This window comes from Paenibacillus sp. 01T47, from assembly GCF_056398245.1.
This window is the reverse complement of record NZ_JBFTPA010000031.1, coordinates 1-43,294: the sequence shown is the minus strand read 5'-3', so window position 1 is coordinate 43,294 and position 43,294 is coordinate 1. Positions and strand designations below refer to the sequence as shown.

The 43,294-nt window shown below is 46.3% G+C and carries 40 protein-coding genes, 7 tRNA genes and 1 other RNA gene; 44 read left to right on the top strand and 4 right to left on the bottom strand.

Translation table 11 applies throughout. From position 1 onward, the window contains the following. Positions 1–217: 217 nt before the first annotated feature. The 6 genes from AC1DOV_RS32195 to AC1DOV_RS32170 all read left to right on the top strand — a co-directional run bounded on the left by AC1DOV_RS32195 (position 218) and on the right by AC1DOV_RS32170 (position 811). A tRNA-Met gene (locus AC1DOV_RS32195) sits at positions 218–294 on the top strand. Positions 295–317: 23 nt separating this feature from the next. Continuing rightward, a tRNA-Val gene (locus AC1DOV_RS32190) sits at positions 318–393 on the top strand. A gap of 35 nt (positions 394–428) precedes the next feature. Next, positions 429–505, top strand: a tRNA-Asp gene (locus AC1DOV_RS32185). Positions 506–521: 16 nt separating this feature from the next. Then, positions 522–597, top strand: a tRNA-Phe gene (locus AC1DOV_RS32180). Between the two features lie 38 nt (positions 598–635). Further along, a tRNA-Tyr gene (locus AC1DOV_RS32175) sits at positions 636–720 on the top strand. A gap of 15 nt (positions 721–735) precedes the next feature. After that, positions 736–811, top strand: a tRNA-Lys gene (locus AC1DOV_RS32170). A 147-nt stretch (positions 812–958) separates the two neighbouring features. Here the strand turns inward: AC1DOV_RS32170 and ssuE are convergent. Next, positions 959–1,513, bottom strand: coding sequence for an NADPH-dependent FMN reductase (ssuE, locus tag AC1DOV_RS32165; RefSeq protein ID WP_441886357.1), 555 nt, complete (start codon positions 1,511–1,513; stop codon positions 959–961). A gap of 189 nt (positions 1,514–1,702) precedes the next feature. On the opposite strand from ssuE, the gene AC1DOV_RS32160 reads away from it, so the two are divergent. The 25 genes from AC1DOV_RS32160 to AC1DOV_RS32040 all read left to right on the top strand — a co-directional run bounded on the left by AC1DOV_RS32160 (position 1,703) and on the right by AC1DOV_RS32040 (position 26,694). After that, positions 1,703–2,650 carry a glycosyltransferase family 4 protein gene (locus AC1DOV_RS32160; protein ID WP_076270766.1) on the top strand — a complete coding sequence of 316 codons (948 nt, stop codon included), beginning with the start codon at positions 1,703–1,705 and terminating at the stop codon, positions 2,648–2,650. 174 nt (positions 2,651–2,824) lie between these two features. Further along, the gene (locus tag AC1DOV_RS32155) at positions 2,825–3,967 is read left to right on the top strand and encodes a PucR family transcriptional regulator (RefSeq protein ID WP_076270774.1); all 1,143 of its coding nucleotides are present in this window, start codon (positions 2,825–2,827) and stop codon (positions 3,965–3,967) included. Between the two features lie 89 nt (positions 3,968–4,056). Next, positions 4,057–5,178: an ABC transporter ATP-binding protein gene (locus AC1DOV_RS32150; protein WP_076270765.1), complete on the top strand. Its 1,122-nt coding sequence runs from the start codon at positions 4,057–4,059 to the stop codon at positions 5,176–5,178. Between the two features lie 201 nt (positions 5,179–5,379). Then, complete coding sequence (locus tag AC1DOV_RS32145) at positions 5,380–5,973, top strand: sigma-70 family RNA polymerase sigma factor (protein ID WP_477551956.1); 594 nt, start codon at positions 5,380–5,382, stop codon at positions 5,971–5,973. After that, positions 5,918–7,282, top strand: a complete 1,365-nt coding sequence (locus AC1DOV_RS32140) for a DUF4179 domain-containing protein (protein ID WP_477551955.1) — start codon at positions 5,918–5,920, stop codon at positions 7,280–7,282. The genes AC1DOV_RS32145 and AC1DOV_RS32140 overlap by 56 nt, the downstream gene beginning before the upstream one ends. 121 nt (positions 7,283–7,403) lie before the next feature. After that, complete coding sequence (hprK, locus tag AC1DOV_RS32135) at positions 7,404–8,342, top strand: HPr(Ser) kinase/phosphatase (RefSeq protein ID WP_076270762.1); 939 nt, start codon at positions 7,404–7,406, stop codon at positions 8,340–8,342. Between the two features lie 21 nt (positions 8,343–8,363). After that, positions 8,364–9,365: a prolipoprotein diacylglyceryl transferase gene (gene lgt, locus AC1DOV_RS32130; RefSeq protein WP_441886373.1), complete on the top strand. Its 1,002-nt coding sequence runs from the start codon at positions 8,364–8,366 to the stop codon at positions 9,363–9,365. Positions 9,366–9,388: 23 nt separating this feature from the next. Continuing rightward, positions 9,389–10,054 carry a pyrophosphatase PpaX gene (ppaX, locus tag AC1DOV_RS32125; RefSeq protein ID WP_076270761.1) on the top strand — a complete coding sequence of 222 codons (666 nt, stop codon included), beginning with the start codon at positions 9,389–9,391 and terminating at the stop codon, positions 10,052–10,054. Beyond that, positions 10,047–10,580: an acyltransferase gene (locus AC1DOV_RS32120; protein WP_477551954.1), complete on the top strand. Its 534-nt coding sequence runs from the start codon at positions 10,047–10,049 to the stop codon at positions 10,578–10,580. Before ppaX ends, AC1DOV_RS32120 begins: the two co-directional genes overlap by 8 nt. 195 nt (positions 10,581–10,775) lie before the next feature. Then, positions 10,776–12,008 carry an ATP phosphoribosyltransferase regulatory subunit gene (locus AC1DOV_RS32115; RefSeq protein WP_477551953.1) on the top strand — a complete coding sequence of 411 codons (1,233 nt, stop codon included), beginning with the start codon at positions 10,776–10,778 and terminating at the stop codon, positions 12,006–12,008. Then, positions 12,005–12,649, top strand: a complete 645-nt coding sequence (gene hisG / locus AC1DOV_RS32110; RefSeq protein ID WP_076270758.1) for an ATP phosphoribosyltransferase — start codon at positions 12,005–12,007, stop codon at positions 12,647–12,649. The genes AC1DOV_RS32115 and hisG overlap by 4 nt, the downstream gene beginning before the upstream one ends. A 211-nt stretch (positions 12,650–12,860) precedes the next feature. Next, the gene (hisD, locus tag AC1DOV_RS32105; RefSeq protein ID WP_076270757.1) at positions 12,861–14,147 is read left to right on the top strand and encodes a histidinol dehydrogenase; all 1,287 of its coding nucleotides are present in this window, start codon (positions 12,861–12,863) and stop codon (positions 14,145–14,147) included. A gap of 171 nt (positions 14,148–14,318) precedes the next feature. After that, complete coding sequence (gene hisB / locus AC1DOV_RS32100) at positions 14,319–14,918, top strand: imidazoleglycerol-phosphate dehydratase HisB (RefSeq protein WP_372239028.1); 600 nt, start codon at positions 14,319–14,321, stop codon at positions 14,916–14,918. 1 nt (position 14,919) lies between these two features. Further along, positions 14,920–15,537: an imidazole glycerol phosphate synthase subunit HisH gene (gene hisH, locus AC1DOV_RS32095; protein WP_477551952.1), complete on the top strand. Its 618-nt coding sequence runs from the start codon at positions 14,920–14,922 to the stop codon at positions 15,535–15,537. Positions 15,538–15,728: 191 nt separating this feature from the next. Beyond that, positions 15,729–16,487, top strand: a complete 759-nt coding sequence (hisF, locus tag AC1DOV_RS32090; RefSeq protein WP_477551951.1) for an imidazole glycerol phosphate synthase subunit HisF — start codon at positions 15,729–15,731, stop codon at positions 16,485–16,487. Beyond that, a complete protein-coding gene (gene hisIE / locus AC1DOV_RS32085) occupies positions 16,484–17,176 on the top strand; it encodes a bifunctional phosphoribosyl-AMP cyclohydrolase/phosphoribosyl-ATP diphosphatase HisIE (protein WP_441886390.1) in 693 nt (230 codons plus the stop codon). The genes hisF and hisIE overlap by 4 nt, the downstream gene beginning before the upstream one ends. 43 nt (positions 17,177–17,219) lie before the next feature. Continuing rightward, a complete protein-coding gene (hisJ, locus tag AC1DOV_RS32080; RefSeq protein ID WP_477551950.1) occupies positions 17,220–18,026 on the top strand; it encodes a histidinol-phosphatase HisJ in 807 nt (268 codons plus the stop codon). 115 nt (positions 18,027–18,141) lie between these two features. After that, a complete protein-coding gene (locus AC1DOV_RS32075) occupies positions 18,142–19,092 on the top strand; it encodes a ribose-phosphate diphosphokinase (RefSeq protein ID WP_076270752.1) in 951 nt (316 codons plus the stop codon). A gap of 165 nt (positions 19,093–19,257) precedes the next feature. Further along, positions 19,258–21,009 carry a tetratricopeptide repeat protein gene (locus AC1DOV_RS32070; protein WP_477551949.1) on the top strand — a complete coding sequence of 584 codons (1,752 nt, stop codon included), beginning with the start codon at positions 19,258–19,260 and terminating at the stop codon, positions 21,007–21,009. A gap of 20 nt (positions 21,010–21,029) precedes the next feature. Then, positions 21,030–21,977 carry a thioredoxin-disulfide reductase gene (gene trxB, locus AC1DOV_RS32065; protein WP_076270750.1) on the top strand — a complete coding sequence of 316 codons (948 nt, stop codon included), beginning with the start codon at positions 21,030–21,032 and terminating at the stop codon, positions 21,975–21,977. A gap of 208 nt (positions 21,978–22,185) precedes the next feature. After that, positions 22,186–23,136, top strand: coding sequence for an ROK family glucokinase (locus AC1DOV_RS32060; RefSeq protein WP_339206020.1), 951 nt, complete (start codon positions 22,186–22,188; stop codon positions 23,134–23,136). Between the two features lie 260 nt (positions 23,137–23,396). Then, a complete protein-coding gene (gene rapZ / locus AC1DOV_RS32055) occupies positions 23,397–24,284 on the top strand; it encodes an RNase adapter RapZ (protein ID WP_076270748.1) in 888 nt (295 codons plus the stop codon). A gap of 33 nt (positions 24,285–24,317) precedes the next feature. Beyond that, a complete protein-coding gene (locus AC1DOV_RS32050; RefSeq protein ID WP_339206022.1) occupies positions 24,318–25,283 on the top strand; it encodes a gluconeogenesis factor YvcK family protein in 966 nt (321 codons plus the stop codon). A 6-nt stretch (positions 25,284–25,289) separates the two neighbouring features. Further along, positions 25,290–26,219: a DNA-binding protein WhiA gene (whiA, locus tag AC1DOV_RS32045; protein WP_076270746.1), complete on the top strand. Its 930-nt coding sequence runs from the start codon at positions 25,290–25,292 to the stop codon at positions 26,217–26,219. Positions 26,220–26,424: 205 nt separating this feature from the next. Continuing rightward, on the top strand, positions 26,425–26,694 hold the full coding sequence (locus AC1DOV_RS32040; protein WP_028609180.1) for an HPr family phosphocarrier protein: 270 nt from the start codon (positions 26,425–26,427) through the stop codon (positions 26,692–26,694). A 172-nt stretch (positions 26,695–26,866) separates the two neighbouring features. Here AC1DOV_RS32040 and clpP read toward each other — a convergent pair whose 3' ends face one another. Together clpP and AC1DOV_RS32030 are read right to left on the bottom strand one after the other, a co-directional pair. Next, the gene (gene clpP, locus AC1DOV_RS32035) at positions 26,867–27,451 is read right to left on the bottom strand and encodes an ATP-dependent Clp endopeptidase proteolytic subunit ClpP (protein WP_169091151.1); all 585 of its coding nucleotides are present in this window, start codon (positions 27,449–27,451) and stop codon (positions 26,867–26,869) included. Positions 27,452–27,767: 316 nt separating this feature from the next. Next, positions 27,768–27,842: transfer RNA gene (locus AC1DOV_RS32030), tRNA-Arg, on the bottom strand. A gap of 274 nt (positions 27,843–28,116) precedes the next feature. Between AC1DOV_RS32030 and AC1DOV_RS32025 the strand changes: the two genes are divergently transcribed. From AC1DOV_RS32025 to AC1DOV_RS31980, 10 genes are all read left to right on the top strand, one after another. Then, positions 28,117–29,181, top strand: a complete 1,065-nt coding sequence (locus tag AC1DOV_RS32025; protein ID WP_339206024.1) for a sugar-binding transcriptional regulator — start codon at positions 28,117–28,119, stop codon at positions 29,179–29,181. 88 nt (positions 29,182–29,269) lie between these two features. After that, the gene (gene gap / locus AC1DOV_RS32020; protein ID WP_054025940.1) at positions 29,270–30,274 is read left to right on the top strand and encodes a type I glyceraldehyde-3-phosphate dehydrogenase; all 1,005 of its coding nucleotides are present in this window, start codon (positions 29,270–29,272) and stop codon (positions 30,272–30,274) included. Between the two features lie 175 nt (positions 30,275–30,449). Continuing rightward, complete coding sequence (locus AC1DOV_RS32015; protein WP_430063728.1) at positions 30,450–31,634, top strand: phosphoglycerate kinase; 1,185 nt, start codon at positions 30,450–30,452, stop codon at positions 31,632–31,634. A gap of 39 nt (positions 31,635–31,673) precedes the next feature. Beyond that, on the top strand, positions 31,674–32,432 hold the full coding sequence (tpiA, locus tag AC1DOV_RS32010; protein ID WP_076270742.1) for a triose-phosphate isomerase: 759 nt from the start codon (positions 31,674–31,676) through the stop codon (positions 32,430–32,432). Between the two features lies 1 nt (position 32,433). Continuing rightward, positions 32,434–33,975, top strand: coding sequence for a 2,3-bisphosphoglycerate-independent phosphoglycerate mutase (gpmI, locus tag AC1DOV_RS32005; protein ID WP_076270741.1), 1,542 nt, complete (start codon positions 32,434–32,436; stop codon positions 33,973–33,975). Between the two features lie 25 nt (positions 33,976–34,000). After that, positions 34,001–35,293, top strand: a complete 1,293-nt coding sequence (eno, locus tag AC1DOV_RS32000; protein ID WP_076270740.1) for a phosphopyruvate hydratase — start codon at positions 34,001–34,003, stop codon at positions 35,291–35,293. Between the two features lie 118 nt (positions 35,294–35,411). Further along, entirely contained in the window at positions 35,412–36,179 is a 768-nt protein-coding gene (locus AC1DOV_RS31995) for a sugar phosphate isomerase/epimerase family protein (protein WP_430063731.1), read from the top strand. Between the two features lie 98 nt (positions 36,180–36,277). Then, positions 36,278–36,514 carry a preprotein translocase subunit SecG gene (gene secG, locus AC1DOV_RS31990; RefSeq protein WP_054025946.1) on the top strand — a complete coding sequence of 79 codons (237 nt, stop codon included), beginning with the start codon at positions 36,278–36,280 and terminating at the stop codon, positions 36,512–36,514. Positions 36,515–36,684: 170 nt separating this feature from the next. Further along, the gene (gene rnr / locus AC1DOV_RS31985; protein ID WP_477551948.1) at positions 36,685–39,699 is read left to right on the top strand and encodes a ribonuclease R; all 3,015 of its coding nucleotides are present in this window, start codon (positions 36,685–36,687) and stop codon (positions 39,697–39,699) included. 256 nt (positions 39,700–39,955) lie between these two features. Continuing rightward, a complete protein-coding gene (locus AC1DOV_RS31980) occupies positions 39,956–40,156 on the top strand; it encodes a cold-shock protein (RefSeq protein ID WP_028609190.1) in 201 nt (66 codons plus the stop codon). 88 nt (positions 40,157–40,244) lie between these two features. Here the strand turns inward: AC1DOV_RS31980 and AC1DOV_RS31975 are convergent, their stop codons facing one another. Continuing rightward, the gene (locus AC1DOV_RS31975) at positions 40,245–40,973 is read right to left on the bottom strand and encodes a copper homeostasis protein CutC (protein ID WP_477551947.1); all 729 of its coding nucleotides are present in this window, start codon (positions 40,971–40,973) and stop codon (positions 40,245–40,247) included. Between the two features lie 137 nt (positions 40,974–41,110). Between AC1DOV_RS31975 and smpB the strand changes: the two genes are divergently transcribed. The 3 genes from smpB to lepB all read left to right on the top strand — a co-directional run bounded on the left by smpB (position 41,111) and on the right by lepB (position 42,832). After that, the gene (smpB, locus tag AC1DOV_RS31970) at positions 41,111–41,590 is read left to right on the top strand and encodes an SsrA-binding protein SmpB (RefSeq protein WP_477551946.1); all 480 of its coding nucleotides are present in this window, start codon (positions 41,111–41,113) and stop codon (positions 41,588–41,590) included. A 257-nt stretch (positions 41,591–41,847) separates the two neighbouring features. Continuing rightward, positions 41,848–42,213, top strand: a transfer-messenger RNA (tmRNA) gene (gene ssrA, locus AC1DOV_RS31965). A 196-nt stretch (positions 42,214–42,409) separates the two neighbouring features. Continuing rightward, the gene (lepB, locus tag AC1DOV_RS31960; protein ID WP_477512260.1) at positions 42,410–42,832 is read left to right on the top strand and encodes a signal peptidase I; all 423 of its coding nucleotides are present in this window, start codon (positions 42,410–42,412) and stop codon (positions 42,830–42,832) included. The last annotated feature ends 462 nt before the right edge of the window (positions 42,833–43,294 follow it).

Here is a 43,294-nt window from a genome sequence, read left to right as displayed (position 1 = left end):
GGTTCGGGGTGGAAGCACAGCAATGTGTGTAGCTGACGAATACTAATCGGTCGAGGGCTTATCCTAAACACGTTTACTGTGACCCATACATCCAGTAGACAGCAGCATTAAGGCTTCAGCAAGCCTAATCTTTCGTATCCAGTTTTCAGGGCGTAATGTTCTGACTTTGCAAGCGTCCCCGAACGCTGCAATCGACAACTATTCGGGGGACAAGCGTGGCGGTGTAGCTCAGCTGGCTAGAGCGTACGGTTCATACCCGTGAGGTCGGGGGTTCGATCCCCTTCGCCGCTACCATTACCTTTTTTATCGTAACATCTGGAGGATTAGCTCAGCTGGGAGAGCATCTGCCTTACAAGCAGAGGGTCGGCGGTTCGATCCCGTCATCCTCCACCATATGTACTTATTCGGTTTTATGACCGGATCCACTTGGAGCTGTGGTGTAGTGGCCCAACATGCCTGCCTGTCACGCAGGAGACCGCGGGTTCGAATCCCGTCAGCTCCGCCATTTTTCTTTAAAGTAAGGCTCGGTAGCTCAGTCGGTAGAGCAGAGGACTGAAAATCCTCGTGTCGGCGGTTCGATTCCGTCCCGAGCCACCACTTTATTTTTCGTTACGACGAGAAATAAGTAATAGTATGGAGGATTAGTGAAGTGGCTAAACACGGCAGACTGTAAATCTGCTCTCTCTGAGTTCGGTGGTTCGAATCCATCATCCTCCACCATTTCTTTTACAGCAAGAGCCATTAGCTCAGTTGGTAGAGCACCTGACTTTTAATCAGGGTGTCGTAGGTTCGAATCCTACATGGCTCACCATTTTTTTCTAAACAAACCTATACAACCGCAGATCTTAGGATCTACGGTTTTTTTGTTTGATTATAATCGAAATAAAAAAGAGTTTGCCCATCATTAAAGTGGGCAAACTCTTTTTTTGCATAGTTAAAACCAGATAATGAATGAATCTTAGTTTTTACTCCGTAGATTCAATTCATAAACAAGCTCGTTTACCGTTTCGTTTAGACGAAGTTTAAGTTCATCATTTAATTCAAATACTGGAGCTTCATTTGGCTCTTGTGAACGCTCGATTTGGGAATCAACGGCGTACACTCCGCTTACATATAATTTCGCGCCCATGGATGCGAGTACCGGCTTGAGGGAATAGTCAATAGAGAGTAGATGAGCGATGGTGCCGCCGATAAACAGAGGAGCAATGATTTTACCATCAAGTCCTTTCTGCGGCAGTAGATCTAGAAACGTTTTTAGAACGCCTGTATAAGATGCCTTGTAAACTGGGCTTGCAATAATAACAGCATCCGCATTCTCGACAAGCTGATTGGCTTCTATAATAGCAGGGCTGCCAAAACGAGCGTGAATTAGATCTTCGGCTGGCAAAGAAACCACGGTTATGGTATCAACCGAAAGACTTTTTGTTATCAATTGTTGCTCTACGTACTGTGTTATGCCATTTAAACGGGATGAAGCATTTGGACTGCCTGAAATAATTACAATCTTGGACATGGGTGCACTCCTCTTTTTCAAATAAATAGTAGGATAAAAAATTACATTAATCCGATAAGTAAACTTTGAATAGATAGTACCATGGCAGATGTTATTTGGTCAAACAGGTTTGATTTGTTTCTTGTATTTTATCGATATAAGGGAACAATGTATACATATAGGAATGAAATAGAAAAAGGGGTAGTTGCAATGGTATACGGATTAGCGGTTTTAATTAGCTTCGCGATCGTATTTGCAAGCGTACCACCGCTTCGTGTATTTGCGCTGCGACTTGGTTTTGTCGATCGTCCTAATCAGAGAAAAATACATAACAAGCCGATCCCTCTCATGGGTGGCGCGGCTATTTTTGTTGGCTGCATCGTTACGATGTTTATTTTTATCGGGTTCACTCCGCTCACTTGGACCATAGTTACGGGTGGAACAGTACTCGTAATTATTGGACTTCTTGATGATGCGTCAAAGGCAAAAGGGAAAGACTTTCCTATATGGCCGCGTGTCATTCTCTATATGGGTGCTGCGTCAATCCCAAGCTTATTTCACATCAAAATTGCGGGTATCACCAATCCGTTTACACATTTGTTTATTTCATTTCCCGATTGGGTGTCGTGGCTGACAACGATGCTATGGGTTTTCGCGTTAATCAATATGATTAACTTTATTGATGGCGTAGATGGGCTGGCTTCAGGGGTATGTACGCTGTCAGCACTAACGCTATTGACGGTGGCGCTCGTCAAAGGTCAGCCAAGCACCGCTATTCTTGCCATTATTGTAGCCGGAGCATGCTTTGGTTTTTTGGTTCATAATTTTTATCCAGCCAGAATTTTTATGGGTGACGCAGGAGCAACCTTCCTAGGCTTTACGCTTGCTGTAATTGCTGTTGATGGAGCGTTTAAGAAAGCAACATTCATTACCTTGCTAGTTCCATTACTGGCGCTTGGATTGCCTATATTTGACACGGCTTATGTCATGCTGCGCAGGCTTATAAGCGGTAAAGGCTTGCATCATGCGGACAAGCTGCATACGCATCATCTTTTGATGAAATGGGGACTGAGTCAGGTTCAAACGGTTTCGTTTCTATATTTAATTGCTGCGTTATTCGCGCTCTTGTCAATCATTCTTTTACTGGTAATAGGCTGAATTAAGCAAGCTCTTGTGGTACAATGACGGGAAAAAGCGTTATTCCACATTAAGGTGCGAATAAACTTTTTTTACTTATTAATCCGCTTATATGGAGCTGCTAATCGCAATAGGTGTCCTCCCATAGGAGGAAGCACGCAGCCGCAAATGCTTGTGGAGATTGGAGATAGAGAAATGAGCACGACAGACTGGTTGAAGCCGCTGAAGCACATTTTGAACTGTCCGGTACATGCTGTTTCGAAATCTATAGCGGAGTGGAACGATTTAATTAGCAATGCTGATGTGGTGTGGTTAGGCGATCATATAGGATCTTCTCCTATAGAGGGCCAACGCGTAGAAAAAGACGAAAAAACGTGGATTGTCATTTCATCTGCGGAATATGAAGTGGATTTATTAGAAATCGATTGTCCATCGCTTCAGGCAACAGAGAAGGAATTGATAAGCTGGACTTTGCAGCTTAACCGCGGACATTTAATGGAGAAAAAAAATGCGGCGCTCTCTGAATCAGAGAGGCAAGCGCTTAAGCTTGGAGATTGGATTCAGAAGCAGTTGGAATCGGATGAGCCCGCATATTCCTTACCTGATCATTTAACCGTTGGCAGTCGCTTATTTAATGAAATGATACCTTTCTTACTCGTTACAGAGCAGTCAGGCACGAAGCATGCAACCTATTCTGAATTAGAAAAACTTCTGCGTTCATTTATGTCCGACGATGTCTTGCTTATTCCGCTCAAGAGCCAGGAATGGCTGATATGGGGTTCGATGTCCTTGCTGAGAGATGAGGATTCCGATGCTTTCGATGAGCAGGAGGAAGAGACGATTGAGGATAGTCTAGCTTCGATTGGGCTTGGATTGCATGAGATGCTTGCCAGTGAGTGGATTGGTGAATGCCACATCGCAGTTGCTCATCCATCATCACCAGCAAAAGGTATGATTGAGACGACAATGCTGCTGCGGGAGACGATTAATCTTGGCCGAAAATTCCACGTAGGAACGAATATTTATTTGCCGTGGATGCTTCAGTTGGAACGTTTGTTGAATGCAATTCCTGAAGTCCATCGTGCGAGATATTTGGAGCAGTCGTTAAAAAGAGCGGATCTATTCGTTGAATCAGAAATGCTGAGTACATTGGAAACATTTTTTACGCTTGATTGTAATGTTAGTGAGACAGCGAAGAAATTATACATTCATAGAAATACATTATTATATCGTTTAGACAAGCTTAAACAAGAGACTGGTTTAGATGTTCGTCAGTTTAGGGATGCCGTACTAGTCAAAATTATATTACTATTGTACAAAGTTACGAAAAGAAATTAGTTTTTTTGTAAAGTATGTGCATAGTCACAAGCTCCCCAGTGGGATAAGATATAGGCATAACGAAATTTCTTTCTAGGGGGAAAATTATCATGGCAGGCGTACGTTTAGAAGGCATTTACAAAAAATACCCGGGTACTGACAAAGCATCGGTTACTGACGTTAACTTAGATATTAAAGACAAAGAGTTTCTCGTATTGGTCGGACCATCTGGTTGCGGTAAATCGACAACTCTTCGTATGATTGCAGGCCTTGAAGAAATTTCCGAAGGCAAATTGTTCATCGGCGACCGCCTTGTGAACGATGTAGCTCCTAAAGACCGCGACATCGCGATGGTATTCCAATCCTACGCGTTGTACCCGCACATGAACGTTTACCAAAACATGGCTTTCGGCCTTAAACTTCGTAAATTCAAAAAAGCAGACATCGACAAACGTGTTCGTGAAGCTGCTAAAATTCTAGATATCGAGCATTTGCTTGACCGTAAACCAAAAGCACTTTCCGGTGGTCAACGTCAACGTGTCGCTCTAGGACGCGCAATCGTTCGTGAGCCACAAGTATTCTTGATGGATGAGCCGCTTTCCAACTTGGACGCGAAACTTCGTGGACAAATGCGCGCTGAAATCAGCAAGCTTACAAAACGTCTTGAAACAACAACTATCTATGTAACGCATGACCAAATCGAGGCAATGACAATGGGTGACCGTATCGTTGTTATGAAAGACGGTTTCATTCAACAAACAGCTTCACCAGAAGAACTGTATAACCACCCGGTTAACATCTTCGTAGCTGGCTTTATCGGCGCTCCATCGATGAACTTTATCAGCGGTTCGCTTACAGAGCAAGGCGGCGCGCTTCGCTTCAAAGCAAGCGGCGTTGATGTAGTTGTTCCAGAAGGCAAAGCAGCATCGCTTCGCTCGAAAGGTTACATCGGCAAAGAAGTGATTCTTGGCATTCGTCCAGAGGATCTTCACGAAGAGCCAGTATTCTTGGAAGCATCCCCACAAACAATCGTGAACGCAAATGTTGAGGTTGCTGAGAACCTTGGTCACGAGATGTACTTGTACCTGAACGGTATCGGCACTGACACAGTTATCGCTCGTGTTGACGGCCGCTCTGGTCTACGTGATGGCACAACTGTTAAGCTTGCGCTTGACATGAACAAAGTACACTTGTTCGACAAAACGACAGAACTTAACATTTTTGAAGCTTAATAAATAGTATGGAAGAAGAACGGTCGGATTATCCGATCGTTCTTTTTTTATTTAAACTAGAGGTCGTTTTTGTCGAAATGGCTGTTGCGATTAAATAAATAGGAGTCAAACAAAACTGTTTCCATGCTTCGGCTGTCTAATACAAAACAGGAATAATAATGTAGAAGAAATGAGAGGCAGCCTGGGCAGGAGGGAAGAGGCATGAATAAGGATGAGTGGGCTGAAGCGGCTATACGGGGCGATGAAACGGCGCTGCTGCAGCGTATTGATCTAGATAAGCATCAAATGTATGGGATTGCTTATTCATATATGCGAAATGAGTCGGATGCATTGGAGGCTATACAAGAAACGGTTTGCCGGATATGGACGAAAAAGCATACATTAAGGGAGCCGAAATTTTTTACAACGTGGGCCATTCGTATTTTGATCCGTGTGTGTATGGATGCTAAGAAGAAGCAAACAAGGGAGCGTCCTACCGATTCGATAGCCGAGCAATATGATTTGAGGGAAAAGACAGTTGAGTACGATGAGACAGCAGCACGCCTTGATATGGCTGCGCAGATTCAACTGCTTCCGGTTAACTATCGTATGGTGATAACACTCAAATATTATCGAGATATGACGATTACTGAAATTGCTGAGCTATTGGAGAAGCCTGATGGGACCATTCGAACGTGGCTGAACAAAGCATTAAAAGGACTAAGAGCAGATATGGCATATATGAAGGAGGAGATACGAAATGAGCGAGGCCAAGGAGACGCCGTTCAGGCAAGCCAATCAGGCGCTGCGAAGTGACATTGACCATGTGAATCAGGAGCTTGTTGTGATGCCGGAGCTGGCGCTGGATGCAGCAATACGAAGTGGAATTGAGCAGGGGCGGAAGCGATCCATACGTAGAAACAGAAAAAGATGGAGTGTGAGCATGATTGCTGCAGGGCTAAGTGTAATCCTGCTTCTAACCGCGTTCGTTCGCGTATCTCCTGTCTTTGCGTCGATTGTGAAGGAAATTCCGGGATTCAGCGGGTTTGTTGAGTTGATTCAAGGAGATAAGTCCTTGATTACTGCGATGGAAAATGATTTCATACAGCCCGTAAAGCTCTCGGACGAGAAAAACGGCTACACCTTTACGGTTGATGGTATTATAGCCGATGATCAGCGTATGGCTATTCTGTATACAGTAGAGGGACCAGGAATTAACGGCAATACAGGATTTCTGGAGTATAAATTAAAAACGAGTGATGGTAAGGATTTGGTCGCTTCCATTGGTTCATCGCATTATCCGAATGATGATACCGAGGGTTCAAGCGTTCCTGTGCATCAATATTTAGATATACTAATGGGCGAAGGTTCTAAAATGCCGGAGAGCTTGCAATTCAGCCTATTGCTTGGCGGTCAGTGGCTAAAGGTTGATTTTCCAATTGAGCATAAAAGATTCGAGGGGATGCGTGAAGAAATCTCGATCGAGCAAAAGGTTGAGGTCGGAGGACAACGTTTTATGGTGAAAAATGCTGTCATAACACCGCTTCAAATAGCAGTGACAATCAAAGCAGATGTAAATAATGACAAACACGCAAATGGTTTTATAAATATAGCGCTTGTCGATGAGAAAGGCAGGCGATATGAGTCGAATTCTGCGTTTGGCGATTCTAATTCATCAATTACCCTTCACTTTAAGAGCAGTTATTTCGTTAAGCCCAAAAAGTTAACTTTAATTGCGGACGGTTTGTATTTGTCGGAAAACAATTTAAGCATCACGGTGGATACGGATAAAATAGAAACTTTATCATCACCGAATAATAGGCTTCTATTAGCCAGCAAAGAGCTGCTAAATGGTGAGTATGAAGTGAAGTTTGATTTGCTAAGTCAGGATGAGATCGATAAGAAGCCGGGGTATACATTATTTCCGCACGGCGGCACCTTTAAGGACGGTGCTGGTGTATCTTACCCTATTTCAGATAATCGGGGGGTGCAGTGGAATTCAAATGAAGATAAAGTGACCTATGTTTATCAAATTCCAGCAGCAGATTACAAGCAGCCGTTAACATTCAGTATTGAGCAGTACCCTGGTTATGTATTAAAACCGATAAGTATACCGATAAAATAAGTCGAAGGCGCTGAGCAGCGGAGGAAACGTTGCGTTCAGCGCCTTTTTCCTTTACGATGAAGACATTGGAAAATATCATACATATACACAATAGCAGTTGTCATATGAGGGAGGCCCTACGATGCCGAAAAAAGTGAAAGTATCTGAGCTCGTTAAACAATTTCAGCTTGAGATTATTGCGGGCGAGGATGGAATGAAGCGCGCCATTACAGTAGATGATTTGTATCGGCCTGGACTCGAAATGGCTGGATATTTCCACTACCATCCAAGTGAGCGCGTACAGCTGCTTGGAAGAACGGAAATCTCGTTCCTAAATATGCTGGACGGTGAAGAGCGCAAGGATCGTATGGTTCGTTTATGCAACGAGGATACACCTTGCATTATTTTGACAAGAGGGCTGGAAGCGCCTCAAGAGCTTGTAGATCAATGTAATGAGAAACAAATTCCGCTGCTTAGAAGCAATGTGGCTACAACCATTTTGTCCAGCAGAATTACGGACTTTTTGGAGAGAAAGCTAGCTCCGACAGCAACGATTCATGGCGTTCTTGTTGACGTATATGGCGTTGGAATGCTTATTACTGGAGGAAGCGGCATCGGTAAAAGCGAGACGGCGCTAGAGCTTGTCAAACGCGGACACCGGCTTGTCGCTGATGATGCAGTAGAAATTATGCAAACCTCCGATGCGCAGCTGCACGGCAGTGCGCCAGAGCTTATTCGTCACCTGCTCGAGATTAGAGGGCTGGGTATTATTAATGTAATGACACTTTTTGGCGCAGGGGCAGTTCGGACGCAGAAGCGTATCGGCCTTGTCATTAAGCTGGAAAACTGGCAGCAGGACAAGCAGTATGATCGCCTTGGATTGGATGAAGAAACGACCCGTATTATCGAGACGGACATTCCGCTCGTAACTGTGCCAGTAAGACCCGGTCGTAACTTAGCGGTCATCATCGAGGTGGCAGCAATGAATTTCCGCTTGAAACGAATGGGTTACAATGCGGCGCTGCAGTTTACGAATAAGCTTACGGAAACGATCGCTGACGATATGGACGAATACGATTGAACCTAAAGGGGATATAACTAAATGAAGACATTGATATTAAACCCAATTGCCTTCACATTAGGCTCTATTGAAGTGCATTGGTATGGCATTATTTTGGGAACAGCGGCATTAGTGGGGCTGCTTCTCGCGGTGCAAGAAGGTAAACGATTCGGAATTAAGCCGGATTTTTTCATGGATTTGTTGCTGCTGGGCGTCCCTTCCGCCATTATTGGAGCGCGAATTTATTATGTAGCGTTCAAATGGGAAGATTATAAAGGCAACTTTGTAGATGTGTTTAAAATATGGAATGGCGGTATCGCGATATATGGTGCGATAATCGGAGCTTTTATTTGCGGGTTCTTCTATTTCCGCTATAAAGGCTATAACTTCTGGCGCTTGGTAGACATTTGTGTACCTGGACTGCTTGCAGGTCAAATGATTGGTCGTTGGGGAAATTTCATGAACCAAGAGGCGTATGGCGGCGTGGTTAGCGAGTCTTTCCTTCGCAATACACTTCATTTACCATCGTTTATCGTGGATCAAATGCTTATTCAAGGTGAATACCGTCACCCGGCTTTCTTGTATGAATCCGTATGGAGCTTGGTCGGTATTGCTATATTGTTCATCCTTCGCCGCCAAAAGTTTTTGCGCGCAGGCGAGCTGATGGCCAGCTACTTTATCTGGTATTCAATCGGCCGTTTCTTTATAGAAGCGCTTCGTACGGACAGTCTTGCATTTAGAGGACCATCGTGGCTGGCATCGTTTATTAATGGCCTCTGGACTCCAATGGAGGTATTGTTCAAACAAGGTTACTTGGATCCTGCGTACGGCAACATAAGGATTTCACAAGTACTGGCGCTGCTTTTAATCGTTGGTGCGGTTGTACTTATTATCGTGCGACGTAAGACGGGACTTGCATCCGCTCATTACCTTGATCCAATTACGACTAGCAAGCCAGAGCGTAACGTGGGATCGGATTCTGAGAAAAAGGGCAAAGACCAACCTGTTGGCACTAAAAAAGATGATGAGGCTGGCAAGCGTTAAATGTAATTTAGGGAGGTTTATCGATGACGGGCAATATCAAAACGATGCTGTTCGATTTGGACGGCACGATTATCGACACCAATGAGCTTATCATCCGCTCGTTCATAGAGTCTTTACAAGGCGTAGCACCAGAAGGATTCGGAAGAGAGCACATTATTCCAAGCATGGGGCAGCCGCTTACGGATCAAATGAAGCTATTCTCGGGATTGGATGAAGTAACACATCTTGTGGCAGCGTATCGCGAAGTTAATCTGCGTTTGCATGATGAATATGTAAAACCATTTGATTACGTCATAGAAGTTATTGAGCGGATGCATAAACAAGGTATCCAAATTGGCGTCGTTACGACAAAAATGCGTCTGACAACGGAACGCGGCTTGAAATACGTTGGGCTGTTCGACTTCGTGGATACCATTGTAACGATTGATGATGTTGTTCATGCTAAGCCGCATCCAGAACCAGTGAGCAAAGCAATCGGTCTGCTCGGCGCAGATCCGGCAACGACCATTATGGTTGGAGACAGCACAGTGGATATCGAGTCGGCGATTGCAGCAGGTGCGATAGCAGTTGGTGTCGCTTGGTCGCTAAAAGGCGAGCAAATCCTTAAGGATGCCGGAGCCCATCATGTCATTCACGACATGCGCGATCTCTATTCCTTTGTCGGAATGGAGCGGGAAACATTTGCGTAAAGTTGAACGATATCCGGTGGAAGGGCCAAACGCGCTGTGGCAAGTATATTCAACGGTCAGCCGATTTAAATCGGTTCGTAATTTCATTTGCATCCAGCTAGCGCGCTATTGTCCGATTCTTCCGTTAAAAAATTGGATTTACCGCCGTTTGCTCGGCATGAAGGTCGGAGAACATACCGCTTTTGCACTTATGGTCATGGTCGATGTCTTTTTTCCCGAGCGTATAACGGTAGGCAATAATACAATTATCGGATATAATACAACCATTCTAACTCATGAATATTTGATCAAGGAGTATCGCCTCGGCGACGTCGTGATAGGCTCTCAGGTTATGATAGGAGCAAATACGACGATATTGCCAGGTGTAACAATCGGCGATCATGCCATTGTAGCTGCTGGATCAGTTGTCCATAAGGATGTGCCTGCTTATGCATTTGTAGGAGGCAATCCGATGCGGGAAATTAGACGAAGCGAAATGGTCGTGCCAAGCGAATTTGATGAGAATGTGCGCAACATTTTAAACTAATGGGCTATGGAAAGCTTCGTCCGTGCGAGTTCGTCTCGCAGCCGGTCGAGGCTTTCTTTTTTGACGTAAAACGGATCGATTTCAACTTGACGAAAATAAGCTTTTCATGCTAATATTACGACTAAACTCTTTAATTTGTTAGCATGGTAACATGGTATCGCTTTAAACCAATAAAGTAAACGAAGGTGATATTGGATGTCTAAACCAAAAGTATTTGAGAAGCCGATAGGCGTTAAAGATTATTTGCCAAGTGCAGTGGCTAAGCTGCGTCATATTGAACGTCAGGTTCTTACCTGCATGCAGGGCTGGGGCTACGAACAAATTATAACTCCAACAATGGAATATTACGATACAGTAGGTGTAGCCAGCTCTACATCCGATCAGAAGTTATTCAAGCTGCTTAACAATCGTGGAACAACGCTGGTGCTGCGCTCTGATATGACGTCGCCAATCGCTCGTGTGGTGTCATCCTTATTGAAGCAAGCGGATTTTCCGCAGCGTCTGTCGTATCACTCTAATGTGTTTCGGGCGATAGAGGAAGAGGCGGGCCGCGAGGCAGAATTTTTCCAAACGGGCGTAGAGCTAGTTGGTGATTCTTCAGCAGAAGCGGATGCAGAGGTTGTTGCTCTTGCAATCGCGTCGCTTAAAGCTGCCGGTGTTGAGCGCTTCAAGATCGCTATTGGGCATGTTGGGTTCCTAAACGGCTTGCTGGAGCAATCCTTGCCAGGCCGTGCAGAAGCGCAGGAGCAGTTGAAGAGCTGCTTGTTAGGCCGTGATTTTGTAGGTTACCGCGAGCAGCTTCGTGGATTATCCGTGGATGAATCCGTTCAGCAAGAGCTGGAGGGTGTTTTGCGTCTACGCGGCGGGCAAGAGATTTGTGATCAAGCGCTGCAGCTGAATGTGGATGATAAAGCGCGGGCGTCCATTCAACATTTGTGCGAAATATGGGATGTGCTGAAGGCGTACGGGGTTTGTGAGCATGTGCTTATCGATCTGACGATGATTGGTGACTTCTCCTATTACACAGGGATGACTTTCGAGGGTTATGCAGCTGATCTAGGCTTCCCGGTTGTAAGTGGAGGCCGTTATGACAACCTGCTGGCCCAGTTCGGCAGACCGGCTCCTGCAACGGGATTTGCACTCAAGACGACGCGTATTCTGGAGCTGCTTGGCGATGGCGCTGAGAGTGAAACGGAACGCACACTGGTTATCTATGATACTGCTGGACGCAATGAGGCGCTTGTTAAAGCACAGGAACTGCGCGGGCAGGGTGCGAGCGTTGTAACAGAGCGGGTAGATGCGAATAACGCAATTCTTGATGAGCTTAAAAATAAGGCACAGCAGCAATCGTTTACTTATAAAGGCGTAGCCTACACAGCATTGCTGACATTTGACGGAAGCGGAATTAAAGGAGGCAGCGCCACATGAGCGGAGCGACAAAAGATATATTGAAAGTGGCGATGCCGAAGGGCCGCATTTATAAGGTAGCTTCCAAGCTGTTCCGTGAAGCGGGGCTTCCGATTCCTAGCGACTTTGATGATACGCGCAAGCTGATCATTGAGCTTCCAGAGGTAGGGATGGAGTTCATTATGGCAAAGCCTGTTGACGTACCGACTTATGTGGAATACGGCGTAGCGGACATCGGAATCGTGGGCAAAGACGTGCTCATGGAGGAAAATAAAGATGTTTATGAGCTGCTTGATCTTGGCATTGCCAAATGCCGGATGTCTGTTATTGGCATGCCGGATTGGAAGCCGACTATGAATCCGCGTGTAGCGACCAAATACCCGAATGTGGCTTCGGCGTATTTCCGTGAGCTCGGGCAGCAGGTGGAGGTCATTAAGCTAAATGGCTCCATCGAGCTTGCGCCAATGATCGGGTTAGCTGACCGCATCGTCGATATGGTGGAAACCGGCCAAACTCTTCGTGAGAATGGGCTTGTGGAGATGGAATCTATCTTCGGTATTACGAGCCGCTTAATCGCGAATCGAGTAAGCTACCGGATGAAGAATGAAGCGATTCAAGGACTGTGTGATCGCTTGCAGGAAGCGTTGGCTAAGCGGGGGTAGAAGAGAGATCAGAATTAGGTAAGTAAGAAGAGAGAATGAGCGGATAAAGCGAGTCCAGAAAGAGCGGGAAATGCATGGCGATTGTCACCGAAGCGGAACAAACGCAGTGCAGGGCTTGCAGCATTTCATGTTTAGACGAGGCATGACAAGTGAAGTGCATACTGGACTGAACGGATAGATAGCCTTGTGAGTATTGGAAGGAGTGGATGATATGCGTATTATGCGAGCGGAGCAATTTGGTTTGAAGCGTGAGGTGGAGTATGGGACACCTGAGCAAAATGAGTCTGCTTTGAAGATCGTCGCAGACGTAAAGTCTGAGGGGGATGCAGCACTGCTGAGGTATACGGAGCAGCATGACCGCGTTAAGCTCGACGCTGCGTCGCTGCGTGTGACGCAGGAGGAAATACAGGCGGCGTATGAGCATGTTGACGCCGACTTTCTCACGGCTATTCGCGAAGCAGCCGTGAACATTCGGGTATTCCACGAGAAGCAAATGCGTACCTCGTGGATGGATTTGCAGCAGGACGGAACGCTGCTCGGGCAAATTATGCGACCGCTCAAGCGGGTCGGCGTATATGTGCCCGGAGGCAAGGCGGCTTATCCGTCGTCCGTGCTGATGAATGTTATACCGGCACAGGTAGCTGGGGTGCCGGAAATTGTTATGGTGACGCCGCCGGCAACTGGCGGCACGGAAGGCATCGACCCGTATATTCTCGTTGCCGCCGCGGAATCGGGCGTCAAGGAGATGTACCGGGTCGGCGGCGCACAGGCCATAGCCGCGCTTGCGTACGGCACGGCCACGATTGCTCCGGTCGATAAAATATGCGGACCGGGCAATATTTATGTGGCGCTTGCGAAGCGCGCCGTATTCGGTGCCGTCGATATCGACAGTATCGCCGGGCCAAGTGAAATCGTCGTGCTTGCTGACGATTCAGCTGATCCCGCGTATGTAGCCGCGGATCTGCTGTCGCAGGCGGAGCACGATGAGATGTCATCGGCGATCCTTGTAACGCCATCGCAGCAGCTTGCGGAAGCTGTAGCAGCGGAGGTGGAGCGTCAGCTGTCCACCCTGCCGCGTCAAGACATTGCACGCAGCTCCATCGACAACTATGGCGCTGTACTGCTGGTCGACTCGCTCGAAGCGGGTATCGACGTTATTAATCAGATCGCGCCTGAACACTTAGAGGTGCTGACGGTTGATCCGATGCGTTTGCTCGGCTACATTCAGAACGCAGGTGCTATTTTCCTTGGGCCTTACAGCTCGGAGCCGGTCGGGGATTATTTTGCTGGACCTAACCACATCATTCCAACAAACGGCACAGCACGGTTCTCATCGCCAGTTAATGTTGATGATTTCTTGAAGAAATCGAGCTTGATTTACTACAGTAAAGAAGCGTTGATGGCTAATGGCGATAAAATCATGACGCTGGCTCGTCATGAAGGACTTGAAGGGCACGCTCGTGCAATCGAGGTTCGTCTTGAGAAGGAACGCGGGTAAACATTTTAACGTAAATGGATAAATTTGTTAGGCAAACAATTAAGTATAGGAGAGTTATTACCTAGGTAATAACTCTTATGCTCTTTAGCGGCATGTGCTGGAATTCCCTAATGCGGCAGGGCATTTGAGATAATGAAAACAAACATAATCATATAGGAAGAAGGAATGAAAGTGTCGGAAAATCGTGTACGTGAAGCATCGGTGGCACGCAAGACGAATGAAACGGATATTAAGCTTACTTTTGCAGTAGATGGAACAGGTGAAGCAAAGATTGATACAGATGTCCCTTTCTTTAACCATATGCTGGATCTATTTATTAAGCACGGCCAGTTTAATCTGGAATTAGAAGCACGCGGCGACATCGACATCGATGATCACCATACGGTAGAGGATATCGGAATTTGCATCGGTCAAACGCTTCGTGAAGCGCTTGGCGACAAACGCGGCATTAAGCGTTATGCTAGTGTATTTGTACCAATGGATGAGGCGCTGGCTCAGGTTATTATTGATGTGAGCAACCGCCCACACTTTGAATACCGTGCCGAATACCCATCTACACAAGTAGGCAGCTTCTCGACAGAGCTTGTTCATGAGTTTTTGTGGAAGCTTGCACTTGAATCACGCATCACGCTTCATGTAATCGTACATTACGGCAAAAACACGCACCACATGATTGAAGCGGTGTTCAAAGCGCTTGGACGAGCGCTTGATGAAGCAACAAGCATTGATCCTCGCGTACAAGGAGTGCCTTCAACGAAAGGAGTGCTCTAGTATGATCGCGATTATTGATTATGGGATGGGTAACCTCCACAGCGTAAGCAAAGCGGTTGAGCGTCTTGGATACGAGGCGGTTATAACAGACGATCCCGAGACGATTGCAGCTTCAGACGGAGCGATTCTTCCTGGCGTTGGTGCGTTTGGCGATGCCATGCAAAACCTGCGGGAAACGAAGATGGATGAAGTGACTAAAGCGTATGCAGCTTCTGGTAAGCCGCTGCTCGGCATTTGCCTTGGCATGCAGCTTCTCTTCACTGAAAGTGACGAATATGGAACGAATGAGGGATTGAATCTTCTTCCCGGCAAAGTTAGCCGTTTCACAGGGGATTACAAGATACCGCATATGGGCTGGAACAAGCTGTCTTTCCTTCAAGAGCAGTCGCCTCTATTTAATGGGTTGACCGAAGGGCATGTTTATTTCGTACACTCGTTCCATGCGAAGCCGGAGGTAAGCTCCGACCTGCTCGCAACAACAGACTATTATCAGCAGGTAACAGCAATTGTTGGTCGCGGAAACGTATATGGCATGCAATTTCACCCCGAAAAAAGCGGAGAGCTTGGCATGCAGCTACTGGGCAACTTTCTTGCACTAACTAAAATTAACGAAGCATAACAAGCTTCAATAGATATTCAAGCAAGTTACTTACTTAAACAATTAAATCGTTTAAGACTCGCTGCTTGGTAAGGATGCTTCTTCCTTAATCCAAGCAATTTTATCAAAGTAACTCTAAGTATTCCGAAGTATTACTAAGCACTACCAAAGAGACAATTAAGCTCGACTACGGGCATAAAGGAGAGTGCAATATGCTGGCGAAACGTATCATTCCTTGTCTTGACGTGAAGGATGGCCGCGTTGTGAAGGGTGTTAATTTTGTGAACCTGCGCGATGCGGGCGACCCAGTCGAGCTGGCGGCCACTTATGACCAAGAGGGCGCAGATGAGCTTGTATTTCTAGATATATCGGCTTCCGTTGAAGGGCGTGCGACGATGATTGAAGTGGTCAAGCGGACCGCTGGGGAAATTACGATTCCGTTTACGGTAGGCGGCGGCATTTCTCATGTCGATGACATGAAGCGGCTGCTGCGCGCCGGCGCGGACAAAATCGGCGTAAATACAGCTGCGGTTTTAAATAAGGCACTCATTCAAGAGGGGTCACGCAAGTTTGGATCACAGTGCATCGTGGTGGCGATTGATGCGAAGTTTAATGCTGAGTGGGGCGAATGGGAAGTTTACACGCACGGCGGACGCAAAACGACTGGCATTAAGGCGCTCGAATGGGCACGTGAAGTGGAGAAGCTAGGCGCAGGTGAAATTTTGCTGACTAGCATGGATGCCGATGGCACCAAAGACGGCTTCGACATCAAGCTCACGCAGGCGGTGTCAGATTCGCTAGGCATTCCTGTCATTGCTTCGGGCGGAGCGGGTAGAGTCGAGCATTTTAACGATGTATTCCAAATGGCACATGCGGATGCGGCTCTAGCTGCGACGATTTTTCACTATAAAGAAATGACGATTCGTGAAGTGAAGGACGACTTGCGCTTGAAGGGAGTAGAGGTACGATGACGGAAAACAATCATAATGAACTTATCTCAAAAATTAAATGGGACAATGCGGGGCTAGTACCAGCTATTGTTCAAGATGTGCAAAGCAAAGAAGTGCTTATGATGGCTTATATGAATAAGGAATCACTTCAGCTATCCGTTGAATCCGGCGTGACTTGGTATTGGAGCCGATCGCGTAATGAGCTTTGGAACAAAGGAGCGACAAGCGGTAATACGCAGCGCATCGTCTCTTTGGCTTATGATTGCGACGGTGATACATTGCTCGTTAAGGTGGAGCAAAAAGGTCCAGCTTGCCACACAGGGCGCTATAGCTGCTTCTTTAATTCGGTTGAAGTAGCTGGGAACACAGATGCTTCTTCAGAGGCTGGACAATCCGCTGCAGACCGCTTTGCTACGCTTGGACAACTAGAGAGCGTGATTGCCGAGCGTTACGCAGAGCGCCCTGAAGGCTCTTACACCTCATACCTGTTCGATAAAGGTGTAGATAAGATTTTGAAAAAAGTAGGCGAAGAAGCATCCGAGGTGATCATAGCAGCGAAGAATAAAGATAACGACGAGCTTCGCAGCGAGGTTGGCGATCTTATTTTTCACCTGATGGTATTGCTTCGTGAACGCGGATTGCCGCTAGATGATGTAATCAGCGAAATTAACAATCGTCACGGCAAGCCAACAACAAATAAAATGAGATAATGGAAGCTGAATGATAAATGACAGCAGAAAGGCCGGTACGCACATGTTTATCGATTACCATACGCATCATGCTCGCTGTGGTCATGCCGTTGGAGAGCTAGAGGAATATGTAAAGAAGGGCATAGAGATCGGACTCGTGCAGCTCGGCCTTTCCGATCATATGCCACTGCTCCATGTTGACCCTGCGACTTATTATCCGGAAATGGCTATGCCGATGGATGAGCTTCCGCGTTATGTGGAGGAATGCCTTGCGCTTAAGGAAAAGTATAAGGGACAAATCGACATACGTGTTGGGCTTGAAGGCGATTATATCGAAGGCTGCGAGGAGCAGATCGCTGCGATCGTGAACGCGTACCCTTGGGACTATGTGATTGGCTCTGTTCATTTTCTTGAGGAGTGGGACATCACCGATTTCCGGCAAACGGGAGGCTGGGAAGGCCGCAATCGTATGGCTGTATACGAACAGTACTACGCAGCCGTGGGCAAAGCAGCCGCAAGCGGGTTCTATGACTACATTGGACATATTGATGTCATCAAGCGTTTTGGCTTTCAGCCGGAGGAAAATGTTACCCATTTGGAGAACGCTGCACTAGAGGCAGTCAAGAAGCATGGACTTGCGATTGAGCTCAACGCATCGGGCCTTCGCACACCTGCAGCAGAGATGTTTCCGAGCCGTAGAATGCTGGAATATGCACTGGAACTAGGCATTCCGCTGACGGTTGGTTCGGATGCTCACCAGCCTGAAAGACTAGGCCAATATTTGGATCAAGCGTACGATTTGCTCAAAGAAGTTGGCTTTAAGCAGCTTGCGACATTTAATTGTCGAAAATTAGTGATGATTGATTTTTGAAATATCGTAAATTCCATGTATAATATAGATGATCAAATAAGCTTTGTCGAATGATCCGGCAAAGACGAGTACTTGTTCCGTCAAATTAATTGGTTTTAACGCTCAGGAGGGTATCATGTTAAGCGACAAGGTGCGTATTTTTTCGGGTTCGTCTAATCCGGTATTGGCTCAGAAAATTAGTGCAGAGCTTGGTCTGACGCTAGGTGCGATCAAGATGTCCCGTTTTAAAAGCGGAGAGATTTACGTGCATTACGAGGAAACGATTCGGAATTGCGATGTATTTCTCGTACAATCATTCTCACATCCAATCAACGAGCATTTTGTCGAATTGCTTGTTATGATTGATGCGGCGAAGCGTGCTTCCGCAAGAACGGTCAACATCATCATGCCTTATTACGGTTATGCGCGTCAGGAGCGCAAAGCAGCACCTCGGGAGCCGATTTCAGCGAAAATGCTGGCGGATGTGCTCACGACAGTAGGAGCGAACCGAGTGATTACAATCGACCTACATGCTCCAGCTATTCAAGGCTTCTTCAACATTCCAGTCGATCATATGACTGCGCTAGATTTAATCAGCGATTATTTGAAGTCGAAAAACATCAAGAACCCGGTTGTTGTATCGCCGGATGCAGGACGTGCTTCAACTGCTGAGAAGCTAGCGAACTACTTGGATACATCGTTTGCGATTATGATCAAGAAACGCCCTGCGCATAATGAATCAGTTATCACACATGTTATCGGTGATGTCGAAGGTCAAACTCCGATTATTATCGAGGATCTCATCGATACGGGATCTACGATTGTTAACGTTGTGGAAAGCTTGAAGGAGCGCGGCGCTGAGGATGTATTTGTATGCGCAACGCATCCGTTATTCTCCGGCTCTGCCATTGAGCGTTTGGATCATCCCAATATTAGAGAAGTCATCGTAACAGACTCAATCAGCTTGCCGGAATCGACTCCTGAACGCTTCAAGGTGCTTTCCGTTGCGCCGTTGCTTGCAGAAGCAACACGCATTATTTTGGAGGGCGGCTCCATTAGCACATTGTTCAAAAGCAATGGTGTCTAAACGTTCAAATGGAATGCAGAACTAACGAAATGAATAGTAATGCCGCGGGAAATCGCGGGTGGTGTATTTGCCATCCGCGATTTTCCCACATATTCTTTCATGTTCTCAGGTGTATTGCTATGGTATAATCGTATAAAATCGGAAGTAACGGGAGGTGCCTTGCGGGTGAAAGAAAAGAAACGAGTTGCCGTAGATCAACAGACGAAAGTCATACCGGTTCAATGGGACGCTACGTTTTTTTTCGAACGTGCGGTTCGATCGCTTGATCGGCTCCATTATGACAAGGCACTTAAATATTTTCGTCGCGCCGTCGAATACGAGCCGGAGAATCCGGTAAACCATTGTAATATGGCCGGCATTCTTTCTGAAATGGGCAACTATGAGGAATCCAATAAAATCCTCGGTTGGATTGTAGATGAGCTTGATCCGACGATGACGGAGTGCCATTTCTATATGGCGAACAATTTTGCTAATTTAGAACAATATGAAGCAGCCGAGGGCTCGCTTATTCGATATTTGGAAGAGGACTCCGAAGGACAGTTTCTGGATGAAGCGGAAGATATGATGGATCTACTGCATTTTGAACTGGAGCGTCCTACTCGTCTAACCAACATTAAGTCTCGTGAAGGCATGGTCGAGCATGATTTGGCGCGCACGCTGCTGGAGGAAGGTAAATTCACTGAGGCTGTGCGCATTTTGGAGAAAATTATCGAAGGACAGCCAGATTTTTTAGCTGCTCGAAATAATTTGGCATTGGCCTACTACTATATGGGCATGTTCGATAAAGCGATGGATACGATCCATGAAGTGCTTGATCTTGAAGCGGGCAACCTGCATGCGCTGTGCAACCTTGCTATTTTTTATCAGCACAAGAACGATGAAAAAAGCTTGAAGCCGCTTGTTGAGCTGCTTGCGAAGACGGTACCGTTCCATCAAGAGCATGTGTTTAAACTGGCAACAACAATGGGCATCTTAGGAGAGCATGGTGCTGCTTATAAGCATTTCACCAGACTTCTCAAAGACTCAGAGCTCACTCAGGATCCAAGCCTGTATCATTACGCGGCTGTTGCAGCTTGCAATATCGGACGTTTGCAGGAAGCAGAGCGCCTATGGAAGCAGACAATCAAGCTCGATCCAAAATCAAGCATTCCTCTTTATTATATGGAGCAGCTTGAGCTGGTACGAAGCGGGCAGCAGACGGCTGCCATCAGCTATCACTATCATTTGCCGTTCGAAGAGCAGTTTAAGCTATGGGAGAAATCCTCCGATGGCATTCCCGATCATCTGAAGCGCGATCCTTTAGTACGCTCGTCGTTCTTCTGGGCGCTGCGTCATGGTGACCAGGACACGAAGCTGCAGGTTATTCAGGCTCTAGGGATGATCGCCGACAGCGAAGTGAAGGATGTTCTTCAGACGTTTTTGCTCGAGAAGGAAGAGGATGATTATCTCAAACGGATTGCCATCTTTGTACTCCGGACAATGGGCGTACAAGAGCCTTTACATGTGGTGCTGGAAGGCAAAGAAACGGTCATTGAGCCGAACCGGGTCCCTTCAAGTCTGCCTGTATGGGAAGATAAGTGGCAGTCTGTTGCAGATATCGCTCTTGATCGCATGAGCAAGCAGTATGATTTGGTTCAGCAGCATGATTTGATGACCTTATGGGTGGAATTTTTGACGCGAGTATATCCAGATGCTCCGAAGCTTACGAAGCCGGAGAGCTGGGCAGCCGCATTAGAATATTTGACTGCAAAAATGCATCGTCGTGCTATTTCCTATCACGAAGTTTCAACCAGATACGGTACATCTATTGCGACAGTCAGCAAGAACGTCAAGATTATTGATGAAGTTTGCGGCATCAAAGAAAAGATGAAGTCGATGAGTTCCGTCTTCTTTACGCAAGAATTACAGGACGAATAAACTTTTACGAGGTGAAGCTTATGTACAAATCAATTATTATCGGTACTGGTCCTGCGGGGCTTACAGCAGCTATTTATTTGGCTCGCGCTAACATGAGCCCACTCATTATTGAAGGTCCAGAACCGGGCGGTCAATTGACGACAACAACAGAGGTAGAGAATTTCCCTGGTTTCCCGGAAGGGATTATGGGTCCTGAGCTGATGGAAAACATGCGTAAGCAAGCGGAGCGCTTTGGCGCTAAGTTTATTACGGGTTGGGTTAATAGCGTGGATATGTCAGAGCGTCCATTCAAGCTTCAAGTGGAAGGCCACGGCGAGCTTGTTGGGGAGAGCATTATTATTTCTACTGGTGCATCGGCTAGATACCTCGGCATTCCAGGCGAGAAAGAAAACGTTGGCCGGGGCGTAAGCACTTGCGCAACTTGCGATGGCTTCTTCTTCCGCGGTAAAAAAATTATCGTAGTGGGCGGCGGCGACTCTGCGATGGAGGAAGCAAACTTCCTTACTCGTTTTGCTTCAAACGTAGAGCTTGTTAACCGTCGTGATGAGCTTCGCGCATCCAAAATCATGCAGGATCGCGCTCGTGAGAACGAGAAAATCAGCTGGAGCTTAAACCGCACACCGGTTGAGGTTGTAGCAACTGGCATGGGTGTTACTGGACTTAAAGTTCGTGACAACGAGACAGGTGAAGAGGATGTTATTGAGACAGACGGAATCTTTATCGCTATCGGCCATACGCCAAACACGAAATTCCTAGCAGGTCAAATCGATACAGACGATCATGGTTACATTGTTGTAAAACCAGGTACATCTGAAACGAATGTACCGGGCGTGTTCGCTTGTGGAGATGTTCAAGACAGCAAATATCGTCAAGCAATTACAGCAGCAGGCAGCGGTTGTATGGCTGCACTGGATTGTGAAAGATATTTGGAGGGTGCAATTACGCATGACTGGAGCAAATCGCTTTAATACTTGACGAGTTGCAACATAAGATAAAGAAGGGGCTATACCAGCAGAGCGACATGCTTGAAGGTATAGCTTTTTCATTAAATGCTGAAGGCGTTTTTTCCAAGCCCAGAATGGTTGATTTGCCAGTATTCCTCTATCTTGACCAGAGGATGAAGGTCGCTTATAGTGTTACAAGAGAAGATTAACATATTGATGAGGTGGACTAGTGATGTCTGAGAAGATTTACGTTGGAGTCGATGTCGGCGGAACTGCTATTAAAGTAGGTATTTGTAATTCGGATGGGCAATTGCTCCAGACGTACGAGGGGCCGACGGAGGCGAGTAAAGGAACGGACACTATCCTTCAAAATATTGCGAAATATGCACAACAAATCGTAGTGGAATCGGACTATGATTGGGAGCAAGTTGACGGGGTAGGCGTTGGTATTGCTGGTTTCTTAGATATTCCAAACGGAATTGTGAAATTTGCACCAAACTTAAAAATCGAGAACGTCAATCTTAAGGCTTATTTGGAGCAAGAGCTGAATAAGACAGTTAAAGTTAATAATGATGCGAATGTTGCTGCACTAGGCGAAGCTTGGGGCGGAGCGGGCAAAGGCATCGCGCACTGCGTATGCTACACACTCGGCACAGGCGTAGGCGGCGGCATAATTATAGATGGTAAAATCGTTGAAGGTTCTATGGGTATGGCTGGCGAGCTTGGTCATATGGCTATCGTGCCTGATCTTGAAGCTATTGTATGCGGCTGCGGCAAAATTGGCTGCTTGGAAACGGTATCCTCTGCAACAGGTATTATCCGTATGGCAAAGGATGCGGTGGAACGCGGCGATCGTACATCGCTTTCACTTGTTGAGGATATTATGGCGAAGGATGTTCTTGATGCGGCTAAAGCAGGAGACGAAGTAGCAACTCGCATCGTAAACCGTGCTGCTTATTATTTGGGTAAATCAATGGCGATGATCGCTATTGTATTGAATCCGCAATATTTCATCATTGGAGGCGGCGTTTCGAAGGCTGGAGAATTTTTATTCGAGCAAATTCGTGAAGTATTCGACAAGTATACACAGGATCAAGCGAAAGAAAATGTGCAAATCGTAGCGGCAACACTAGGCAACAACGCTGGCGTTGTAGGCGCAGCCGGCCTTATTCTAAGAGGTTAATTTCATAGTTGTAAATGACGAAGAGACTTTGCATCTGCAAAGTCTTAGCCTATTCTTACGAAGTAGGTTTGCGTTCGCAAACCTTAAGCGTATTCTTACGAAGTAGGTTTGCCCTAGCAAACCTTAAGCATATCCTTACGAAGTGACTTTGCATTCGCAAAGTCTAAGTGTATCCTTACGAAGTGACTTTGCATTCGCAAAGTCTAAGCGTATCCTTACGAAGTGACTTTGCATTCGCAAAGTCTTTAGGAGGTTTATTCATGGAAACGACAGCAGCAGTAGCAAAGCTTGTCATAATAACCGGGATGTCTGGCGCGGGCAAGACCATTGCTGTCCAAAGCCTGGAGGATCTCGGTTTCTTCTGCGTAGATAATCTGCCGCCCGTTCTTATTCCTAAATTTGCAGAGTTGATCGATCAGTCGAACGGTAAAATCGGCAACGTTGCGCTTGTTATCGATTTGCGCGGGCGTGAATTTTTCACGGCGCTTTCGGAGTCGTTGGCCTATATCAAGGAGCATTATACGATTAGCTGTGAAATCTTATTTTTGGATGCAACTGATTCTGTCTTGGTTCAGCGCTATAAGGAAAGCCGACGTCGTCATCCGCTGGCGCCTGAGGGCATGCCGCTTGAGGGCATTCGCAACGAACGTCGCCTGCTTGAGGATTTAAAGGGCTGGGCATCACAGGTTATTGATACGAGTATTTTGAAACCAGCACAATTGAAGGAACGTATTATTTCTCATTTTACACACCTAGAGCAAAACAGCTTGTCGATAAATGTAACTTCCTTTGGCTTTAAATATGGCATTCCTATCGATGCGGATTTGATCTATGATGTTCGTTTCTTGCCTAATCCGCATTATGTCGAGCATCTGCGCCCAAATACTGGTCAAAATCCCGATGTATATGAATACGTTATGAAATGGCCTGAAACTCAGCAATTTCTAACGAAGCTGCTGGATATGTTGCAATTCCTTATTCCGCTTTATCGTAAGGAAGGGAAAAGTCAGGTTGTTATCGGTATTGGCTGTACTGGCGGTAAGCATCGTTCCGTTGCTATAGCAGAATATTTGGGACGCATGCTCGGCAGCAGTGATACGGAACGTGTGCGTGTCAGCCATCGCGATGCCGAACGTGACAAGCATTGACGAGGTGAGAAAATGCAAAGTAGACACAAGATAATGAGACGGCCTAAAATCGTCGTAATTGGCGGCGGTACAGGTCTCTCTGTTATGCTGCGAGGTCTTAAGGAGAAGCCGCTCGATATTACCGCGATTGTTACGGTTGCCGATGATGGCGGGAGCTCAGGCATTTTACGCAATGAGCTGCAAATTCCGCCTCCGGGTGACATTCGGAACGTACTTATGGCATTAGCGGATGCTGAGCCGCTGCTGACTGAGGTTCTTCAGTATCGTTTCAAAACGGTACCGGGACTTGCAGGCCACAGCCTTGGCAATCTTATGCTGGCAGCAATGACCGATATATCCGGCGACTTTGTAACTGGGATTCGTGAGCTGAGCCGTGTGTTAGCGGTTCGAGGACGGGTTCTGCCCGCAGCGAATCAGGCTATCGTACTTAAAGCGGAAATGGCTGATGGCAGCATTGTCACAGGGGAATCCATGATTCCGAAAGCTGGCAAGGTCATTAAACGAGTGTTTTTGGAACCAGCCGATGTCGAACCGCTGCGAGAGGCAGTCGAGGCCATTGAACAGGCCGATGCTATATTGATTGGACCGGGCAGCTTATATACAAGTATTATTCCAAACTTGCTAGTTCCTAAACTGGCAACTGCCATCGTGGAATCAGAAGCCGTAAAATTATTTGTATGTAATGTTATGACCCAGCCTGGGGAAACTGATAATTATTCGGTAGGCGATCACCTTGATGCCATTCATGCTCATATCGGTCAACATCTATTCGATTATGTCATTGTAAATGACGGCGAAATTCCGCCGCAAATCGAAAGCAGATATGCTGAGCTTGGCGCAAAGGCCGTCCATTTGGATTTAGATGCAGTTACGCAAAAGGGTTATGAAGTCATTGCGGATCGGCTAGTATTGTTTCGCACTTTTCTTCGGCATGATGCCGAACGCTTAAGCCATCATATTTATAAGCTGGTAGAGAACTGGATGTTACGAAAGAGGTGATACACAATGTCATTTGCGGCCCAAACAAAGAAAGAGCTGACATTAATTGAAGCGGACAGCTGCTGTGAGATAGCGGAGCTATCTGCACTCATACGGATGAATGGTTCGGTTAGCGTATCTAGCCGCAAAGTCGTTTTGGACATCTCAACGGAAAATGCCGCGATTGCCAGAAGGATTTATTCCCTGCTCAAAAAACATTATGATGTGCATGTAGAACTGCTTGTCCGTAAAAAGATGAGATTGAAAAAAAACAACGTGTATATTGTCCGTATACCGGCTAGAGTTCAGGAAATATTAAGCGAGCTCAAAATTGTATCGGAAGGTTTTATGTTCAATTTAGGCATCGATAAGGAAATCATTCGCAAGCCTTGCTGCAAACGCTCCTATCTACGGGGTGCGTTTCTTGCTGGCGGATCGGTTAACAATCCAGAAGGTTCATCTTATCATTTGGAAATCTCTTCGATGTACCAAGAGCATTGTGAGTCGTTAGTTGACCTTGCGAACAAATTTGATCTTAACGCGAGATGCATTGAGCGAAAAAAGGGATTTATCTTCTACATCAAAGAGGGCGAGAAAATAATTGAGCTCCTCAATATTATTGGTGCGCACCAAGCTCTGTTCAAGTTTGAAGATGTTCGAATCATGCGCGACATGCGCAATTCAGTAAACCGGATCGTAAACTGCGAAACGGCCAATCTAAATAAAACGATCGGTGCAGCTGTTCGTCAGATCGAGAACATTAAGCTGCTTCAACGTGAAGTAGGACTGGATAGCTTGCCTGATAAGCTGAAGGAAGTAGCTGAGATAAGGCTTCAGCATCCGGATATGAATTTGACTGAGGTCGGCGAAATGCTCGGAGGAAAGGTCAGTAAGTCGGGCGTAAACCATCGTTTGCGCAAAATCGACGCACTTGCGGAAAAAATCCGCGGTGTCTGAACTTTTATCCTAGTGCATCAGCTGGTATAATGATATAATAATTTAAAATGACGCAATTTTTAAAGATAAGAATAAGCAGCATTGATACTTACACATCTTATCTTTGTCCGGAAACGAGCTTTTGCAGCCAGAAGACGGCAAACAGAGCCGTATAAGCTTTTGCCGCATGCTAATGATTGAGAAAAATATAGGGGGTATGGTTTCCATGACAAGGCTTCCGGTTGTTGTTCGTCTTAAGACTGGACTACATGCAAGACCAGCAGCATTATTCGTACAAGAAGCGAACAAATTTTCCTCCGAAGTATTTGTAGAGAAAGACGACAAAAAAGTAAATGCTAAATCCATAATGGGTATTATGAGTTTGGCTATCAGTTCTGGCACTGAAGTATCCATTAGTGCCGAGGGTTCGGACGCAGAACAGGCTGTAAACGCTTTAGTCGCTTTGGTAAGCAAAGAAGAGCTGGAGAACCAATAATGAAGAAGGAGAGAAGTCACGCAGGTTCATTATGAGCTTGCGGCGGCAGCTCTTTTTTTATATGGAATGTACAATAATCTTACGAATGTGTTTGCACTAAAAAAAAGAGCAGGCTCGGATGAATCCGAACTTGCTCTTTTTTGCGTTCAAACCTATGACCTAGCGGAATGAATTATGCGAGTTTCTCAATTACTTTATCAACCAAGCCATATTCTTTGGCTTCTGCTGCACTCATGAAGTAATCGCGGTCTGTATCTTTCTCGATACGTTCAAGCGATTGTCCACTGCGCTCTGCCAAAATACCGTTCAGCTTGTCGCGCATGCCGATAATGCGTTTCGCACGAATGGCGATATCGCTTGCTTGGCCTTCTGCACCGCCAAGTGGCTGATGGATCATGACTTCGCTGTTCGGAAGCGCATAACGTTTGCCAATTGCACCTGCAGTAAGCAAGAAAGCACCCATAGAAGCAGCCATACCTACACAAATCGTAGATACATCAGGTTTAATATATTGCATCGTATCGTAAATAGCCATGCCTGCCGTAATTGAGCCGCCCGGGCTGTTAATATAAAGAGAAATGTCCTTCTCAGGGTCGTCTGCCGCCAGGAATAACAATTGAGCGATGATGGAGTTTGCCACCACGTCGTTTACACCTGATCCTAGAAAAATAATGCGATCTTTCAGTAGGCGAGAGTAAATGTCATACGCACGCTCACCCCGATTGTTTTGCTCAATAACCATAGGAACGAAATTCATATCCAACGTAAGCCCCCTCCTAAAAAACAATGAATGGTTAAATCGTATTCTCATAATAACGGATGAAAAGTCAAAAGTCAAAGATAGTCAAACAGGTCTGTAATTCCCTTGCTGCGTATACGAAAAAAATGGGTTTGAAGTGGATTGGATGAAATATACAAGCGCAATTTGGAGTGTTTTCCATGAGGCATAGGTTGGATGTTGTAGCGGGAGATTAATCACTTGGGTGTTGCTTAAAATAAAAAAAACGTTCCAGCGTATAGGAACGGTTCGTGTGTATCAATATAGAGTTTGAACTTGCGATAATAAAAAGTAATGGCGCGCCCGCAAGGAATCGAACCTAGATCTCAGCCTTCGGAGGGCTGCGTCATATCCATTGGACCACGGGCGCATAAGGAAAAGCTGCTGTTGCTGCTATCTGCTTCTGTAAGAAAATAGTCGCAAAAATGATTATATGATATTAAAGATTTTAAAGCAAGCGATGTTCAAAAATTAAATTTGTTAAAAATGCGTCGGAAACCGTTTCCAATTGATAATCGGCTATTGCTACAATCGGTTATTTCCGATAAACTAAAGGTGGGACTTGAAATGATACCGCGGGACATATTGAGTCCAACGTATTTTGAACCGAATACGCTATAGGCCGATGGAGTGAAGGATGAGAAATGCGTCAGATCATTGAACTGCAGCAGCAGCTTGTGCCTGATCTGCTAGAGGTCATGAAGAAACGATATTCGATTTTGCATCAAGTAATGGTATCGGATTTAATCGGACGTCGAACGTTGGCTTCTGTATTATCGATGACGGAGCGTATGCTTCGGGCAGAGACCGATTTCCTAAAGACGCAGGGGTTGCTCGAGATTCATTCGGGAGGCATGCGGATTAGCGATTCAGGCAAGCTTCTATTAGAGCAGCTTGAGCCATTCTACAAGACAATGTTCGGACTATCCGAACTGGAGGAAACGATTCGCAGCCACTACGGCCTATCGCAGGTCATTATAGTTGCTGGCGATTCGGAAGTCTCTGCCCAAACAAAGCGAGAGCTTGGACGTGCGGGATGTCAGGTGCTTATCAAGGTAATGCAGCCTAACGACGTTGTAGCTGTAACAGGCGGAACGACGATTGCACAGCTGTCGAATCAACTGATTAGTTCTTCTCAGCTGAATACGAACTTGTTCGTACCGGCTAGAGGCGGTCTAGGGGAGAGCTTGGATTACCAAGCGAATACGATTGCTTCCATGATGGCTAAGCGTACAGGAGCGCAGTATAGACTTCTACATGTGCCGGATCATCTGGGAGAGGAAGCTTTTGCATCTATTATGCAGGAGCCGAACATTCGAGAAATTGTGGATGTCATCCGCAGTGCTCGCATCGTTGTACATGGTATCGGAGATGCTATGGTTATGGCAAGACGCAGGCGGCTAGAGCGTGAAGTTATTGATGCTATGGAAGCTGAGGGTGCTTTGGCGGAGTCGTTCGGGTTTTATTTTGACCGAAAAGGCGCTGTCGTGCACAAAATGCAAACGGTGGGGTTACGGCTCGAGGATATTGTTAAAACTGAAGTTGTTATAGGTGTTGCTGGCGGCAAGAGCAAAGGCGAGGCTATAGCGGCAGTGATGCGCTTTGGACACAATGATGTACTCGTAACGGATGAAGCAGCGGCACTTGAAATCGTAGCTTTGATCGATCAAGAGAAGCACAGTCAAGAAGAAGGCAATAAGGAATCATGACAATTTGCAAATTGCTGTTAAGGCATACCTGCAAAATGTCTTGAAATATATTCATAAATCTTTTAAAAACGCTTAGGAGGAAACAAAAATGGTTAAAGTTGGTATTAATGGTTTTGGTCGCATCGGCCGTAACGTATTCCGCGCAGCACTGAACAACCCTGATGTTCAAATCGTGGCAGTAAATGATCTTACGGATACTGCAACACTGGCACATCTTCTGAAATACGATACAACACACGGTCAACTTGACGGTACTGTAGAAGCTAAAGAAGGCGCGCTTATCGTAAATGGCCGCGAAATCAAAGTATTCGCAGAGCGCAACCCTGCAGACCTTCCTTGGAGTTCGGTAGGCGTTGAAATCGTAGTTGAATCAACTGGTATTTTCACAGCGAAAGAAAAAGCTGAGCTTCACTTGCAAGGCGGCGCTAAAAAAGTTATCATCTCCGCACCTGCAACGAACGAAGATATTACAGTGGTTATCGGCGTTAACGAAGATAAATACGACGCTGCGGCACACACCATTATTTCCAACGCTTCTTGCACAACGAACTGCCTTGCTCCTTTCGCAAAAGTATTGAACGACAAATTCGGAATCGTTAAAGGTATGATGACTACAATTCACTCATACACAAATGACCAATCCGTTCTTGACGTTCCTCACAAAGACTTGCGTCGTGCTCGCGCAGCTGCTGAGAACATCATTCCTTCTTCAACTGGCGCAGCGAAAGCTGTTTCACTAGTTCTTCCAGAGCTTAAAGGTAAATTGAACGGTATGGCTATGCGTGTTCCTACGCCTAACGTTTCCGTAACTGACCTTGTTGCTGAGCTTAAAGTTAATGTAACTGTTGAAGAAGTTAACGCTGCATTCAAAGAAGCTTCAGAAGGCGCTCTTAAAGGCATCATGAACTACAACGAATTGCCGCTTGTATCTAGCGACTACAACACTGATCCTGCTTCTTCTACAATTGATGGTCTTTCGACTATGGTTGTTGAAGGCAACATGGTTAAAGTTATTTCATGGTACGACAACGAGTGGGGCTACTCTAACCGCGTAGTTGATCTTGCTGCTTACATTGCTAGCAAAGGTCTGTAAGCAAAGAAGACGGACTAAAGACCGCAGCATACCGCGCATGCGGAGCTAAGGTTTTTGATTTGCGGCTTCTAGAGTCGTAAGTCATGGGGGCGTTTCTTCTTTGAAGGAACGCCCTTCTTTTTTTTGTATTCTACCGTTATACCTTTCCATAACACATTTTCGGGAGGCTTCATAGATGAATAAGAAAAGTGTACGTGATGTTGCAGAACTAGCTGGTAAACGAGTATTTGTTCGCGTTGATTTTAACGTGCCGCTTGAAGATGGAAAAATTACGGATGACAAACGTATTCGTGAAACGCTTCCTACAATCAACTTTTTGATCGAAAAAGGCGCAAAAGTTATTCTTGCAAGCCATCTTGGACGTCCAAACGGTCAAGTAGTAGAAGAGCTTCGCCACACAGCTTCCGCAGCACGTCTATCTGAGCTGCTAGGCAAGCAAGTAACGAAAGCGAACGAAGCTATCGGTGAAGCTGTCGAAGCACAAGTTGCTGCACTAAACAACGGTGATGTGCTATTGCTTGAAAACGTACGTTTCTATGAAGGCGAAGAGAAAAACGATCCAGAACTAGCGAAAGCTTTTGCAAAACTTGCTGACCTGTTCGTAAACGATGCATTCGGCGCTGCTCACCGCGCTCACGCTTCGACAGAAGGCATTGCACACATTTTGCCAGCTGTATCAGGCCTTCTTATGGAGAGAGAGCTTGAAGTACTAGGCAAAGCGCTTAACAACCCAGAGCGTCCTTTCACAGCAATCGTTGGCGGTTCGAAAGTTAAAGACAAAATCGCTGTAATCGATAAAATGCTTGAAATTGCTGACAATGTCATCATTGGCGGCGGCTTGTCTTATACATTCTTCAAAGCACAAGGTCATGAAATCGGCAAATCGCTTGTAGACAACAGCAAGCTTGATTTGGCTCTCGAGTTCATGGAAAAAGCGAAAAAACTAGGCAAAAACTTCTTGATCCCAGTTGATATCGTTGTAACTGACGATTTCAGCGCTAACGCTAACACGCAAATCGTTGACGTTGACAGCATCCCTGCTGATTGGGAAGGTATCGACATCGGTCCTAAAACACGTGAACTTTATGCTGATGTGATCAAAAACTCCAAGCTGGTTGTATGGAACGGACCTATGGGTGTATTCGAAATCGAGCCATTCTCCCATGGTACACAAGCCGTTGCTCGCGCTTGCGCAGAAACAGCTGGCTATACTGTAATTGGCGGCGGCGATTCCGCAGCAGCAGCTGAGAAATTCCACCTAGCTGACAAAATGGACTTCATCTCGACAGGCGGCGGCGCTTCCCTAGAGTTTATGGAAGGCAAAGTGCTTCCAGGCGTAGTTGCTCTTAACGATAAATAATACATTTACCCAACTATATAGATTTGAGGAGGATTACGCATGAGCAACAGAACACCGATTATTGCAGGTAACTGGAAAATGTTTAAAACGGTATCCGAGGCTGTAACATTTTTCTCCGAAATTAAAGGTAAAGCTGAAGTTGCAGGTGTAGAGAGCGTGATCTGCGCGCCATACACAACACTTCCGGCACTTGTTGAAGCTGCAAAAGGTACGTCGATTGCTATTGGAGCACAAAACGTACATTTTGAAGACAACGGTGCATTCACAGGTGAAATCAGCGGCGTTATGCTGAAGGATCTTGGTGTGAAATACGTAATTATCGGTCACTCCGAGCGCCGCGCTTATTTCGCGGAATCAGATGAGATCGTAAACAAGAAGGTTCATGCTTCCTTCAAAAATGGCTTGCTTCCTATCGTTTGTGTAGGCGAGAAGCTGGAAGAGCGCGAAGCTGGACAAACAAAAGAAGTATGCAAAGTGCAAACGGAAGCGGCTTTTGTTGGCCTATCTGCAGCACAAGCAGCTGAAGTTGTTATCGCTTATGAGCCAATCTGGGCTATCGGTACTGGCAAATCTTCTACTTCCGAGGATGCACAAGATGTTATCGGTTATATCCGCAGCGTTGTTGCTGGTCTTTATGATCAAGCGACTGCTGATGCGGTTCGCATTCAATACGGCGGCAGCGTGAAGCCTAATAACGTAGCTGAGTACATGGGTCAAGCTGATATTGACGGTGCACTTGTTGGGGGAGCGAGCTTGGAGCCTGCATCCTACATCGCACTGGTCGAGGGGGCCAAGTAATATGGCTGCTCCGAAACCTGTAGCGCTTATTATTCTCGACGGCTTCGGTTTGCGCGATGATGTAACGGGCAACGCGGTTGCACAAGCAAACAAACCAAACTATGACCGTTACTGGTCAACTTATCCGCATACGACATTGACAGCATGCGGCGAAGCGGTTGGACTTCCTGAAGGTCAAATGGGCAACTCCGAGGTTGGCCACTTGAACATCGGCGCAGGCCGCATCGTTTATCAGGATTTGACTCGTATTAGTAAATCGATCCGCGATGGTGAATTTTACGACAATGAGACGATCCTCGGTGCTGTTCGCCATGTAAAAACAAATAGCAAAAAGCTTCATCTATACGGCTTGCTGTCGGATGGAGGCGTTCATAGCCACATTGAGCATTTGTTCGCATTGCTCGATCTAGCGAAGAAGGAAGAGCTTGAAGAAGTGTACATTCATGCTTTCCTTGATGGCCGCGACGTGTCCCCGGACAGTGCAAAGGGCTATCTAGAGCGTCTTCAAGCCAAAATCGAAGAGGTTGGCGTAGGCCGCATTGCGACGGTTCAAGGCCGTTACTATGCAATGGACCGCGACAAGCGCTGGGAGCGGACGGAGAAATCCTACCGCGCTATGGTATATGGCGAGGGCCCTCAATATTTCGATCCGATTCAAGCGGTAGTTGAATCCTACGAGAAATCGGTTTATGATGAATTCGTTATGCCAACGGTTATTGTAGACGGTGAAAACAAGCCAGTTGGCCTTGTTGAATCCGAGGACGCAGTGATTTTCTTCAACTTCCGTCCTGACCGTGCGATTCAATTGTCGCAAGTATTCACGAACGAGGACTTCCGCGGCTTTGACCGTGGCGAGAAGCGCCCTGTTAATCTGTATTTCGTCTGCTTGACGCTATTCAGTGAAACCGTTGGCGGATTCGTTGCGTATTCACCAAAGAACCTTGATAATACGCTTGGCGAAGTGCTCGTGCAAAACAACAAGACTCAATTACGTACTGCAGAAACAGAAAAATATCCGCACGTTACATTTTTCTTCAGCGGCGGACGCGATCATGAGCTTCCTGGCGAAACTCGTGTGCTTATTAACTCCCCTAAGGTCGCAACGTACGATCTCAAGCCGGAAATGAGCGCATATGAGCTAGCTGAGTCCACGGTACGCGAGATTGAATCTGACAAGCATGACGCAATCATTCTGAATTTCGCCAACCCTGATATGGTAGGCCACTCCGGCATGCTGGAGCCTACGATCAAAGCGGTTGAAGCGACGGATGAATGCCTTGGCAAAGTAGTGGAAGCTGTACTAGCCAAAGGCGGCGTCTGCATCATCACGGCTGACCATGGTAATGCTGACATGGTGTTCGACGAGAATGGCCGTCCGTTTACGGCACATACAACGAACCCGGTTCCGCTTATCGTAACGAAAGCAGGCGAAACTCTTCGTGACGGCGGTATTCTTGCAGATATCGCACCAACGGTTCTTGATCTGCTTGAGCTTGCTAAACCAGCTGAAATGACGGGCATTACATTAATCAACAAAAAATAAAACTTTAAAAGGAGTGTTTTCTCTCATGTCAATTATCGTTGATGTATACGCACGCGAAGTGCTTGATTCCCGCGGGAATCCAACTGTAGAAGTAGAGGTTTCTCTTGAGTCTGGCGGCAAAGGCCGTGCAATCGTTCCATCCGGCGCTTCCACTGGCGCATACGAAGCTGTTGAGCTTCGTGACGGCGACAAATCCCGTTACCTTGGTAAAGGCGTTTTGAAAGCTGTTGAAAATGTTAACACTGAAATCGCTCCTGAAATCATTGGCCTTGACGCTCTTGATCAAGTAGCTATCGACCGCAAAATGATCGAGCTTGATGGTACTCCAAACAAAGCTAAGCTAGGCGCTAACGCGATTCTAGCTGTATCGATGGCAGTAGCTCGCGCAGCTGCTGACGCTCTTGATGTACCTCTTTACACTTACCTTGGCGGATTCAACGCTAAGACGCTTCCAGTTCCGATGATGAACATCATCAACGGCGGCGAGCACGCTGACAACAACATCGACGTTCAAGAATTTATGGTTCTTCCTGTTGGTGCTGAAAGCTTCAAAGAAGCGCTTCGTATCGGCGCAGAAATTTTCCACAACCTAAAAGCAGTATTGCATGATAAAGGCCTTAACACAGCTGTTGGCGACGAAGGCGGCTTTGCTCCTAACCTTGGTTCAAACGAAGAAGCAATTACAACAATTATCTCGGCTATCGAGCGTGCAGGCTACAAGCCAGGCGTTGACGTATTCCTAGGTATGGACGTTGCTTCCACTGAGTTCTTCAAAGACGGCAAATACGTGCTTGCAGGCGAAGGCAAATCGTTCACACCTGCTGAGTTCGTTGACCTACTTGCTTCATGGGCTGACAAATACCCAATCCTTACAATCGAAGACGGCTGTTCTGAAGACGATTGGGATGGTTGGAAATTGCTTACTGAGAAGCTTGGCAAAAAAGTTCAACTCGTTGGTGACGATCTGTTCGTTACGAACACTGAGCGTCTATCCGATGGTATCGACAAAGGCGTAGGTAACTCTATCCTTGTAAAAGTTAACCAAATCGGTACGCTTACTGAAACTTTTGATGCAATCGAAATGGCTAAACGCGCTGGTTACACAGCAGTTATCTCTCACCGTTCAGGCGAGAGCGAAGACAGCACAATTGCTGACATCGCTGTAGCTACAAACGCTGGCCAAATCAAAACAGGCGCTCCTTCCCGTACGGACCGCGTTGCGAAATACAACCAATTGCTTCGCATTGAGGACCAACTTGGTTCGACAGCTCAATATGCTGGCAAATCAGCTTTCTACAACTTGAAACACGTAAAATAAGACGCATTTAGCGGCTTATATAGAAGGGTATGCCTCATCAGGCATATCCTTCTTTTTTTTTCGCTCATACAGGACATAATAAGAGGGTAAAGCATCAACGATTAGGCGGTGTGTTTGATTGGCGAAACCTGTTATAGGCATTCAAATGTATTCTCTTCGTGATCAAACGGAGATCGATTTTTTGTCCACCCTGGAGAAGGTAGCCAAAATCGGCTATAAAGCGGTAGAATTCACAGGGTATTTCAAAATGCCGGCCAAAGAGTTGAAAAGCAAGATGGATGGACTCGGATTAATTGCCCCCTCCGTTCATGTACCTTTGAATTTTAGCGATACCAAACAAATGGAGTCTGATTTTGAAGGACAAATTGAATATGCCATGGAGCTTGATGTGACTTATATTATTACGCCTTGGTCGCCGCTTCCTGAACTTCCGACAAAGGATAATGTGCAGTATTTAGTTGATGTTTTCACAAAATGCGCAAAACAGGTGAAGGCAACAGGTATGCAATACGGCTACCATAATCATGATTTTGAATTTAAGCTGGTGGAGAAGAAGCCTATTATCGATCAAATATTGTCGGATGTTCCAGAGGAGCTCTTGCAGATGGAGTTTGATTTGGGCTGGATTTATATCGCTGGTTATAAACCAGCTGATTATTTGAAGAAATATAAGGGACGGGTTCCTTGCGTGCATTTGAAAGACTTTTTGAAAGGGCGGAAGGATGCAGAAATCGGCAAAGGCGAGGTAGGTTATGATGAGCTGTTAAAAGAGCTTGAGCCTGCAGGCGTTAAGTATATGTTTGTGGAGCAGGAGCAATTTAGCTCAAGCTCCCTTGATAGCGCAGCAAATAATTTTAACTATTTGAAAGAGCATGGCTTTGCGTGAACAGCGAGAATAAGGCCTGTACTATTGTAATTTGTGCCCATCTATGGTACACTCGATTTATGTGTTTCTACGGAGCTCCTATGCTGGAGGTGGAATGAATGGATATCATATTGAAAATCGTGCTTGTTATATTTTCTGTCGGCCTTATTGCTGTCGTATTGTTGCAAAAAGGTAAGAGTGCAGGCTTGTCCGGAGCGATTACGGGTGGCGCTGAGCACCTTTTCGGAAAACAGAAAGCGCGCGGTTTGGATTTGTTCTTGCAACGTTTGACAGTTGCTCTTGCAGCTGGTTTCTTCATATTGGCGCTTGTTGTATCTTACTTCGTAAAACAATAACGAACACACACGCAGAAAGCGAGGATATTCCTCGCTTTTTTTGTATTTTCATCATATTCACGGATGCTGGGCTTCCATTTCGTGTATACTACAAGTTATATGATAATCTATCAACCTGCTGCAAATGGCGCTAGAGCAATACGGCAGGTTTATGAGGAGAAAAACTAATAATGATTAATTACGAGCAGGAACTGCTTGATTTTATGAGAGAGACGGCGTATAAGCCGATGACGTACCAAGAGCTTGAGAAACATTTTGGTATCGTAGATGCAGTGGAGTTTAAGGAGTTCCTTAAGCTGCTGAACAAATTAGAGGATGAAGGCAAAATCATTCGTACGCCAAATGATCATTACGGCGTGCCGGAACGAATGAACTTATTGCGCGGCAAGCTGCAATCGCATGCCAAGGGCTTCGGTTTTCTAATCCCGGATGAGAAGGATCATGGAGATGTGTATTTGCACGCCAATGATTTGAAGAGCGCAATGAATGGAGACATCATTCTGGTTCGTGTCACTTCGAGAAGTGAGCATGGAGGCCGGATGGAGGGCGAGGTCGTCCGAATTGTAGAACGTGCCGTTACGCAAATCGTAGGAACGTTCGAGGATCACGAGGTTTATGCTTTTGTCGTGCCGGATGATAAACGGATCAATCGGGATATCTTTATTCCAAAAGGCGGCTATCAAGGTGCTGTCTCCGGACAGAAGGTTGTCGTTAAAATCGTTTCCTATCCAGAAGGGCGTTCTGCTGCTGAAGGGGAAATTGTCGAAATTTTGGGACATAAAAATGATCCCGGTGTCGACATCCTGTCGATTATTCGCAAGCATCAGCTGCCAGAGGGCTTTCCTGATGAAGTAATGAGAGAAGCTGAAGCGGCACCTGATTCCATTACAGACGATGAGATTGTGCAGCAAGGCAGACGAGATTTGCGCGATGAGGTCATCGTGACGATAGATGGCGAGGACGCAAAGGATCTAGATGATGCGGTGCATGTGAAGCGTCTGGAGAACGGCAATTATTTGTTAGGTGTACATATTGCCGATGTCGGCTATTACGTAAAAGAAAATTCAGAGCTCGATCAAGAAGCATACCTTAGAGGCTGCAGCGTATATTTGGTGGATCGCGTTATTCCGATGCTGCCGCATCGTTTGTCGAATGGCATATGCTCGCTCAACCCGCAGGTTGATCGTCTGACGCTTTCATGTGAAATGGAATTTGATGCGGCGACGCTTAAGCGTGTACGTCATGATGTGTTTACGAGTGTGATTCGCACGAAAGAGCGTATGACCTATACGAATGTGAAAAAAATATTGACTGCAACGGAAGAAGAGCCGCAAACCGAGCTGAAAGAGCGTTACGCCAGCTTGCTTGATATGTTTGGTTTGATGGAGGATCTAGCGATGCGTCTTCGTTCGAAACGAATGAAGCGCGGTGCGATTGACTTCGATTTCCAAGAGTCTAAGGTTATTGTGGATGAGAACGGCAAAGCGGTTGATATTGTGAAACGCGAGCGTTCGGTAGCGGAGCAAATCATCGAGGAATTTATGCTCGTGGCAAATGAAACGGTGGCCGAGCATTTTCACTGGCTTCGTGTGCCGTTCCTGTACCGGATTCATGAAGATCCGTCACAAGAGAAATTGCTTAACTTCGTTCAGTTTGCAGCAAACTTCGGTTATGTCGTGAAGGGCAAAGGCAATTCCATTCATCCAAAAGCATTGCAAACGCTGCTTGAGGACATTCGCGGCACGAAGGAAGCGACCGTTATTTCCACGGTGATGCTTCGTTCGATGAAGCAGGCGAAATACGATGCGGAGAGCTTGGGGCATTTTGGCCTTGCAGCTGAGTTTTATTCACACTTTACATCCCCAATTCGCCGCTATCCTGACTTGGTCATTCACCGTATCATTCGCGAGGTGCTTGATGGCAAAGGCCAATTGACGGAAGCAAGACATGAGTCGCTAACGGCAAGGATGCCGGAAATTGCGCAGCATTCCTCGGAACGTGAGCGTGTAGCGGTTGATGCAGAGCGTGACACAGAGCAGTTGAAAAAATGTGAATTCATGCTCGATAAAGTGGGCGAAGAGTTCGAAGGCATTATTAGCAGCGTAACGAGCTTCGGCATGTTTATCGAATTGGACAATTCGGTCGAAGGATTAATTCGTTTGAGCGACATGTCTGATGATTACTATAACTTCCATGAGCAGCATATGATATTGGTCGGCGAGCGTACGTCCAAAGTGTACCGAATTGGCGATGAAGTTAAAATTCGCGTTACTCGGGTGAGTATGACGGAGCACACGATTGATTTCGAGCTTGTAGATATGAAGCCGCGCAGCGGCTATAAAGGCATACCAAGCAGTGGTTTTGGCGGCGGCGAACGCGGCGGCAAAAAACGCGGTGGTTTCGGTGATCGCAATCGCGGCGGCAAAGGTCAAGGCGGTGCAGGTGAGGGCAACCGCGGAAGAGGCGAGCGCGGTGCGAGCGGTGCTGGCAAAGGTCAAGGTGGCGCAAGCGAAGTTTACCGTGGCAAAAACGAGCGCGGAGCAAGCGCGGCTGGCAAAGGCCAAGGCGGTGCAGCCGAAGGTTATCGTGGTAAAACGGATCGCGGTGCAAACGCGGGAGGTAAAGGTCAAGGCGGTGCAGCCGAGGGCGGCCGCGGCAAAGGTCGCGGAGGCAAAGGTGGACGCGGCGGATTTGGCGGCGGCGTCGATCGCAGCGTAGTTGGCATTGTCGAGCAGGCCAATCCATGGCGCATCGATGCACCTGATAGCGGGCGCGGCGGCAAGCGGCGCGGACGTGGCGGCGAAGGCGCAGCCGGAGCTGACGTGAACGACGGTGGAAATCCGGCGGAGCGCGGGCCGAGGCAAGAGGCGGATTTGTCGCCGGGCAACGGTAGAGATTCATCGCGCGGGAACAATGCGCGTACGGATATGTGGGGCCTGCCCATCCGCAATAGCGGCGGGCCAGGCGGAAATGGTCGTGGAGCCGGGCAGCGGCGGAACGATGGAAGTGGCGGCGGCGCGAAGCGGCGGCATACGCCGCAGGGCGGCGTGGTCGGTAGTGAGCGAGGCGCGGAATTGCCGAGCGTGGAAGGCAGCGGCGGCGATGCGGTGAAGAGCAAGCGGAAGAAAAAAAGCGGAGGCGGCGGTAACGCCACAGCTGCTTTTGTCCGGAAAAATCGCAAATAAATAAGGGCGGCGACTTCCGTTCTATGGCATAATTGGAAGTCGCCGCGATCTGGGCAATTTGGGAAAATATATTTAAGCTCGTCACTTGCATTTTAATTCTGGGTATAGTACACTCAAATCAATCGATAATATGAACCTGAATTCACATATTGAAAAGGGTATCATTATAGTCATGAAACCCTTTCCAATGTGTGAATTTTTTGTTTAAAGACAAACCAGGCGCATATTAATATTATTTTTTTGGAGGTTTTTACACATGCAACAAGGTACAGTTAAATGGTTTAACGCAGAAAAAGGTTTCGGCTTTATCGAAGTTGAAGGCGGCAACGATGTATTCGTACATTTCTCCGCAATCACTGGCGAAGGCTTCAAAACTCTTGAAGAAGGACAACGCGTAGAATTTAACGTTGTTCAAGGCAACCGTGGACCACAAGCAGAAAACGTTGTAAAGCTGTAGTAGCTTACGAACGTTGATAAAACCGCCTTTGACCTTTTAGGTTGAGGGCGGTTTTTTTGTGCATAAAAGGAGCTTCTGTTTTGTTTCTTTATAGGAATTCGTTAAGTAATTGACGGGCATGACGAACGAGCATTCCATCGATAGGAGAATCTGTTCCACCGGTTCTAACACCAGTTCCGAGATGAACGGCTTGTGCTCCGGTAGATTTTATAAAGGCAGGCAATGAAGGAACCGATAGACCGCTTCCAGGGAGTATGGTAACAGTATGTCCAATACTTTGTTTAACCAACCTATTAATTTGATCTGTTGCTTCAAGAACGCTCGGTTTACCGCCTGAGGTAAGTATCCATTTGATTTGAGGGTATTTTAGGAGTGTGGCTAACGCCTCTTCTTGGTCAGGTACCTCATCAAATGCTCGGTGGAAGGTAACAGGACGATCACCGGCAGCTTCCAATAAACGTTCTAAAGCATCTGTATTAATAGTCCCATCAAGCTGAAGCGTGCCTAAGACGAACGCATGAACGCCTAATGTACGCATTCTGATCATTTGAGCAGTCATTTCACTAAGATCTGCCTTATCGTAAACAAAGGACTTGCTATGAGGCCTAACCATCGCATGTACGGGATATACTTTAGTTATAGGTGTATGATTAGCTTGCTCGAGCCGTTTTAACGCCTCAAGCACCGAAACCGTAATGTCCTCTTGTGGAGTTAGTCCACCTTCTTCAAAGGCGGATATAAGCTCTACACGGTCCGCACCGTGCACTACAGCTGTAACCGCTTCATCTGCAGTCGTAGCAATGATTTCAAGCAGCATGGGAAATCTCCTTTTTTGGCAGAGCGACAGAGCGGGATGCTCCATGGCCGCCTTGATTTTCGTTGTTAAAGTTGTTACAATGAACACCAGTATACGTGCAACCATTATTTTAGCTTAATTAAGTCGAGGTGACTAGCATGGGTAAGAAGAGTGACGGCAAGCAGCTCGCCCAGAATAAGAAAGCTTCCCATGACTATTTCATTGAGGAAACGTTCGAAGCTGGCATGGTGCTTATGGGTACAGAAATTAAATCACTGCGAACAGGTCGTGCAAATATTAGTGATGCATTTGCTACCATTCGTAACGGCGAAATTTTCATACACAATATGCACATTAGTCCGTTCGAGCAAGGGAATATTCACAACCCTACCGATCCAACGCGTGCTCGCAAGCTGTTGATGCACAAGATGCAAATTCATAAGCTTCTAGGCTTATCCAAGCAAGAAGGTTATGCTATTGTACCCTTGAAGATTTATGTGCGCAATGGTTACGCGAAGTTATTGATTGGTCTCGGTAAAGGTAAGAAGCAATACGACAAGCGCGATAGTGCAGCTAAACGTGATGCTCAGCGTGATATCCAGCGCGTGCTGCGTGAGAAACAGAAGGTTTCTAACTAAGGTGTAGATTTCCATGGCAGCAAGCGACCATGATTGCCAATAACAATTGTGCACGGAAGCAGCTGATTCGTGGTATACTAAGACAGTAGCAACGGCAAGACAATCAATAAATGCAAGTGCATTCGTGCTAGACAATCGGAACAGCCTGCTTGGTCAGATGCTGATCCTTAATCCTAAAGCTTCAATTGAGCTAAACGTTAGTGTGGATCTACTCTTTGGAGTAGTGTTAATCTGCAGCTAACCGTTTATGCAAAATTGGGGGCGTTTATGGATTCGACGGGGATTGTACGAGCGCGGGTTGCGGGTAGCGGGGAGTCGTCCGCTTCATCAACGCTAAAGCCTATTAAACGGCAAACAACAAACAAACTACGCTTTCGCAGCCTAAGAAACTGTGTGCGTGCTTCTACCCAGCATCGTCCATGTGACTGGATTAGGGGCTAACAAGTAGTGGAATACGCTGTCTCATCTCCGCCTGCGGTGAGCTGAAGAAGACAATCAGGCTGACCTTAGCGAAAGCCGGTTACGGGGCGTTTGCTTGGGTGACATCAAAACTGTGACTACACCCGTAGAAGCCTGTGTGGCGTGATCTTCGGACAGGGGTTCAAATCCCCTCGCCTCCACCAATACCATGAAGAAACCCGACCTCGTGAGGTCGGGTTTTTTGATTTTTTAGTCATGTTAAGAGCATGTCTTTTATTAAAATAACGGGCAGATTAGTTCAACAATATAACATAAAAAATGTTCGAAAACGGATATTTTTTAATTATTATGTAATAGAGAGTAAACAACACTAAATCGAAATTGAAAGGGTGTAGTGTTTTGAGACATAACATAACGGTTCTAGGTTTCATCCTACTCATTGTTTTGATTTTGAACGGCTGTACCGAAACCGTTACTGACACCGTGACAGAAGAGAAGATAAAGGTGATTGAGAAGACTGACCCTGCGTTAACGAAAACGAAGGTAAGAACGGACGGAATGGTTTCTGAAACGGATTACGGGTCTGCGCATCCGTTTAGCCTGAACAGCGAAGTAATGTCGGACATGAAATACTATGAGCGGAGTAAGGTTTCCCGCGGGGATATTGTGGTTTTTAAAAAAAAGAAAAATAAAAACCAAGACACTGATATTGCAAGAGTCGTGGGGCTTCCTGGTGAAACTGTAAGCATAAAGAAGGGCCAAGTCTACATTAACAATAAAAAATTGGAAGCTTTTTATGGCGATGATTCTTCATTCGACTAATGCCACCATGCTAATAATTGGGCTGTTTTTATTGCTTTAGCAATTGAAACATTGGATGCAGCGCTTGTATGCCCCGGTGAACGAAGATTTTTACAGTTTGATCATTCCTTTCCCCCACTCAAAGGCGGAATGCATGTGAACTTGAATAACAATGTATGGGGAACGAACTTCCCTGCTTGGTATGAAGAGGGCGCCTCTTCCGATTCAAACTGCATTTTAGATCATTGATATAGAAGATTTGAATATTTGTATGGTATTAGGCTTGCAAGATGGCCAACACGAACTTGCAAGCTTTTCTATGTTAACGTTAGTCGGTGACTTCCACTGTGAAATATGCTACACTCCGTTCAGCAATATATACATTTGTTGGGGCGGTGAGTAGATGTACTATCGTAAAGCAAATATGAATGATATTCATCAATTGGTTCATCTAAGAAAAAAGCAATTAGTTGATGAAGGGAT

Bases quoted from the DNA above. Each gene is read 5' to 3' on its own strand.
- AC1DOV_RS32160 (WP_076270766.1), top strand. From the start codon at position 1,703: ATGGTATACGGATTAGCGGTTTTAATTAGCTTCGCGATCGTATTTGCA.
- gap (WP_054025940.1), top strand. From the start codon at position 29,270: ATGGTTAAAGTTGGTATTAATGGTTTTGGTCGCATCGGCCGTAACGTA.
- hisH (WP_477551952.1), top strand. From the start codon at position 14,920: ATGATCGCGATTATTGATTATGGGATGGGTAACCTCCACAGCGTAAGC.
- hisIE (WP_441886390.1), top strand. From the start codon at position 16,484: ATGACGGAAAACAATCATAATGAACTTATCTCAAAAATTAAATGGGAC.
- tpiA (WP_076270742.1), top strand. From the start codon at position 31,674: ATGAGCAACAGAACACCGATTATTGCAGGTAACTGGAAAATGTTTAAA.
- lgt (WP_441886373.1), top strand. From the start codon at position 8,364: ATGAAGACATTGATATTAAACCCAATTGCCTTCACATTAGGCTCTATT.
- AC1DOV_RS32155 (WP_076270774.1), top strand. From the start codon at position 2,825: ATGAGCACGACAGACTGGTTGAAGCCGCTGAAGCACATTTTGAACTGT.
- secG (WP_054025946.1), top strand. From the start codon at position 36,278: ATGGATATCATATTGAAAATCGTGCTTGTTATATTTTCTGTCGGCCTT.
- hprK (WP_076270762.1), top strand. From the start codon at position 7,404: ATGCCGAAAAAAGTGAAAGTATCTGAGCTCGTTAAACAATTTCAGCTT.
- hisJ (WP_477551950.1), top strand. From the start codon at position 17,220: ATGTTTATCGATTACCATACGCATCATGCTCGCTGTGGTCATGCCGTT.
- AC1DOV_RS32075 (WP_076270752.1), top strand. From the start codon at position 18,142: ATGTTAAGCGACAAGGTGCGTATTTTTTCGGGTTCGTCTAATCCGGTA.
- rnr (WP_477551948.1), top strand. From the start codon at position 36,685: ATGATTAATTACGAGCAGGAACTGCTTGATTTTATGAGAGAGACGGCG.
- whiA (WP_076270746.1), top strand. From the start codon at position 25,290: ATGTCATTTGCGGCCCAAACAAAGAAAGAGCTGACATTAATTGAAGCG.
- gpmI (WP_076270741.1), top strand. From the start codon at position 32,434: ATGGCTGCTCCGAAACCTGTAGCGCTTATTATTCTCGACGGCTTCGGT.
- AC1DOV_RS32140 (WP_477551955.1), top strand. From the start codon at position 5,918: ATGAGCGAGGCCAAGGAGACGCCGTTCAGGCAAGCCAATCAGGCGCTG.
- clpP (WP_169091151.1), bottom strand. From the start codon at position 27,451: ATGAATTTCGTTCCTATGGTTATTGAGCAAAACAATCGGGGTGAGCGT.
- ppaX (WP_076270761.1), top strand. From the start codon at position 9,389: ATGACGGGCAATATCAAAACGATGCTGTTCGATTTGGACGGCACGATT.
- eno (WP_076270740.1), top strand. From the start codon at position 34,001: ATGTCAATTATCGTTGATGTATACGCACGCGAAGTGCTTGATTCCCGC.
- hisD (WP_076270757.1), top strand. From the start codon at position 12,861: ATGCGTATTATGCGAGCGGAGCAATTTGGTTTGAAGCGTGAGGTGGAG.
- smpB (WP_477551946.1), top strand. From the start codon at position 41,111: ATGGGTAAGAAGAGTGACGGCAAGCAGCTCGCCCAGAATAAGAAAGCT.
- AC1DOV_RS32150 (WP_076270765.1), top strand. From the start codon at position 4,057: ATGGCAGGCGTACGTTTAGAAGGCATTTACAAAAAATACCCGGGTACT.
- AC1DOV_RS32115 (WP_477551953.1), top strand. From the start codon at position 10,776: ATGTCTAAACCAAAAGTATTTGAGAAGCCGATAGGCGTTAAAGATTAT.
- AC1DOV_RS32060 (WP_339206020.1), top strand. From the start codon at position 22,186: ATGTCTGAGAAGATTTACGTTGGAGTCGATGTCGGCGGAACTGCTATT.
- AC1DOV_RS32025 (WP_339206024.1), top strand. From the start codon at position 28,117: ATGCGTCAGATCATTGAACTGCAGCAGCAGCTTGTGCCTGATCTGCTA.
- AC1DOV_RS32145 (WP_477551956.1), top strand. From the start codon at position 5,380: ATGAATAAGGATGAGTGGGCTGAAGCGGCTATACGGGGCGATGAAACG.
- trxB (WP_076270750.1), top strand. From the start codon at position 21,030: ATGTACAAATCAATTATTATCGGTACTGGTCCTGCGGGGCTTACAGCA.
- hisF (WP_477551951.1), top strand. From the start codon at position 15,729: ATGCTGGCGAAACGTATCATTCCTTGTCTTGACGTGAAGGATGGCCGC.
- ssuE (WP_441886357.1), bottom strand. From the start codon at position 1,513: ATGTCCAAGATTGTAATTATTTCAGGCAGTCCAAATGCTTCATCCCGT.
- AC1DOV_RS31975 (WP_477551947.1), bottom strand. From the start codon at position 40,973: ATGCTGCTTGAAATCATTGCTACGACTGCAGATGAAGCGGTTACAGCT.
- AC1DOV_RS32050 (WP_339206022.1), top strand. From the start codon at position 24,318: ATGAGACGGCCTAAAATCGTCGTAATTGGCGGCGGTACAGGTCTCTCT.
- AC1DOV_RS31980 (WP_028609190.1), top strand. From the start codon at position 39,956: ATGCAACAAGGTACAGTTAAATGGTTTAACGCAGAAAAAGGTTTCGGC.
- AC1DOV_RS32040 (WP_028609180.1), top strand. From the start codon at position 26,425: ATGACAAGGCTTCCGGTTGTTGTTCGTCTTAAGACTGGACTACATGCA.
- hisG (WP_076270758.1), top strand. From the start codon at position 12,005: ATGAGCGGAGCGACAAAAGATATATTGAAAGTGGCGATGCCGAAGGGC.
- AC1DOV_RS32015 (WP_430063728.1), top strand. From the start codon at position 30,450: ATGAATAAGAAAAGTGTACGTGATGTTGCAGAACTAGCTGGTAAACGA.
- rapZ (WP_076270748.1), top strand. From the start codon at position 23,397: ATGGAAACGACAGCAGCAGTAGCAAAGCTTGTCATAATAACCGGGATG.